The sequence below is a fragment of the Sinomonas sp. RB5 genome (assembly GCF_054063535.1).
The window spans coordinates 1-56481 of record NZ_JBSSGJ010000014.1; the positions used below are offsets into that span (position 1 = coordinate 1).

A 56481-nucleotide genomic window follows, 5' to 3' on the forward strand; every position below is an offset into this window, starting at 1 on the left:
GCCGATCAGAGGCCCGAAGTGTCCACGGACTCGTGAGACACACTGTCCACACTCACCTGAGACAGAAGTGTCCATTCAGTCCCGAGACTTCACAGCCGCCCTTTCCCGGTTTCGGGTACGCATCTCGCCGGGGATCCGGCGTTCCGGGTACAGGCGCCTTGCGCCGCCGCCCGCTCTCGGCGAAGGTGGTCCGCATGGCCCCCGAGCTCCCCGAACTCGTCGTCCCCGATGCTCCAGCGTGGCGGGTGTGGCTCGCCGAGAACCACCTGGCGAGCCCGGGCGTATGGCTCGTCCTGCACAAGAAGGGCGGCGCCGTGACCGAGCTGGTCTACGAGCGAGCGGTGCTGGAGGCGCTGTGCTTCGGGTGGATCGACGGGCAGCTGCGGGCGCGGGACGCGGAGAGCTCGGCGATCCGCTTCACGCCGCGCTCGCCGAAGAGCCGATGGTCCCGCACCAACGTGGACCGGGTGGCCCGGCTCGAGGCCGAGGGGCGCATGACGCCGGCCGGCCGCGCCGCCGTGGACGCCGCGAAGGCTGACGGGCGCTGGGAGGCCGCCTACCAGGGCGCGGCCTCGGCCGAGGTGCCCGCCGACCTGGCGGCAGCCATCGCCGCCGTCCCCGAGGCCCAGGCGATGTTCGACGTGCTCACCTCCACCAACCGCTTCGCGCTCATCTACCGCACCACCTCGGTCAAGCGGCCCGAGACGCGGGCCCGGAAGATCTCCGAGTTCGTGGACATGCTGGCGCGGGGTGAGACGGTCTACCCGCAGAAGAAGCGGCCCTGACCGAGGAATCCGGTGCGCTGACGCCGCCCGGCGACCACGGGCCGCCGCACGCCGCGCCGGATCAGCCCCTCAGCGCCCGCGCGACCACCGCCGCGGAGGCGGCGCTCCAGGCCTGCGGCCGGCAGGCGGCCGGGTAGGCGAGCGCCCGGGCGGACTCGTCGGTCCCGACCCCGGAGAAGAGCTCGGGCAGCGAGCCGCCCAGCGAGTCTGCGGCGCGCAGGAGCCCGCGCGCCACCGTCGCAGCCTCGGCCCGGAAGCCCTCGGCGAGCATCCCGCGCACGGCGATGGCGGTGTCGTGGCTCCAGACCGACCCGCAGTGGTAGCTCAGCGGCCAGTACCCCGCCGCGGCCGTCGAAAGGGTTCGGATCCCGTAGCCGCTGAACAGCTCGTCGCCGAGGAGCCGGTCCACCACCAGGCGCGCCTCGTCCGCGTCGAGCAGCCCGGTGCCGAGCAGATGGCCCATGTTGGAGCCGGGCACGTCGAGGGGAGTGCCGCCGCCGTCGAGCGCCATCGCCGGGAACCGCCCGGCGCCGTCCTCCACCCAGAACGACTCACGGAACCGCGAGCGGATGCCCGCCGCGAACTCCCGCAGCGCCGCCGCCTGGGCGCGCAGCCCTTCGCCGCCGCCGGGCCCGCGCAGCTCCTCGAAGAGGGCGGCGGCCTCGAGGGCGGCCTGGTGCGCGTAACCTTGCACCTCGGCCAGGGCGATCGGCCCCTGCGCGCGGCGGCCGTCCCGGAACTGCATCGCGTCCGCCGAGTCCTTCCAGCCCTGGTTGCTCAGCCCATGGCCGGTCTCGTCGCGGTAGGCAAGGAACCCGCCCGGCCCGGTCGCGGAGGCGAGGAGCCAGTCGGCCGCCCGCCGGGCGGCCGGCAGCAGCGCTCGCACGGCGTCGGGGGCGCGTCCCGTCCGGGAGAGCTCCCCGGCCAGGCACAGCCACAGCGCGGTCGCGTCCACGGTGCCGTAGTAGACCGGGGGCAGCCGCAGCTGGTCCCCGCCGGGGCCGTGGTCCACCACGAGCTCGTGGGCGCGGATCTCGTGCGGGATTTTGCCCGGCTCCTGAGCGGACTCGGGGTCCCGCTCGGAGCCCTGGTACGCCGCGAGTGCGCGCAGTGTCCCGGCAGCGAGCGGGGTGTCCTCAGGGAGCAGGAGGCGGGCCGACCACAGCGAGTCGCGCCCGAACAGCGTGAAGTACCAGGGCGCCCCGGCCGCGAGGAAGGGGGCGTCGGGCATCCGGACCGTGGCGAGCCGCAGTCCCGCGAGCTGCTGCAGGGAGGTCGCCAGCAGGCGGCCGACGGCGCCGGGCCGGCTCTCCGCCTCGTCCTCCACCGCGGGGCTGTCCGTCGCGGCACGCACGACGGCGTCGGCGTCCTCGAGCGCCACGCTCCACGATGCGCGGAACGGCTTCCCGCGGCCCAGGGACGCAGACCAGACGAGGGCCGGGTGGCCCGAGGGGAACCCGTCCGTGTCGTCGGAGTCGCGGTCGATCGACGTCGCGAGGCGCGCCCCCGGCGTGCCGGGAGTCGCCACGGCGCGCCTGCCGCCGCGCTCCCAGGCCAGCCGCGCGGCGTCGTGCGCGGGTTCCACCGGGTCCCCGGGGTGCCCGACGCGCACCGCGTCCATCCCGGCGAAGTCCGCGCCGAGGTGCACCGCGAGGGTGCAGTCCAGCTCGGGCAGGGAGGTGCTGAGCTCGATGGAGTGCCGCACGGTCCCGGGCTCCACGGTCCAGGTCTGGACCACCCGGACCGCCGGGTCGAGGGTGGGGCCGGCGATGTTCCGGGCGAGGCCGTCCACGGCGATGCGGCCCCCGGCCGCTGTGACGCCCACGGGCTGGGGCTCGGTCCCGTCGACGGTGATTGCCGCGTGGTCGAGGAAGCGGGTGTCGGCGTGGAAGATCCCGGTCAGGCCGGCGGGGTCCGGAACGAGCCGGCCCTCGGCGCTGAGCCACAGCTGGGTCGGGGCGGCGACGGCCACGTGCTGGCGGTGCAGGGCGGGCTGCAGGGGAGCGCTCATGCCGCCACGCTACCGTCGCGCCGCCGGGCGCGACAGGGCGGGCCGGGCGGGGGCCGGGTGAGCTCGGGCGCATCGGCTCCCAGCCGTCGCCGAGCTTCCTCCCGGTCATCTCCCACGCGGCCGCGCAAAACTTGGAGGATGCTCAAGGTCACCGCTTCCGCCCTGCGGGCCGTGGCCGCCGCGCTCGCGGCGGCGGGCCTGGTCGTCTTCGGATGGCTGCTCGAATCGGTGGCGGGGAGCTGGAGCATCGCGGACCTCGACTGGCCGGTGCTGGACGGGCTCGCGGCGCACCGCAGCGGTCCTGCGACCGCCGTCGCGGACGCCCTCAGCGCGGCCACCGGACCGCTCGTGGTCCTGGCGGCGTCGGTCGCCGTCGCCGCCGTCTGGGCGGTGTGGCGGCGCGAGCTGTGGCGCCCCGCCCTGCTCGCGGGCGCCTCGCTCGCCAACCTCCTCCTCGTCGCCGGCGCCCGCTACTGGGTGGGGCGGTCGCGGCCCCCGGCATGGTTCGAGGCGGTCGGGGGCAGCGACGGCCCGGCGTTCCCCTCCGCGCACACGGCCGGTGCCGCCACCTTGCTGTTCGTGGGCCTGTACCTGGTCTACTCGCGCCGCGTCAGCACGCGCGGCCTGCCCCTCGCCGCCCTGGCCGCGGCGCTGCTCGTCCTGGCCGTGGCCGCGAGCGACCTCTACTTGGGCCGCCACTGGCTCACGGACGTTGCCGCGTCCTTCTCGCTCGGGGCGATCGTGCTCGCGGCGGTGCTGTGGGTGGACGCGCTCCGGACGCCGGACGGCGCCAGGGGCCCCGCCGCGCTGGCGGCGTCCCGTGCCGCGGCGGACACTTGAGGCATGTCGATCTTCCGGCGCCGCAGCCCGCGCAGCCAGTCCGGCACCTCTGAGGCCCCCGAGGCCCGGCTCAGCGCCACGGTCTACGGGATGGTGCAGGGGGTCGGGTTCCGGTTCCGGACACTCGGACAGGCGGAGCGGCTCGGCCTCGTGGGCTCGGCCGGGAACCACGCCGACGGGACGGTCGAGGTGGTCGCCGAGGGGGCGCGCGAGGATGTCGAGGCGCTGCTGGCCTGGCTCCGGTCCGACGAGGCGCCCGGCCGGGTGGACGAGGTCCGGGCGGACATCGGCCCAGCCACCGGCGAGTTCTCGCAGTTCAGCCTGTTCTGAGGCGCCCGGCCGGTTCTGACCGCCCGGCTCCCGGCGGCTACCCGCGCAGGTAGTCCAGCTGCGCGGCGACCGAGTTCTCGGCGGCGCGGCGCACGCTGGGCTCGATGTCCGCGTACACGGCGTCGGTCACCTGGGCGACCGTCGCGTCCGCGCCCAGGGCCGCGAGGGCCGCCCGCACCTGGTCGAGCCGCTCCTCGCGGTGGGCGAGGTAGGCGCGCGCGATCCCCGCGAGGTCGGGGAGCACCGGCCCGTGGGCGGGCAGGACCGTGGCCGAGCCCAGGGCCTCGAGCCGGCGGAGGGTCGCGAGGTAGTCGCCGAGCCGCCCGTCGGGGAACACGATCACCGTTGTGCCGCGGCCCAGGATCGTATCGCCCGTGAGCACCGCGCCGTGCTCGCCGTCGTCGGGGAGCGCCAGGCAGATCGAGTCCGCGGTGTGGCCCGGGGTGGCGAGGACCTCGATCCGCACCCCGGCCGCCTCGAGGCGCTCGCCGTCGTCGAGCGGGTCCGCGCCGAGGCACAGCGCGGCGTCGCGTGCGCGCACCGGGGCCCCGGTCATGCGGTGGAACTCCTCGGCAGCCTCCGTGTGGTCCGGGTGGTGGTGCGTGAGGACCACGAGTTCGACCCGCCCGGCGCCCGCCAGTTCGGCCAGGTGCTCGGCATCGAGGGGGCCCGGGTCCACGACCACGACCGAGTCCGAGCCGGGCGCCGCGATCACGTAGGAGTTGGTCCCGTCCAGGCTCATGGGCCCGGGGTTGGGGGCGAGGCGGTACCGGGTGAGGGCGGAGCTGCGGACCCAGCGGGTGGCGGGGGTGACGTCGTCGGCCATGCGTTCAGCGTAGTCCCGCGCACTACGCCGCCGGCTCGCCTCGGGTGGGCCGCCCGCGGGAGGCGGGCGGTCGCCGTCGTACCCGAAACGGCGGAAGGGCGACGAGATGCGTACCCGAAACGTCGGAAGGGCGACGAGATGCGTACCCGAAACCGGAGGCCGGAGGCCGGAGGCGCGGAGGAGGGTCAGTCGATGGGGAAGGCCACGCCCTCGCCGATGACCTTCAGGGCGAGGTCCATCCCGGCCCGGGCCATGGCGGCGTTCCAATGGCGGATGGTGATGATCTCGCCGCCGCCGGGGATGCGCGGGTCCGCGGGCCGCTCGGGCAGCTTGATGCGCACGGAGGACTCGGGGCCGAAGTAGTCCCAGTCGAGCACGGTGCCGTGGATGCGGGAGTCCGCGGCGACGCGGATCTGCTCGGGCCGCAGCATGATCTGCACGCGGCCCTGCGCGGGCGGGCGGCGCACGGGGATCGCGCCGAGGGAGCACATCGCGAGGGAGCCCTCGAGCCAGGCGTCGAGGATGACGGCGTCGCCGAGGAACTCGGCCGTGGCGCGGTCCGCGGGGCGGGTGTAGACGACGAACGGGTTGCCGATCTGGGCGAGCCGGCCGCCGCGCATCACGGCGACCTGGTCGGCGAAGGAGAGGGCCTCGGCCTGGTCGTGCGTGACGAGGATGGTGGTGACCCCCGCCTGGTGCAGGACCCTGCCGATCGCGCGGCGCGTCGCGACCCGGAGGCCGGCGTCGAGCGCGGAGAACGGCTCGTCCAGGAGCATGACCTCGGGCTCGCACGCCATGGCCCGGGCGAGGGCGATCCGCTGCTGCTGCCCGCCGGAGAGCTGGTGGGGGCGGCGCTTGGCGTAGGCGGGGTCGAGGGCCACCATGTCCAGCAGCTCGTCGACCCGCTCCTGGACCGCCTTGCGGCCCCGGAACTTCTCCCGGTCCAGGCCGAACGCGACGTTCTGCCCGACCGACAGGTGCGGGAACAGGGCGCCGTCCTGCGCGACGTAGCCGATGTTGCGCCGGTGCGCGGGCACCCAGGTGCTGCCGGCGACCTCCTTGCCGTCCATGAGGATCCGGCCCGTGTCCGGGGCCTCGAACCCGGCGATGAGGCGCAGGAGGGTGGTCTTGCCCGAGCCGCTCGGGCCCACGATCGCGGTGGTCCCGCCCCGGGCCACGGAGAGGTTGATGCCCTTGAGCACCTGCTGGCGCCCGAAGTCCTTGGTGACCTCCTCGATGTCGAGGTGGTGGTCCGCCGTCTGGGCGATCTGCGGGGCCACCCGCGGGCTGGGGAAGCGGGCCGCCGCGGTGGGCGTGGGGTTCTGTTCGGTCACTGTCCGGCTGCTTTCTTGGACTGCTGGAACAACAGGTACGTCATCGGGGCGGAGAGCGCGATCATCACGAGTGCGTACGGCGCCGCGCTGACGTAGTCGATCTCGCTCGTCAGGGCCCAGAACTCGGTGGCGAGCGTCTTGGTGCCCAACGGGGAGAGGAGCAGGGTGGCCGTCAGCTCGTTGACGACGGCGAGGAACACGAGCGCTGCGCCGCCGGCCGCCGCCGGGGCCACGAGCCGCAGGGTGACGCGGACAAACGCGAGCAGCGGTGCCTTCCCGAGGGCCTGGGCGGCCTCCTCGAGCTCCTTGGGCGCCTGCGCAAGGCCGGCCCGCAGGTTCACGAGGGCGCGCGGGAGGAAGAGCAGCACGTAGGCGGCCACGAGCAGGCCCGTGGTCTGGTAGACGCCCGGGATGACCCGCAGCGCGACCGTGACGAAGGCGAGCGCGAGGACGATCCCCGGCATCGAGCTCGTGACGTAGTTGGACAGCTCGAGGCCGCGCGAGAGCCAGCCCGGGAACCGGACGGCGAGGAACGCGAGGGGGAAGGCCACCACGGTGGTGACGATCGCGCCGAGCAGCCCGAGCCACAGGCTCGAGCCGAGCGCCCCCGCGAGGTCCGAGGTCTGCCAGACGTCCGCTCCGCCCTGGGCCGCCCACGTGACGCTCATCCACAGCGGGACCCCCACAGCGAGGACCGCGAGGGCGAGCAGCGCCAGCTGCGCGGGAAGCTGCCAGGTCCCGAGGGCGAGCCGCGTGGGGGTGGCCTGGGCGCCGGAGCCAATGCGCGCGTAGCGGGCGTTGCCGCGCGCCCGCGCCTCGGCCACGAGCAGCACGAGGCAGACCGTGACGAGGACGGAGGCGAGCATGGTGCCCGCGGCGCCGTTGAAGGTGGACCGGTACTGCTCCATGATCGCCGTGGTGAACGTGTCGAAGCGGATCATCGCGAAGGCGCCGTACTCGGCGAGCAGGTGCAGCGCCACGAGCAGCGCCCCGCCGGAGACCGCGATCCGCAGCTGCGGCAGCACCACGCGGAAGAACGTCCGCCACGCGCCGAGCCCCAGCGAGGCGGCCGACTGCTCGATCGCCGGGTCCAGGCGGGAGAGCGTGGCAGCGGCGGGGATGTACACGAGCGGGTAGTAGGAGAGAGTGGCGATGAGGACGCCGGAGAAGAGGCCCTCGAGCCGCGGCACCGCGGAGACCCACGCGTAGGAGTTCACGAACGCGGGGATCGCCAGCGGCGCCGCCAGGGCCACAGCCCAGACCCGGTGGGCCCGCAGCGCGGTCCGCTCCACGAGCCACGCCCCGCCCACCCCGAGCACGATGCACAGCGGCACGGTGATGAGCGTGAGCAGGAGCGTGTTGCCGAGCAGCTCGAACGTGCGCCCCCGGAAGATGAGCTCCGTGGCGGTGTCCCAGCCGGTGGTGACGGTCATGAACGCCACGAACCCGAGCGGGATCAGCGACGCAGCGGCGACGAGGCAGGCGGCGAGGACGACGCCGAAGGGCGGGCGGGGGCGCCTGCCCTCGCCCGCCGTCGGGGTCGCCTCGCCCGGCACCGGGAGACCGGCGACGGCGAGGGCGGTGGCTGGAGCGGATTCCAAGGTCTAGAGGAGTCCTGTTGCGGTCATGAGGTCGTTGACCTTCTGCGAGTTGAGCTTGGCCGGGTCGATCTTGGGCGCCTGGAGCTGGTCGAGGGGCACGAGCTTGTCATTGGACGGAACGCCGGAGCCCACGGCGTACTCGTAGGAGGCGCCCTTCTGCAGGACCTCCTGGCCCTTCTTGCCGGTGATGAACTTGAGGAACTCCTGCGCGGCGGCCTGGTTCTTGGATGACTTGAGCACGCCGCCGCCGGAGACGGAGACGAAGGCGCCCGGGTCCTGGTTCTTGAAGTACTCGAGGCCGACGTTCTTGGAGTTCTCGCCCGTCTTGGCCTGGTCGCCGAACCAGTAGTAGTGGTAGATGACAGCGCCGTCCACTTCGCCGCTGTTGACGGCCTTCATCGCGGTCGAGTTGCCCTTGTAGGTCTTGGCGCCGTCCTTGAGCGCCTGGAGCCAGGCCTTCGTGGCGTCCTCGCCCTTGAGCTGGAGCATGGCGGAGACGATGGCCTGGAAGTCCGCGCCGGAGGGCGAGGCGGCCCAGCGGCCCTTCCAGTCGGGGTTCTGGAGGTCCATGAGGGACTTGGGCAGCTTGTCCTGGGAGACCTTGGACTTGTTGTAGGCGAACACCGTGGAGCGCGCCGCGATGCCGATCCACTTGTTGGTGGAGGGCCGGTACTCGGCGGGGACCTGCGCGGCGGTGGCCGGATCGATGTCCGCGAAGAGGCCCGCATTCTCCACCTGGGTCATCGCGGGGGAGTTCTCGGTCAGGAAGACGTCCGCGGGGGAGGCGGGCCCCTCCTGGATGATCTGGTTCGACATCTCGGTGTCGTCGCCCTGGCGGTAGTTGACCTTGATGCCGGTCTCCGCCGTGAACGCGTCGATCCACTCCTTCGTGAGGGACTCGTGCTGGGCGTTGTAGACCGTGATGGTGCCCTTGTCGCCGGAGGCCGAGGATGTGCCGGGGGCCGAGGATCCGCAGGCGGCGAGGCCGAGCGAGGTCGCGGCGACCAGGGCGAGGCCAGCGAGGGCGCGGGGTCGGAGCTTCATCGAAAGCTTCCCTTTCGTGGGGTCACAGGAGCGGTGGTCGACGGCGCCGCCGGCTGGCGTCGTCGGGTGACGTCACGATCGACTGTAGGTTAGCCACACCTAAGGTGCCGCCGTTTCTCCCCATAATGTGACGCATCTCACGTCAATTACGCAACCTCGAGCTTCGCTAATCCCCGGATGTGACTCTGCGGGCGCCCTCGAGGACCATCCAGGCCTGCAGCTGGGTGGACAGCTCCACACGGCTGCCGGCGGGGTACGCGTCCCGCGCCGCCTCCCCGGGCCGCTGCGGGAACGTCCACCAGGCACCGCCCCCGGGGCTCCGGTGCTGCCGCGCCCGCAGTTCGGCGCCCGCCCACAGGGCCTCGGCCGTGGCGGTGACGAGCCCGCGGGCGGTGCTCCGCGCGGCGTGCGGCAGGCGCGGGTCGCAGGCCGCCAGCGCTAGGTAGCGGGCGAGGATGCCCATGAAGAGGCCGCCGTCCCCGCCGCCGTCGCCCCGCAGCGCGCGGCCCCGGCCGCCGTCGTGCGCCACCTCGACGGTGAGGTGCTCCGCCACCGCCTCCACGAGGGCGTCCGCGCGGGCGAGGTTGTCGGCGCCGCCGAGCTCGAGGAGCGCCCCGAGGACGGGGCCCTGGTTGTACGTCCAGACATCCCGCACGAGCTCGCCCGACCCGTCCGCCGTGAGGTTGAGGCCGTCGAGGTAGAGGCCCTGGTTCGGATCGAGGAGCCTCGCGTCGAGCCAGTCGACGAGGTGCTGCGCGCGGCCGCGCTCGCCCGTGCGGGCGAAGAACAGTGCGCCGGGGGCGGTGGAGGCGGTGTTCTTGTAGCGCCGGCGCGTGTTCCAGAAGAGCCCGCCGCCGAGGTCGTCCGTGTCGGCGGAGGCGAGCTCGCGCGCGAGCTCCCGCACAGCGGCGCCGGCGGCGGGGAAGGTGCCGCCGGCCCTTCCCTGCTGGTCCTGCAGGCGGCCGAGCCGGTCCGCGGCGAGCGCGAGCCAGGCCATGTCGTCGTAGAACCAGTTCCGGTACCGGAGCCCGTTGCGGACGCGGATGCCAGCCAGGAGGTCCCGGGCGAGGGCGAGCTCCCGCGGCTCCCCTCCGCTCTCGGTGCGCCGGCGCTCCGCCGCGTCCACGAGGCAGTCCAGGTAATGGGCCTGCCACCAGTAGTGCCACGGCGCCCACGGAGCCCTGACCCGCTGGGACGGCCGGACCACCGAGGCGATCCAGGTGCCGGGGACCGCGCCGAGGACGCGATGGCCGAAGCCCCCGTTGACGCTCTCCGCAGCGGCTTGGGCGCGCTCCGCCCACGTGGTCGGATCCATGGCCCCACCCTAGCGGCGCGAGCGCCGTGACCCCGGTCACAGGCATGGGCTAGGATGCTCCCAGTTAGCGGCGATTAACTGGGAGGGTCCATGGAGCTTCAGGGGACGGCAGCGCTGATCACGGGAGGGGCATCCGGCCTGGGCGCCGCGACGGCACGGCGGCTGCACGCCGAGGGCGCCGCCGTGCTGCTCGTCGACCTGCCCGGCAGTGCGGGCGAGGCCCTCGCCGCCGAGCTCGGGGACCACGCCGCCTTCGCCCCCGCGGACGTGACCGACGAGGCCCAGGTGAGGGCCGCCGTCGTGCGTGCGGGAGAGCTCGCCCCGCTGCGGGTCGTGGTGAACTGCGCGGGAATCGCGACACCGGGCAAGGTCCTCGGGCGCGAGGGCGTGCTGCCGCTCGAGCAGTTCGAGCGGGTGGTCCGCGTGAACCTCATCGGCACGTTCAACGTGATCCGGCTCGCGGCCGAGGCGATGGCCGCCACCGAGCCCGTCGCGACCGAGCTCGGCGGCCCCGAGCGCGGGGTGATCGTCAACACGGCCTCGGTGGCCGCGTTCGACGGGCAGATCGGCCAGCCCGCCTACTCAGCGTCCAAGGGCGGCGTGCACGCGATGACCCTGCCGATCGCCCGGGAGCTCGCCCGCTCGCTCATCCGGGTCGTGACCATCGCGCCGGGCATCTTCGAAACGCCCATGATGGCCGGACTGTCCCAGGAGGCCCAGGCCTCGCTCGGGGCGCAGGTCCCGCACCCCGCGCGGCTCGGCCGGCCGGCCGAGTACGCCAACCTCGTGGCGCACATCGTGGACAACGCGATGCTCAACGGGGAGACCATCCGCCTCGACGGCGCCATCCGGATGGCCCCCAAGTGACCGCCCTGGCCCCCGGCGCCCCGCGCGCCGGGGAGCTGCCCGCCGCGGACTACTACGATCTCGAGCGGCGCCTCGAGCCCCGCGAGCGGGCCAAGCTCGCCGAGCTGCGCGAGTTCACCGCCGCGGAGATCGCCCCGCACGCCGTGGGCTGGTGGGAGCGGGAGGAGTTCCCGCACCACGTGCTGCCCCGGCTCGCGGCACTGGGGCTCTCCACCCCGCACCGGCACGGCTACTCGCGGCTGTTCACCGGGCTGGTCATCGCCGAGCTCACGCGGGCCGATACTTCGATGGCGACCTTCTTCATGGTCCACCACGACCTCTTCGTCGAGGGCCTGTACGAGTTCGGGACGGCCGAGCAGCGCCCCCGCTACCTCGACGACGCCGTCTCGCTGCGCACCACCGGCGCCTTCGCGCTGACCGAGCCGGGGCACGGCTCCGATGTCGCCGGCGGGCTGACCCTCTCGGCCCGCCGCGACGGGGACTCCTGGGTGCTCGACGGCGCGAAGCGCTGGATCGGCAACGGCACCTTCGCCGACCATCTCCTCGTGTGGGCCCGTGAGGCCGGCGGACCCTCGGAGGGTGCCGTGCGTGCCTTCATCGTGCCCGGGACCGCGCCCGGGCTCACGCGCACGCGGATCGAGCACAAGACAGCGCTGCGGACCGTGCAGAACGCGGACCTCGTCTTCGACGGCGTGCGGGTGCCCGAGGCCGACCGCTTCGCACGGGTCTCCTCGTTCGACGACGCCCGCACCATGCTCCTGGGCTCCCGCCGGCTCGTCGCCTGGCAGGCCGTGGGGCAGCAGCTCGCGGCGTTCGACGTGGCCAGGGCCTACGCCCTCGAGCGGGAGCAGTTCGGCCGCCCGCTCGCCAAGTTCCAGATGGTCCAGGGGCAGCTCGTGACGATGCTCGGCAACGCGACCGCCTCGATGGCCATGCTCGCCGAGCTCGCCGCCCTCCAGTCCGAGGGCCGGGCCACCATGGCCCGCGTTGCGCTCGCGAAGGCGTGGGCGACGGCGCGGATGCGCGAGACCGTGGCGCTCGGGCGCGGGATCCTGGGCGGGAACGGCATCCTCGCCGACTACGCGATGGCCAAGGTCTTCGCCGACGCCGAGGCGATCTTCACCTACGAGGGCACGTACGAGGTCAACGCGCTCATCGCCGGCCGCGACATCACCGGGGTCTCGGCCATCGCCTGACCCTCCGTCCTCCGAATCCCGTTGAGGAGCCACGTCCGCGGGCTTGAGGAGTCACGTCCGCGGGCTTGAGGAGTCACGTCTGCCCGGTCAGGCGGATTCAGGCGTCTTCTCCCCGGCCTCGACGGCGAGGTCCAGCGAGTTCCCGCGCACCGGCATGGGGCAGGTGCCGTACGCCGTGAACGCGCTCGGGTAGTTGATCGCCCGGTTGAAGTCGAGCACCACGGACCCGTCGGGGCGGGGCCGCGGGGTCTCGACCTTGCGCCAGTCGTCGGTGGTCCGGCCGTTGGTCTCGTCGTGGAACGTGATGGTCAGCCCGCCCAGGCTGCCCTGCTCGGCCTGGAGCCGGTACTCGTGGCCGTGCCGGCGGAAGACCACCTCGCCGGCCGAGCGGTGCACCCCGTCCACGAGCGGGTTCGCCGTGGCGATCGGCACGTCGCGGGGCTCGGGGTACGGCTCCCAGCGCGCGTCGATGACCCACTCGGGGGCGTAGTCGAACACGGGCACCCCGGTGAACCCGGTCAGGGTGGGGGAGGCGGAGTCCCGCGTGCGGATCGCGTACCGGTCCCCGCGCACCGCCAGCTCAACCAGGACCGTGCCGTACAGCACCCAGTCCAGCGACTCCTCGTCCGCGAGCTCCGCGGTGTACGTGCCGTCCACGGGGTCGCCCGAGTCCGCGAAGACCAGGCCCTCGTCGGCGCCCGCGGTGAGCACCGCCGTCGTGCGTCCGCCTTCGGTGGCGACGGACCACAGCCCCGGGACCACCTCGACCGGCGACGGCGTGGACTCGAGCCACTGGAACGAGGTCAGCGTGAGCCAGCCGTGCTCGGCGGCGAGGGCCTTGTTCCGGTTCTCGCGGAAGCGCTGCCAGCGCGCGAGCTGGGGGTCGACGGCGGGGGAGTCAGTCATGCCCACGACAATGCCACGGCGGGGCCGCGTATTCCCGCTCAGGCGCGGCGCAGCTCCAGGACGGCCACCACGCCGAACGCGCCCAGCACCGTGCCGGTCACCCGGTCGATCCACTTCCGGAACGTCGCCCCGTTCAGCCAGCGCCCGAAGAACTGCGCGGCCGCCACGATCGCGAGGAACCAGATGAGCGCCTCCGCGTTCGCCACGACCGAGAGCATCAGCCCCATGGCCACCGGCGGCACCCCGGGGACGAGGAACTGGGGGATGACGGCGACGCAGAACATGCCGTACTTGGGATTGAGCAGGTTGGAGACCAGGCCCTTCGCCCACGCCTTCCGCAGCGGCTCCAGGCTGTGGTGGGGCAGCGCGCCGGGCGGCAGCTCGCCGTCGCGCCGCGCGAGCGAGGCCCGCCACAGGCCGATGCCGAGCCACACCATGTACGCCGCGCCGGCAATGCGCAGCACGTCGTATGCGGCCTCCGAGACGGCGAGCAGGGCCGAGACGCCCGTGGCCGCGGCCGCGCCCCACACGAACGCGCCCGTGATCATGCCGAGCGCGGCGGTGTACGCATGGCGGCGGCCCTGGCTGAGCGTGTAGCGCAGCACGAGCGCCGTGTCCGTGCCGGGGATGACGGTGATGAGCGCAGCGATCGCGGCGAAGCCGAGCAGGGAGTCGGTCAGGGTCACGGTCCAAGGATATCGGCGCATGACGGCGCGCGGCGGCGCACGACGGCGCGGGGCGGCCGAGCCGTTCGTCGCACCGCAGCTACCGCTCGGCGCAAAAGTGACGAAAGCCACTCGCGGAGCATTAGCGTGTGCGTGGAACGGCCGGCCCCGCCGGTCGCGGACAGGAGGACCCGATGGCGTGGCTCGACCGCGAGCACAGCGTTGCCCGAGAAGGATTCAACCGGTGGCTCATCCCACCCGCGGCGCTCGCGGTGCACCTGTGCATCGGCCAGGCGTACGCCACGAGCGTGTACAAGACCGCGCTCGTGAAGCACTTCGGGGCGAGCCTGACGGAGATCGGGGTCATCTTCTCGGTGGCGATCGTGATGCTCGGCCTCTCGGCGGCGATCATGGGCACCTGGGTGGACCGCAACGGTCCGCGCAAGGCCATGGTCGTGGCCGCGGTGTTCTGGGCGGGCGGCTTCCTCGTGGGCGCGGCCGGCATCTTCACCCGCCAGCTGTGGCTGGTCTACCTCGGGTATGGGGTGATCGGCGGGATCGGCCTCGGGATCGGCTACATCTCGCCCGTCTCGACCCTCATCAAGTGGTTCCCGGACCGCCCCGGCCTCGCGACCGGCCTGGCCATCATGGGGTTCGGCGGAGGCGCGCTCATCGCGAGCCCGCTCTCGACCGCGCTGCTGAATGCCTACGACCCGGCCTCCGCGGCACCCGGCGGGGTCGCGAGCGGCGACGCCGTGGGCAAGCTGTTCCTCACGCTCGCCGTGGTCTACTTCGCGTACATGCTCTTCGGCGCGTTCACCATCAAGGTCCCGCCGCCCGGGTGGGCTCCCGCGGGCTTCGACCCGGCCTCGGTGCGCACCCATGCGCTCATCACCACGGCCAACGTCCGCGCCTCGAACGCGATCAGGACCCCCCAGTTCTGGCTCCTCTGGACGGCCCTGTTCTGCAACGTCTCGGCCGGGATCGGCATCCTCGAGCAGGCCGCACCGATGATCCAGGACTTCTTCCGGCAGCCGGGAGGGAAGTCGCTCGTCGCGGCGTCCGTGGCCGGGGGGTTTGTGGGGCTGCTGTCGATCGGCAACATGGCGGGCCGCTTCGTCTGGTCCGCGACCTCGGACGCGATCGGCCGCAAGCGCATGTACATGGGCTATCTCGGCGTGGGGGCCGTGCTCTACGTGCTGCTGGCCTTCGCCGGGCACACATCCACCGCCCTGTTCGTGCTCTTCGCGTTCGTCATCATCTCGTTCTACGGCGGCGGGTTCTCCACGGCGCCCGCGTACCTGCGGGACCTCTTCGGGACCCTCGAGGTGGGCGCCATCCACGGGCGCCTCCTCACGGCCTGGTCCGCCGCCGGGGTGGTGGGGCCGCTGATCGTCAACGGCGTGCTCGACGCCCAGGGCACGCCCGGCAAGCTCACCGCGGCGGCCTACCAGCCCGCGCTGCTGATCATGGTGGGCCTGCTCGTGGTCGGGTTCGTGGCGAACCTGCTCATCAAGCCCGTCGACGCACGATTCCACGAGGCCGAGCCCGTCCCGGCCCGCACCGCCCAGGAGAACTGACATGAAGACCGCACGCCTTGCCCTCGGCTGGATCCTCGTCGGCCTGCCGCTCCTCTACGGGGTCGCGACGACGCTCATGAAGGCCGCCGACCTGTTCGGCTGACCGCTGCGCCGTCCGCGCCGCGCCGCCGCCGGCGCCGGGCGAGGACGGCCGCGAAGGCGGAGGCCAGGAGGAAGCTCGCGCCGGCGCTGACGAGGGCGGACGCCCAGAACGGCAGGTCCGTCGTCGTGTTCGTCACGAAGCCGACGCCCGCCATCCACACCGACCAGAGCAGCCCGCCGATCGCGTCCCCGATGAGGAACCCGCGGGACGGGATCTGGGACATCCCCGCCGCGGCCGTGGAGGCGAGGCGGCCGCCGGGGAGGAACCGGGTGCCCGCGATGGCGACGAAGGCCCCCAGCCGGCCGAGCTGGTCCAGCGCCTCGTGGGTGCCCGCGTGCAGCCGCCGGCCCCAGCGCCACCGGTCCACGAACGGGCTCAGGCTGTGTTTGACGAGCAGGTACATCGCCACGTCGCCCACCCAGGAGCCGAGCGCCGAGAGGACCACCACGGAGGTGAAGTCCACGTGGCCCTCGGCGGCGAGCGAGCCGGCCGTTGCGACCGCGACCTCGGCGGGGACCAGGGGGAAGAACACGTCCGCGGCCACGACCGGCACGAGGCCGAGGAGCAGGGCGCCCCAGGCGTTCACCGCGGCGCCCGCGCCGGACGCGCCCCCGCCGCGGGCCGGGGGCAGGGCAACGGGCGGGTCCTCACGGATCCAGTGTTCCGCAGATCCCCGTCGGCGGACACCCTCGGGCTTCGGTACGGTGGGCCCCATGCCCAGCTACCGCGCCGTCCTCCAGATCACGGGCCTGCGCCCCGGCCAGCCGCCGGAGCGGGTCATGGACGCCGCCCGCGAGGCCCTCGGCTCCCTCCACCACGTCGAGGCCCACCAGATCGACGTGGTCCGCGGGGTTCCGCAGATCACGCTGCGGTTCCTCGTCGAGGCGGAGAACGACGAGGCCGAGGTCGCGGCCGCACGCCGGGCGGCCCTGGTCCTGCAGGACGCAGTCGAGGACGTCGCCACCACCGGCCGGCTCCAGGTGCTCCGCCGCCGCCGCGGGGCCTGGATCCCGGTGTAGCCGGGCAGATCGACACAACTCGCGGCCCAATCCGGCCGCTGAGAGCCCGATCCGACCCTGAGTTGTGTCGTTGTGCCCGTCAGCCCGCCCGGTGCAGCGCGGCGGCGAAGGCCGCGGCCGTCGTCGCGCCGAAGAGCACGAACTCGACCCGCTCCACGGTCCCGGGGTCCGCGGCCCGGACGGCCTCGATGGCGGTGGAGGCCACCACGTCCCGGTCCCAGCCGTAGATCCCCGCCGAGATCGCGGGGAACGCCACGGAAGCCGCACCGAGCTTGCGGGCCACCGCGAGGCTCTCGGAGAAGCACGAGGCCAGCAGCGCGGGGTCCCGCTGGCCCGCGTGCCAGTTCGGGCCGACGGTGTGGATCACCCAGGACGCCGGCAGCCGGAACCCCGGGGTCGCCACGGCCTCGCCCACGGGCAGGCCACCGGGCAGCCGCGTCTGGCGGAGGTCGCGGCACGCCTCGAGGAGCTCAGGGCCCGCGGCCCGGTGGATCGCCCCGTCCACGCCCCCTCCGCCGAGCAGGGAGGAGTTGGCGGCGTTGACGATCGCGTCGACCCGGCGCGTGGTGATGTCGCCTTCGACGATGTCGATCTGCATGCCACCAGTGTGCGCCTTCCGGGACCGGGCTGCGGGCTCAGGCAGGGGCTTCCTGCAGGGAGAGCCGGCTGCGGAACTCGGTGTCACGACCGGTGAGGGGGTCCCGGAACCGGATCCCGCGCGCGAGGAGCTGGAGGGGGCGCGCGTAGTCGTCCGGGGCCTGGTCCAGCAGCACCGGGTAGAACGGATCGTGCATGATCCCGGCCCCGAGCCCGGCCAGATGCACGCGCAGCTGGTGGGTCTTGCCGGTGTGCGGCTCGAGCCGGAACAGGGCCCGCGGCGCGTCCGCCGGGCCGCCCACGCGCTCCAGGCTCACACGGGTCTCAGCGTTGGGTTGGCCGTCCACCACCGAGGCCAGGAGGTAGTCGCGCCGCTTCTCCATGCGGTTGCACACCACGACGGGTGCGGCGAACCGCTCGGCCGCCCACCCGGCGTCGTGCGCTCCGGCGCCAGAGCCGGAGGGGTCCAGCGCGCTCACGCACTCGTACTCCTTGCGCACGGCCCGGCGCTCGAAGAGGACCTGGTACTTCCCGCGGGTGGCCGGATTCACCGAGAACAGCAGCACCCCGCCGGTCATGCGGTCCAGGCGGTGCATGGGGATGAGGTCGGGCAGGTCGAGGGCGTTGCGCAGCCGCACGAGCGCGGACTCCTGGATGTAGGCGCCGCCCGGGGTCGTGGGGAGGAAGTGCGGCTTGTCCGCCACGAGCAGGTGCTCGTCGCGGTGCAGCACGGAGATCTCCACCGGCAGGCGCTCCTCCGGGGGCAGCGTGCGGTAGTACCAGATGAACGTGTGCTCCTCGAGCGGGGTACCCCGGTGCAGGGGCGAGCCGTCCATCCCGACGATCTCCCCGCCGTCGAACCTCGCCAGGATCCCCTCGGGGTCGATGTGGCCCCAGCGGTGGAGCATGTAGTCCAGCGCCGTCCCCCAGGGCCCCTCGGCCGGCAGGCGCAGGCGCGTCGCGTTGACGCCGTCGCGCACGGGCAAGGGGGATTTCATCACCTTTCAAGGGTATCCTCGCGCTGGAAACCTAGCCTCTGGAGTGCCATGCCCGCGTCTGCCGACGCCCCAGATCCCGCGGCCACGCCGCCCGAGGACGCCGCCCCCGCCGCGGAGCTGCGCGCCGACGTCCGGCGCGTCTCGACGCTGCTCGGCGAGTCCCTCGTCCGCCAGCACGGCCCGGGGCTCCTGCGCCTCGTCGAGGAGGTGCGGCTGCTGACCAAGGAGTCGAAGGAGGCCGCGCGCGGCGGGGCGGGCGCGCTCGGCCCGTGGAACGCGGCCGACGTCGCCGCGCAGGTCCGCGAGCTGCTCGCCTCCCTGCCGCTCGAGCAGGCGACCGAGCTCGTGCGCGCCTTCGCCTTCTACTTCCACCTGGCGAACGCGGCCGAGCAGCTGCACCGGGTGCGGGAGCTGGGGGAGAGGCCGGACGACGCCGGGTGGCTGGCCGCCGCGGTCCGGGACATCGCCGAGCAGGCCGGCGCCGAGGCCCTCCAGCAGACGGTGGACTCGCTCGACGTCCGTCCCGTCTTCACCGCCCATCCCACGGAGGCCACGCGCCGCTCGGTGCTGGACAAGCTGCGGGCGATCGACCGCATCCTCGAGGTGCCTGCCGCCGAGGGCTCGGCGTTGCGCCGCCGGCAGGACCGGCGCCTCGCGGAGATCATCGACCAGATGTGGCAGACCGACGAGGTCCGCCTCGTGAGCCCGGCGCCCCTCGACGAGGCCCGCAACGCGGTGTACTACCTGGGCGAGATCCTCACCGGCGCGCTGCCCGCGGTCCTCGACGAGCTCGCCGACCTCCTCGCCGAGCACGGGGTCACGCTCCCGCCGGGCCGCGTGCCGCTGCGGTTCGGCTCCTGGATCGGCGGGGACCGGGACGGCAACCCGAACGTGACCCCCGAGGTGACCCGGGAGATCCTGGGGCTGCAGAACCAGACCGCGGTGCGGATCGCCGTCGGCGTGGTCGACGAGCTCATCAGCTCCCTGTCGAACTCGACCGACCTCACCCACGTGGGGCCCGAGCTCGAGGAGTCGATCCGCGAGGACCTGGACCGGCTCCCCTCCCTCGACCCCCGCGTCCTCGAGCTCAACGCCCACGAGCCCTACCGGCTCAAGCTGACGTGCATCAAGGCCAAGCTGCTCAACACCGGCCGCCGCGTCGCCTCCGGCGCCCCCCACGAGGCTGGCCGCGACTACGTCAACGCCGGCCAGCTCGCCGCGGACCTCGACGTCGTCGAGCGCTCCCTGCGCTCGCACTCGCCGCTCGCGGCCGACGGCGCGCTGGGCACCGCCCGCCGCATCCTCGCCTCGTTCGGGCTCCACCTCGCCACGCTCGACATCCGCGAGCACGCCGACTACCACCACGAGGCCGTGGGGCTCCTGCTCGACCCCCTCGGGGAGCTGCCCCGGCCGTTCCTCGAGCTGCCGCGTCCGGAGCGCCAGCGCGTGCTGGGGCGTGAGCTCGGCTCGCGGCGGCCGCTCTCCGGCCACCCGGTGGTCCTGCCAGGGCACGCCGGCAGGATCTACGAGACGATGCGCGTCATCCGGCAGGCCCGCAGGCTCCTTGGCCCGGACGTCATCGAGACGTACATCGTCTCGGTGACCCGCGGCCCGGACGACGTTTTGGCCGCCGCGCTCCTGGCCCGCGAGGCCGGGCTCGTGCGCCTGTTCGGGGACGAGCCGTACTCGCACATCGGGTTCGCTCCGCTGCTCGAGTCGCTCGAGGAGCTCCGCAACGCGGCGGAGATCGTGGACGGGCTGCTGTCCGAGCCGGCGTACCGCGAGCTCGTCCGGCTGCGCGGGGACGTGCAGGAGGTCATGCTCGGCTACTCGGACTCGAACATGGAGTCCGGCGTCTTCACGAGCCAGTGGGAGATCCACAAGGCCCAGCGGAACCTGCGCGACGTCGCCGCGCGCCACGGGGTGCGGCTGCGGCTGTTCCACGGCCGGGGCGGCTCGGTGGGCCGCGGCGGGGGGCCCACGTACGAGGCCATCATGGCCCAGCCGAACGGGGTCCTCGAGGGCGAGATCAAGTTCACCGAGCAGGGCGAGGTCATCTCCGACAAGTACTCGCTGCCCGGCCTCGCGCGGGAGAGCCTCGAGCTCTCGCTCGCCGCCGTCATGCGCGCCACCGCGCTGCACCGGGACCCCCACACGGCCCTGAGCGACCGCGAGCGCTTCAGCGCCCTCATGGACCTGGTCTCGGACGCGGCGTTCGCCCGGTACCGCACGCTCATCGACGATCCGGACCTGCCCGCCTACTTCCTGGCCTCGACCCCGGTGGAGCTGATCGGCCGGCTCAACATCGGGTCCCGTCCGGCGCGCCGGCCGGAGGCCGAGCCTGCCTCGGACGGGCTGCCCGGGCTCGAGGGCATGCGCGCCATCACCTGGGTGTTCGGCTGGACCCAGTCGCGGCAGATCGTCCCGGGCTGGTTCGGCGTCGGCTCCGGGCTGCGGGCGGCCCGGGAGGCGGGCAAGGACCGCGAGCTGCGCGAGATGTACGCGCGCTGGCCGATCTTCGCCTCGGTGATCTCCAACGTCGAGATGACCCTGGCCAAGACCGACCTCGAGATCGCCTCGCACTACGTCTCCACGCTCGTCCCGCCCGCCCTGCACCGGTTCTTCGACGCGATCCGCGCCGAGTTCGAGCTCACCGTCGCCGAGGTGCGCCGGCTCACGGGGGAGTCGGAGCTGCTCGATGCCTCCCCGACCCTCAAGCGGACGCTCGAGATCCGGGACCAGTACCTCGACCCGATCAGCTACCTGCAGGTCGAGCTGCTGCGGCGGCTCCGGGCCGGGGCGTCCGGCGAGGAGGCGGACCGGGAGCACGACGGCGCGGGGCCGGGGACCGCGGAGAAGCTGCAGCGGGCGCTGCTCATCACCATCAACGGCGTGGCCGCGGGACTGCGGAACACCGGTTAGCCCCAGGGGGGACCATAGGCCCTTCCGGCCTTCGCGGGTGCGAGGGAGGCTGGTTCCGGCGGGACCGCAAGGAGCCCCGCCGAGGGAGGAAGGTGAGCAGAGATGACTGAACTGACCCGATGGTTCGACTCGCGCCGCACGCCGTTCGAGCTCATCGAGAGGCTCTTCGAGGGCGATGCCGGCCAGGGCGCAGCCATCAAGGTCGAGGAGGTGCGCGACGGCGATTCGCTCGTGGTCCGGGCCGAGCTTCCGGGCATCGACCCCGAGAAGGACGTCGACGTGAGCGTCTCCGACGGTGCCCTCCACATCAGCGCGCACCGCGAGGAGAAGTCCGAGGAGAAGTCGAAGGGCTCCTACCGCAGTGAGTTCCGCTACGGCTCGTTCTCCCGGACCCTGCCCCTGCCCGAGGGTGCGACTGCCGACTCGGTCACGGCCTCCTACAAGGACGGCGTGCTCGAGGTCCGGGTGCCCGTGCCCACGACGCCGCCGACGCCGCCGTCGTCCAAGATCCAGGTCACGCGCGGCTGAGACCTGGCGTCCGGGTAGCGGCCTCAAGCAGCTGGGACCGCCGCCTGAAACTGGTGGCCCCGCGCCGCACAGCCTGTCTGTGCGGTGCGGGGCCACCTTCCTGTGCCCCGGGGTCACGTCTCACCTAACCCGGGGTCATGTCTCACCTAACCCGGGGTCATGTCTCAGCTGACCCGGGGTCACGTCCTGCTGACCCGGGGTCAGGTCCTGGGGGACCCGGGGTCACGTCTCGGCTGACCCGGGGTCAGGTCCTGGGGGATCCGGGGTCAGGTCCTAGGGGATCCGGGGTCACCTCTCGTGTGACGCGGGGGTCGCATGGATCAGGCGGCGGACCCAAGGCCCCCATGACCCTGGCTCCGCCGCCTGCGGTTGGCCCCGGTGACGGGCAACGCGTACCCGAAAGCCGGAAAAGGCGACGAGATGCGTACCCGAAACGGGGAGACTGGTGGGTGGAGGGCGCCGCTAGTTCGGCTGCGCGTCCTGGCGCCCGGGGCCTGCCCCCGGGCCGCCGTGCCGGGCCTCGGCCGCCGCGATGATCGGGACGGTGCGCAGGACGCTGTCCGGATTGAGGGAGATCGAGTCGATGCCCTCGCCGACGAGGAACTCCGCGAAGTCCGGATGGTTGCTGGGGCCCTGGCCGCAGATCCCGATCGGGATGCCGCCGGCGTGCGCCTTGCGGATGGCCTCGGCGATCATCGTGGTGACGGCCTCGTCCCGCTCATCGAACTGCGCCGCCAGGCGCGCGGAGTCCCGGTCCACGCCGAGGACGAGCTGGGTGAGGTCATTGGAGCCGATCGAGAACCCGTCGAAGCGGGCCGCGAACTTCTCGGCGAGGACTACGTTGGAGGGGATCTCGCACATCATGTAGACCTTGAGCCCGTTCTCGCCCCGCGCGAGGCCGTGCTCCGCCATGGCGGAAAGGACGGCGTCGGCCTCCGCGGGGGTCCGGCAGAACGGGACCATGACGACGACGTTGGCGAACCCGAGCTCCTCGCGCGCCTTCTTCAGGGCCCGGCACTCCAGCGCGAACCCCTCCCGGTAGCGCTCGTCGTGATAGCGCGACGCCCCGCGGAAGCCGAGCATCGGGTTCTCCTCGGCCTCCTCGAACGCGGCCCCGCCGAGGAGGTTCGCGTACTCGTTGGTCTTGAAGTCGCTCAGCCGCACGATCGCGGGGCCGGGATGGAACGGTGCCGCGATCTTCGCGATGCCGGTCGCGAGCCGGTCCACGAAGTACTCCGTCGGGTCCCGGTACCCCCGGGTCAGCGCCGCGATCTCCTCGCGCTCGCCGGCATCGGCGACCTTCTCGGGGTGCACGAGCGCCATCGGGTGGACGCGGATGAGGTTCGAGATGATGAATTCCATCCGCGCGAGCCCCACGCCCGCCACCGGGAGCCGCCACCAGCGGAAGGCGGCGGACGGGTCGGCGAGGTTCACCATGACGTGCGTGCGGGTCGCGGGGAGGGCGCCGACGTCGGCCTCCTCCACCGTGAATGGAATCCTGCCGCCCAGCACGAGGCCCTCGGCGCCCTGGGCGCACGAGACGGTGATGGGCGCGCCGTCGGCGATCGCCGAGGTGCCGTCCACGGTGCCCACCACGGCCGGGACTCCGAGCTCCCGGCTCACGATCGCCGCGTGGCTCGTGGGCCCACCGTGGTCGGTGACGATGCCGGAGGCCCGTTTCATGATGGGCACCCAGTCGGGATCGGTCATGGTGGTGACGAGCACGGAGCCGTCCCGGAACCCTGCGATCTGGGACGGGTCCGCGATGACGCACGCCTCGCCCACGGCGATGGCGTCCCCGATCGCGGCGCCCCGGGCCAGGACGGGCCCGGTCCCGTCGAGGCGGTGCACCCGCAGCGTCCCCGCGCCGAGCTTGGCCTGCACGGTCTCCGGCCGGGCCTGGACCATGAAGAGCTCGCCCGTCTCGCCGTCCTTGGCCCACTCCATGTCCATCGGCCGGCCGTAGTGCTCGGCCACGGCGGTGGCCCAGCGTGCCAGCGTGAGGACCTCGGAGTCGTCGAGCACGAAGGCGGCGCGCTCCGCCTCCGAGGTCTCGAGCAGGACCGTCCCCGAGCCGCCGGGGGCGAAGACGAGCTTGTGCTCCTTGGCCCCGGCGGTCCGTCCGATGATCGGCCGCAGGCCCGGATCGGCCACGAGCGGGGAGAACACCTCGTACGAGTCCGGGTTCACAGTACCCTGAACCACCGTCTCGCCCAGCCCCCACGCGGCGCTGATCTCCACCATGCGCGGGAACCCGGACTCTGTGTCGAGGGAGAACATCACGCCCGAGCCGGCGAGGTCGGAACGGACCATGCGCTGCACCCCGATCGAGAGCGCCACGTCAAGGTGGTCCATCCCGTGCAGCTCGCGGTACGTGATCGCCCGGTCCGTGAACAGCGAGGCGAAGCACCTGCGGCACGCGTCCAGCAGCTCGTCCTCTCCGGAGACGTTGAGGAAGGTCTCCTGCTGGCCCGCGAAGCTGGCCTCAGGCAGGTCCTCCGCGGTCGCACTGCTGCGCACCGCCACGGCGGGCCGCTCCTGGCCCACGCGGCCGGCGAGGTCGCGGTAGGCGGCGCCGACCGCCGTCGCGAGCGTCTCCGGGAGGGTAGCCGAGAGGAAGAGTTCGCGGATGGCTGCGCCGGTCGCCTTGAGACCAGACTGCCCCGCGCGGAATGCGGTCAGCAGCGAGGCCATCGTGGGACGGATGCCCGCGGCGTCGAGGTAGAGGCGGTAGGCGTCCGCGGTGGTGGCGAAGCCCTCGGGGACGGCCACGCCCACGGAGGCCAGGTGCCGGGTGAGCTCGCCGAGCGAGGCGTTCTTCCCGCCGACCCGCGGGACGTCGGCGATGCCGACGTCGTCGAACGCCACCACGAGCTCCGTGCCCGGGCGGGCGGGCGCGCTCACGTGGCTCAGTCCAGCGCGAGCATGGCCGTGGCGGCCGCGCGGACGCGGGTGCAGGAGTCGGCCGTGACCCGGCAGTGCGGGTAGGCGCCCGCGTACACGCGGCACACGTCCTCGCACAGTGCGCTCACGTCGTCGAGCGCGCGCAGCACGGACGCCGGCGTGGGGCCGAAGTCCGAGCCGAAGCGGGAGAGGATCTGCGCGGACGCGGAACAGATCGCCGCACAGTTCAGCTGCGCCCGGATCACCTGCGTCAAGTGGCCCACCCCGGGCTCCTCGAGGCAGCTGTCCGCACCGGTCGTGCAGGCCTGGCTGCAGGCGAGCGCCGCGTCAATGCACTCGCTGAGGGCCGTTCGCTGCGCCTCGGTCATGTCCGGCGCGGCCGGATGCACGACGAGGGCCTGACGGGCGTGTGACATGGGCGCTCCTGGTCATCGGTCGCGGTGAGGGACGGGCGATGCCGCTCCTCACAGATTCTGCTGGCGCGCCCCCGGCGAGCGCGAGAGTCTTTGGTCCCGAGGGCGTCCAGAATGCGGGGCCACAAGGGTGGTGGGCCGGCATCCACGCGTGCATACTGAGCGTGGGGGGAGGGGCGGTGGAAGCTTTCCATGGATGATGCATCAATCTTGCCTGGGAGCGCGGCGAGCCGGATCGAAGACCTGCTCCGTCAGTTCGTCTCAAGGGCCCACGAGCTGCTCGAGACCCAGGAACGGATGCGGGGGCTTCTCGCAGCGGTCGTCTCCATCGCCGAGGACCTCACCCTCGAGGCCGTCCTGGACCGCGTGGTGAGGTCCGCGCGGGACCTTGTGGGGGCCAAGTACGCGGCCCTCGGCGTGATCGGTTCCGACGGGACCGCCCTGACCCACTTCCTCACGGTCGGCATGGACGACGAGACCGTTCAGCGGATCGGGACGGCGCCCACCGGCCACGGCGTGCTCGGGCTCCTCATCCACGATCCGCACCCGTTGCGCCTCCACGACCTCGGCGCCCACGCGGACTCCCTTGGCTTCCCCCCGGAGCACCCTCCCATGCGGACGTTCCTCGGCGTCCCGATCCGGGTCCGCGACGAGGTATTCGGGAACCTGTACCTGACCGAGAAGGCCGACGGCGAGGACTTCAACGCCGAGGACGAGGACCTCGTGGTGGCGCTCGCCGCCGCGGCCGGCGTCGCGATCGAGAACGCCCGGCTCTTCGCGGACATCGGCCGGCGGCAGCGCTGGCGCGAGGCGAGCATGGACGTGGCGGGCAGGCTGTTCGGTCTCGAGGACCTCACGACGGGCAGCGGCTTCATCGCCGAGCAGACTGTGGCCATCGCCGACGCCCAGGTCGCGGGCATCGCCCGGGCCCGGTCCACCGGGATGGGGCACGAGTGGCGGGCCGTCGCGGGCTCCCGCAAGGAGTGCTTCGACGAGACGGCGCGGGCCACGGCGATCGCGCTCGCGGCCAAGGTCTCGATCACGGGCGAGACGCTCGAGCTTCCCGGGCCCGAGGTGTTCGGCCCCGGCACCCTGGTGCGGTACGCCCTCGTCGTGCCCTGCGGCCAGCCCGGGCAGGACGCCGGCGCCGTGGTGATCGGGCGCGTGGACGGGGAGCCGGCGTTCGCCCCGGTGGACATCGAGATGGCGCCCGTGTTCTGCTCCTACGCCTCGCTGGCGCTGCAGGTGGCCCGGCAGCACCGCCAGCGCGAGGAACTGCTCGTGTTCACCGACCGCGACCGGATCGCGCGGGACCTCCACGACGTGGTGATCCAGCGGCTCTTCGCGGCGGGGCTGAGCCTGCAGGGGCTGCGGCGGTTCTGCGCCCCGGGACCGGACGGCGAGCGGGCGGCAGAGAAGATCGACTCGATCACCGGCGAGCTGGACGAGACCATCGCCGCGCTGCGCAACACGATCTACTCCCTCAACGAGGCGAAGTCGGGCGACAGCCTGAGTGCCCGCCTCGTCCGGGTGGTCCAGGAGGTGACGGGGGAGCTGCCCACCACGCCCCGGGTGGAGCTGCTCGGGCCGATCGACACGGCCGTACCGCCGGCGGTGGCCGACCAGGCACTCGCCGTCCTCACCGAGGGGGTCTCCAACGTGGTCCGGCACGCCCACGCGGACTCCCTCTGGGTCACGGCCACCGTGGCCGACGGCGAGTTCGAGCTCGTCGTGGCCGACGACGGCCACGGGCTCGGGGACACGACGCGGCGCAGCGGGCTGAAGAACGTGGCCGAGCGCGCTGAGGCCCTGGGCGGCCACTTCGAGGTCGGTCCGGCGGAGGACGGCGGTACGCGGCTGTGCTGGGCTGTCCCTGTGACGGTCGTCCTCAGCTGAGCGAGCCGGGCGATGCGCTCAGTAGAAGTGGGGCGCGTTGCGGGCCACGAAGAGCGCGGCCTGGGTCCGCCGCTCGAAGCCGAGCTTGGCCAGGAGGGACGAGACGTAGTTCTTGACGGTCTTCTCGGCCAGGAACAGCTTCTCGCCGATCTCCCGGTTGGTCATGCCCTCGCCGATGAGTGCCAGGACGCGGCGCTCCTGCGGGCTGAGGAGCTCGAGGCGCGGGTCGAGCACTTCCTCCTGGGGCCTGAGCCCTTCGAGCGCCTTGGCCTTCACGGCGGGGTCAAAGAGGGACGCGCCGTGGGCCGCGCGGCGCAGCGCGGTGACGAGCTCGGTCCCGCGGATCTCTTTCAGGACGTAGCCGCTCGCCCCGGCGAGGATCGCCCCGCGGAGGGACTGGTCGTCGTCGTAGCTCGTGAGCATCACGCACGCGAGGGTCGGGTCCACGGAATGGACGTCCCGGCACACCTCGATCCCGGTCCCGTCGGGAAGCCGCACGTCCAGCACCGAGACGTCCGGCTTCAGTGCGGGAATGCGGCGCGTGGCCTCGGCGGCGGTTCCGGAGGTACCGACCACCTCGAACCCTTCTCCCTCGAGGAGCTCCTGGAGCCCCCGGCGCACGAGCTCGTGGTCGTCGAGGATGAAGACGCGCAGGCGCTCGTTCCCCGGGGCCGAGGTGGGCGTTTGGTGCGGCACGGCGGCTGTCCTTTCCTGGATACGGCAGGAGCTGTCTCGTCCATTCTGGCCACGGGGCGGCGAGGTTGCTAGGGACTTAGGGCGGAAGTAGCCGACACTCTCTCCATCCTTGACAAAAAATATTGTCGGTAGCAGCATGGAGGCATGCAGGACGTCATGGTCATCGAGGACCCCGCCGCGGCCGCCGCGAGCCTGGACCCGCTCAGGGCCCGGCTCCTGCGGGAGCTGGCCGCGCCGTCGTCCGCGGCAGCCCTCGCCGCGAAGGTGGGACTGCCCCGCCAGAAGGTCAACTACCACCTCCGCTCCCTCGAAGAGCACGGGCTCGTCGCGCTCCTCGAGGAGCGCCGCAAGGGCAATGTCATGGAACGCGTCCTGCAGGCCACCGCGGCGTCCTACATCATCTCCCCGGCCGCGCTCGCGGTGGTCGAGCCGGACCCCGAGCACCTCCGGGACCGCTTCAGCGCCTACTGGCTCCTCGCGCTCGCGGCGCGGACCGTGCGCGAGGTCGGGCGCCTGCTCGCGGGCGCCGTCGCGGCCCGGAAGGAGCTCGCCACCTACGCGGCCGACGGCGAGATCACCTTCGCGTCCGCGGCCTCGCGGGCGGCGTTCGCCACCGAGCTCGGCGCCGAGGTGGCCCGGCTCGCCGCGAAGTACCACGAGCCCTCGGCCCCCGGCGCGCGCCGGCACCGGCTCGTCGTCGTGCTCCACCCCGCACTCAGGCCGGACGCTGCCGCGGCCGGCTCCGAACCCGATCAGGAGATCCAGCCATGACCGAGCAGCACCCCTTCGAGATCGTCCAGGACGTGGTCCTCCATGCGGCCCCCGAGCGGATCTGGGAGGCCGTCACCGACGGCACCGCCGCCTGGATGTTCCCCACCGACCAGTGGCCGGCGGTCCGCACGGTCGACGAGTACCCGCGCCACCTCGTCTCCCGCATGGAGGGCCCGGACGGCTGGTACAACCAGCTCGAGCACCTCCTCACCCCGGGGCCGGAGGGGACGAACCTGCACTATGTGCACTCCGGAATCCTGACCGACAACTGGGAGCAGCAGTACGACGGCGCTGCCCAGCACACCCTGTTCTACCTCCACACTCTCGGTGAGTACCTGACGCACTTCGACGGACGCGCGGTCTCCTTCGTGGACGTCCAGGGCCCGGACGGCGCCACCGCGCCGGATGCCCTCGAGCGCTTCGTCGCGTCCTTCGCCCTGACCGGGGTCATGGCGGGGGAGAAGAAGGACCTCGACCTCCCCGGCCTGGGGCCCGTCGAGGCCACGGTGGACTACGCCACAGGCCATTTTCTGGGGCTGCGGTCCGAGGCCGCGATGGTGCGCGTGTTCGGCCGGGAGGCCTTCGGCCAGCGGCTGGGCCTGACCGTCCACGACTTCTCGCTGGACACGGCGGACGACGCCGCGCGCTCGGCCCGCGCGCAGGAGCACGCCGAGGCCTGGGGCGAGTACCTCGGGGCGCTGTACGCCTGATCCGGCGCCGACCCGCCTTCCCCTGGGCCCCGGGCCCGCTGCGCCCGGCGTAGCATGGCCCCGTGAGCGTCGAGACCGTCTCCGAGCGGGTCCAGCTGGCCGTAGCCGAGGCCGCGGCCATGCCCCCCGAGGGGGTCCTCTCGGCCCTCGGCACCTCGGTGCGCGGGCTCGACGAGGCGGAGGCCGCCCGCCGGCTCGCCCAGGGCGCCAACGTCCTCGAGGCGCGCCGCGTGAGCTGGTTCCATGTGCTCGTGCGCCAGTTCGCGAGCCCGCTGCAGGCGCTGCTCGTGGCAGCCGCAGGGCTTTCCTACGCCACCGGGGACCAGCTCAACGCGAGCATCATCGTCGCGATCCTGCTCGGCAGCGCGCTGCTCGGGTTCGCCAACGAGTTCCGCGCCGAGAAGACCGCAGCTGATCTCCACAGCCAGATCTCCCACACGGTCGTCGCCGTGCGCGGCGGCACCGAGCGGACGGTGCCGGTGCGCGAGCTTGTCCCGGGCGACATCATCAGGGTCAGTCTGGGCGGCATCGTCCCGGCGGACGCCCGCATCCTCGAGTCTGTGGGGCTCGAAACCGACGAGGGCGTGCTCACGGGCGAGTCCGCCGCAGTCGAGAAGTCCCCGGAGGCCGTCCCTCCGGGCTCCGGCCTGGCAGACCTGACCGACTGCGTCCTCATGGGAACGGTGGTCCACGCCGGCTCCGCGCACGCGGTCGTGACGGCGACCGGGCGCGGCACTGAGTTCGGCCGGATCGCGGCCGGCCTTGCCCAGGGCCTTCCCGAGACCGCCTTCCAGCACGGCCTCAAGCAGTTCTCCCTCATGCTCCTGTGGGTCGGCATCGCGCTGACCGCGGGCATCCTCGTGATCAACCTGCTCCTGCAGCGGCCGTTCCTGGACTCCGTCCTGTTCGCCCTCGCGATCGCGGTGGGCATCACGCCGCAGCTGCTGCCGGCCGTGGTGAGTACCTCCCTCGCCGCCGGCTCGCGGCTGCTGGCAAAGCGCGGCGTGCTCGTCAAGCGGCTCCTCGCGATCGAGGATCTGGGGAACCTCGACGTCCTCATCACCGACAAGACCGGAACGCTCACCGAGGGCCGGATCGGCTTCGAAGAGGCGGTGCCGGCGGCCGCCCTCGCAGGGGAGGGCGACGCCCCCCGTCGGCTCGCGGTGCTCGCGGTGCTGTGCTGCGAGGCTGACCCCAGCGTGCCGGGAGCGTCCGGAGCGGGCCAGAACCCGGTCGACGCCGCGCTGTGGGAGGCGTTCCCAGATGTGCCGCCGGCCCTCGCAGGTCGCCGCCGGCTCTCTATGCGCCCGTTCGACCACGAGACGCGGACCATGGAGACCGTGGTTGCAGCGGACGGTCGCGGAGAGGGGGCCATCCGCATCCTCAAGGGCGCCCCGGAGGCCGTGCTCGACGCCTGCGTGGAGGTGGCCGCCGCGGACCGCACCGTCCTCCAGACGCTGTTCCGGCGGGGGGCGCGGGTGGTTGCCGTCGCGAGCGGTCCCGTCCCGGTGGGCCGCCCGAGCGCCGCGGGCGCCGGGGCGCTCACGCTCGACGGGTACCTGTGCTTCATCGACCGGCCCAAGGCTGACGCGCGGGAATCCCTCGCCCGCCTCGGCGGCCTCGGCGTCGACGTCAAGATCGCTACGGGAGACAACGCGCTCGTGGCCGAGTACGTGATGTCGGTCCTGAAGATGCGCGCAGGCACCGTCCTGACCGGCGCGGAGGTCGAGGTGATGGACGACGCCGCACTCGCGGCGGCCGCGCCCGGAGCCCGCGTGTTCGCCCGCGTCTCGCCAGAGCAGAAGGCCCGGATCGTCACGGTCCTGCGGCGCACCCATTCGGTAGGCTTCCTCGGCGACGGCGTCAACGATGCGCTCGCGCTCAACCGCGCGGACGTCGGCATCTCCGTCGACTCGGCGACCGACGTCGCGAAGGACGCGGCCGACGTCGTGCTCCTCGAGAAGGACCTCGATGTCCTGGCCGACGGCGTCACCGGCGGCCGGCGCATCTTCGCGAATACGATCAAGTACCTCCTCATGGGCACGAGCAGCAACTTCGGAAATATGTTCTCCGCCGCCGCGGCGAGCGCCTTCCTGACCTTCCTCCCCATGCTGCCCGGGCAGATCCTGCTCAACAACCTGCTCTACGATTCGAGCCAGCTTGCCATCCCGACGGACAAGGTGGACCGGGAGCAGCTGCGCAAGCCGGCCCACTGGGACATCGGTGCCATCCGGCGGTTCATGGTCATCTTCGGCCCCATCTCCTCGCTCTTCGACTTCGCGACGTTCGGGCTCATGCTGTGGGTCTTCCACGCGGCCCCCGAGGAGTTCCGGGCAGGGTGGTTCGTCGAGTCCCTCGCGACCCAGACACTCATCGTCTTCGCGATCCGGACCCGCCGCATCCCGTTCCTGCGATCCCGGGCCTCCGTGACGCTGACCGTCGGCGTCCTCACGGTCGTGGCGGTGGGTGCCGTGCTGCCCTACACACCCGTGGGCGCGCTCGTGGGATTCTGGCCGCTCCCGGCGAACTTCTTCCTCGCGCTCGTGGGCATGGTGCTCCTGTACCTCGTGCTCGTCGAGGCGGCGAAGCACTTCTACTACCGCGCCGCGGATGCCCGTCTCGCGCGGGAGTCCCGTGCCCGGGCGGAGGCCCGGGTGGCGGCCCGGGCCGCGCTCGGGCTGCACCACAACCGCACCCGGGTGCACCGCCGTGCGGCGCCGTTCATCGTGCACACGGCCAGGCCGAAGTTCCGCAGGCCCCCAGGCCACGGGATTGCCGCGGGGCGCCGTTAGGGCTCTGTCGGTGTGGCCAGTCCGGAGAGGTCAGCGCAGCGGCTGGCAGCTGGGGCAGTGGTAGATGTCGCGCTCGCGGGTGTCCCCGAGGCGCGTCCCGGTGCCGGGGACCGGCTCGGCGAGCGTGCCGTGCCGGACGCGGGTCCTGCAGCGCAGGCACGGCTGACCGGTGCGCCCGTACACCCAGGTGCCGTTGCGCGGCCCGAACCCGCCCACGGTGTTCCGGGACCGCGCCTTGTTCGCCTCGAGCAGGCGCTTGGCCGTCGCGACCATCCCCGCGAGGTCCGGGACGTCGCCGACCGGGGTGGCCGGGTGCACGCGGGCGAGGAAGCACAGCTCGCACCGGTAGATGTTGCCGACCCCGGCGAGGTTGCGCTGGTCGAGGAGTGCGAGGCCGACGGCGCGGTCCGGCTGGGCGCGCAGGTTCGCCTCCGCCCGGGCCGGGTCCCAGTCCGGGCCCAGCAGATCGGGCCCGAGGTGCCCGACCGCGTCGCCCTCCTCGGCGGTCGCGATCACCTCGAGCATCCCGAGCGAGAAGCCCACGGCGCTCGTACCGTCCTCCGTGGTCAGGGCCGCGCGGGCCGTGTGCGCGGGCTTCCGCCACCGCTCGCCGGGGGCATAGACCTGCCAGCTGCCCTCCATCGAGAGGTGGGAGTGGATGCTCAGGCGCCCTTCCGGGCCGGGAGCGGCGGCGCCGTCCGGCCCGGGCGGGGCGAGCCGGTGGAGGAGGTGCTTGCCACGGGAGACGACCTCGAGGACGGTCCAGCCCGAGAGGTCCAGGGTCGCGAACGCGGGCACCCGGAAGTCGCTCGCGGCAAGGCGTTTGCCGGCGAGGGCCGCGTTCATCCTTCGCGCCGCCTGGTAGACGTTGTCACCCTCGGGCATCAGCCACTGGTCCTCACGCTCTGATTCTCACGCTCTGACTCTCACTCCGCGAGGAGTCGAGTAGGCCCCCGCGGCGGTCAGGGCGCGCGCGAGCGGCGTATCGAGGAGGTCGTGGCCGTTGACCTTCTCCATGGCGAGCTTGTCCACCGCACCGCTGCGCACCACGCCGACGAGCGCCTCCGCGGCCGGCCCGAGCACGGCCTCATCCTCGCTGAAGGCCAGCAGCGTCTTCCCGCCGCGCTCGACGTACAGGGCGAGCGCGCCGTCGACCGTCACGACGAGCGCCCCGGCCTTGCGCCCGGGCCGGTGCCCCGTTGCGGCCCCGGGGACCTCCGGCCAGGCGAGGGCGGCGCCGTAGGCGTTCGCCGGGTCCGTCGCGGCGAGGGCCAGCGCGTCGCGCGGCGGAGCGGTGCCCGGGCCGTCCGTGCCGTCGTCGCGCGTGAACTGCCGCAGCCGGTCCACGGTGGCGGGGACGGCGAACTGCGCGGCGCCGAGCCGGTCCACGAAGTAGCCGCGGCGGCACACCCCGGACTCCTCGAGGCGCGAGAGGACCTTGTAGAGCAACCCGAAGCCGCCGGGGACGTTCTCGGCCATGACGGATCCGCGGGTGAGGACGCCGTAGCGGTCCATGAGCAGCTGGGCGAGCGCATGGGCCTTGATCGTCGTCTCGAGCTGGACGGCCTGGACGGCGGACCACCGTCCGGCCGCCATCGGAGGGGCCGTGGCCGAGGGCGCGTCGAAGCCGCGCGCCCCAACAGCGCCGAGACGGCCGACTCCCCGCAGGGAGGTGCCGATCCGGCCGCCGCGCAGGGCGCCGTGGCCGAGCGAGCGCACGCGGGGCGTCCTGGAGGGCTGGCGGTGGGCGGTGTGGCCGCCGTCCAGCATGGCCCGCACGGGGGCGAACGTGTCGCCCGTGAGGCGCCCGGCCCACACCAGGCCCCAGATCGCCTGCAGCACGGCCTCGTCGGACGCGAGCGGCCCTTCCTGGTCCCCGTCGCCCCGCGGCTCGCGGGCGGCGTCGGCGAGCTGGCGGAAGAAGTAGCCGCCGCCTCCGGCGAGAAGGTCGAGGATGCGCTGCTGCGCGGCGTCGGGCGCGAACTCCGCGTCACCGGCCAGGGTGAGCGCGGCGGACTCCGCGAGGTGGAGGCTGATCCAGCCGTCGTTGCCGGGGATCGGGCCCGCGCCCGTCCAGAGGATCTCCCCGCTGGCCATGAGCTCGTCCAGCAGCGCGGGCGTGTAGTCCGAGACGCGCGAGCGCAGGACCAGCGATTCCCACGCGCTGGCCGGCACCGGCACGCCCGCGAGCTGGTCCACGACCGTGAGCACGCCGTCGAGTCCCTTGAGGCTCCCGCGGGGGCGCGGCCTGCCCCTGCTGTCCCGGGCATCGCCGATGTGCTGCCAGGCGGCGAGGAATCGGCTGAACGCGGCCTGGTCCACCGGCTCGACGTCGGCCCGCAGCGCCGCGAGCGAGCGCCTTCGGATCCTCCGCAGGACCTCGGTGTCGCACCACTCCTCGGCCGGCGAGGCGGTGGCGTCCCCGCCGCGCGGCCGGAACGAGCCCTCGATGACGCGGCCGTCCGCGGCGAGCCGCTTGAGGGTGGCGTGCACGACGGCGACGCCGAGCCCGAGCCGTGCCGCCGCCTCGTGCGCGGTGAACGGCCCGTGCGTGCGCGCGTACCGGCCCACGAGATCGCCGAGCGGATCGGCAACCGGCTCGATGAAGGCGAGCGGGACGCCGACCGGCAGGGGCACGCCGAGGGCGTCCCGCAGCCGGGAGGCGTCCTCGACGGCGGCGTACCGCTCCGCGCCCCCGATCGTCACCACGAGGGCACGGCGGGCGGCGACCAGCTCCTGCAGGTGCGCCTCGACGACGGCGGCGTGCGCTGGAGGGTCGGAGAGATCGACGGGGGCCGGGGAGTGGCTTCGGGCGTCCGCGTAGCGGGCGCTGCCCCCGTCGATCTCGGAGACCTGGAGGCGGGCGGCGACCTCGTCCACGGACAGCGGCCCCAGCAGCCGGAGCAGGTCGGCGGCGCCCTCGAGCCCCTTGAGCCTGCGGTCCTCGGCGAGCCGCTGGAGCTCCCGCTCGGTCTGCTCGATGACCTTCTCATCGAGCAGCTCGCTGAGCTCGGCGCGTCCGAGGAGCTCGTTGAGGAGCGTCGAGTCGAGCGAGAGGGCGGCCGCGCGCCGCTCGGCCAGCGGCGAGTCGCCCTCGTACAGGAACTGCGCCACATAGCCGAACAGGAGCGAGCGGGCGAACGGGGACGGCTGCTGGGTGGTGGTCTCCATGAGCTGGAGCTCGCGCCGCTCCACGGCGGAGGCCACCTCGCGGAGGGCCGGGAGGTCGTAGACGTCCTGGAGGCATTCCCGCACGGCCTCGAGGATGATCGGGAACTGGGGGTACTTCTTGGCCACGTCGAGCAGCTGCGAGGAGCGCTGGCGCTGCTGCCACAGGGGCTGGCGCTTGCCGGGGTTGGGGCGGGGGAGCAGGAGGGCGCGGGCGGCACACTCGCGGAAGCGCGCGGCGAACAGGGCGGACCCGCCGACCTCCTCGGTGACGATCCCCTCGAGCTCGTCGGGATCGAACACGAAGAGCTCGGCGCCCGGGGGCTCGTCCTCCATCATCGGCACCCGCAGCACGATGCCGTCGTCGGCCGCCATCGCGGAGCCGTCGAGGCCGTAGCGCTCGCTCAGCCGGCGCCCCACGGCGAGGGCCCACGGCGCGTGCACGGGCATCCCGAAGGGCGAGTGCAGCACGACCCGCCAGTCGCCGAGCTCGTCCTGGAACCGCTCGACCACGAGGGTGCGGTCATTCGGGACCAGGCTCGTGGCCTGCTTCTGCTCGTCGAGGTACTGCAGCAGGTTGCCGGCGGCGAAGGCATCGAGTCCTGCGGCCTCGATGCGCGCGAGCGCATGCTCCCGGTCCGCGCCGGAGACCTCGCGCTGGAACGCGCCGAGGGCGCGGCCGAGCTCGACCGGCCGGCCCGCGCCGTCGCCCTTCCAGAAGGGGAGCTTGCCGGGCTGGCCGAACGCGGGGGAGACCAGCACTCGGTCGTGGGTGATGTCCTCGATCTTCCAGCTCGTGGCCCCGAGCGCGAACACGTCGCCCACCCGGGACTCGTAGACCATCTCCTCGTCGAGCTCGCCGACGCGCCGGCCGCCGCGCGCGGCCTGCGACGCCGTGGAGCCCTCGTCCTCGCTGCCGACGATGAACACGCCGAAGAGGCCCCGGTCCGGGATGGTCCCGCCGGAGGTGACCGCGAGCCGCTGGGCGCCGGGACGGCCCTCGATGGTCCCCTCGGTGCGGTCCCACACGATGCGGGGGCGGAGCTCGGCGAACTCGTCCGAGGGGTACTTGCCGGAGAGGAGGTCCAGCGTCGCGTCGAAGGCCGAGCGCGGCAGGGTGGCGAAGGGGGCGGAGCGGCGCACCACGTCGAACCACTCCTCGACGTCGACGGGCCCGAGGGCCGTGGCGGCCACCGTCTGCTGGGCCAGGATGTCGAGCGGGTTGGCCGGGACGCGCAGGGCCTCGATCTGGCCCGCGAGCATGCGTTCGACCGTGATGGCGGTGTGCACGAGGTCCGCGCGGTGCTTGGGGAACAGGACGCCCTGGGAGACCTCGCCCACCTGGTGGCCGGCGCGGCCCACGCGCTGGAGCCCGGAGGCGACCGAGGGCGGGGACTCGACCTGGATGACGAGGTCCACGAGCCCCATGTCGATGCCGAGCTCGAGGCTGCTCGTGGCGACGACGCAGCGCAGGCGCCCCGTCTTGAGATCGTCCTCGATCTGGGCCCGCTGCTCCTTGGAGACGGACCCGTGGTGGGCCCGCGCCAGCACCGGCTCCGCCCCCGCGCTCTGGCCCGCCTGCGCCATCATCTCCGCCGGCGTGCGGCGGGCCAGCGTCGCGGCGACAGCCTCGGCGGCCTGCCCCGCGGTGGTGGTCCCGCGCTCCTGCCCCGACGCGGAGCCGTCGGGGAGGGGCTCGTCCCACACGCTCGGCTGCATCCGCTCGGCGTAGATCTCGTTGAGCCGGCCCGTGAGCCGCTCGGCGAGCCGGCGCGAGTTGGAGAACACGATCGTGGACCGGTTCGCGAGGACCAGGTCGACGATCTTCTCCTCGACGTGCGGCCAGATCGACGCCTGCGGCTGCAGGCCCGAGGCGGGCCCGGCGTCGTGGGCTGCGGCGGCTCCCTGCAGGTCGCTCATGTCCTCGACCGGGACGGTGACCGTGAGCTCCCACGTTTTGGCCGCCGGTGGCGCCACGACCTCGCACGGGGCCCGGCCGGCGAGGAACTGGGCCACGAGCTCCTTGGGCTCCACCGTCGCGGAGAGCCCGATCCGCTGCGCCGGCCTCGGCAGGATCGCGTCGAGGCGCTCGAGGGTCACGGCGAGGTGGGCGCCGCGCTTGGTGCCTGCAACGGCGTGCACCTCGTCCACGATCACGGTCTCGACCTGGGAGAGCGTCTCGCGGGCCTGCGAGGTCAGCATGAGGTACAGCGACTCGGGGGTGGTGATGAGGATGTCCGGGGGGTTCGAGAGCAGCGCCCGCCGGTCCGACGCGGACGTGTCCCCGCTGCGCACGCCCACGCTGACCTCGGGCACCTCGACTCCCAGGCGCCGCGCGGTCTGGGAGATGCCGATGAGGGGCGCGCGGAGGTTCCGCTCGACGTCGACGCCGAGGGCCTTCAGCGGCGAGATGTACAGGACCTTCGTGTGGTTCTTGGGCGCACGACGCCGGCCCCCGCCTCCCGCTGTCCCCGTGCCTTGGGCGGGGGCCGGCTCCAGCTCCGAGGTGCCGAGGCCGGGAAGGGCCGCGTCCCCGTGCCGGGACGGCGCAGAAGGCGGGCCGGCAGCGCCGGGCGGGGCGGCGCCGTCGTGCGCCAGGAGGCGGTCGAGCGAGAAGAGGAAGGCCGCGAGCGTCTTGCCCGAGCCGGTGGGGGCCACGACGAGCGCATGCCGCCCGGAGGAGATGGCCTCCCAGGCGCCGGCCTGCGCGGGCGTCGGATGGCGGAAGGCGCCGAGGAACCACTCGCGCGTGGCAGCGCCGAAGCGGTCCAGCACCGCCGCGTCTCCGGCTGCCACGGCCGGGCCCTCCTGAACGCCCTGTCTCACCCGACCATCATCCTCCATGCCTCCGACATCCCTGCGTCGCCGGCATCGCCGGCCCAGACGGTCGGAGCGCCCGCGAGACCGGGTGGTGGCGCGGCGGGAGTGCCGTTGCCGGCAAGAAGCGCGCGTTTCGGGCACTTCTGGGCTTGAAGCGGCGTCCTCGCCGGAGGGCCTGAACTGCGGAAGTGCACTTCTCGCGGTGCAGTGCGCCTCCGGCGAACTAGGCGGCGAGAAGTGCACTTCCGCATAGGCACTCCGGCGGCGAGAACGCCGACGGCGGCGAGCGGCCGACGTCGTGCGCGGAGGGCCCAAGGGCCGCCACCCATGGCCCGACGTCGCGCACCCCTCGGATGACCTCGCGGTCCAGGCCCGATGTCGCGCCCCACGGGGCGACGTCGCGTACCCAGGGGTGACGTCGCGTACCCATGGCCCGACGTCGCGCACCCACGGCCCGACGTCGCGCGTCCGCGCCCCGACTCTGGGCCTCCGGCCATCCCTCCGCCGCAGCGCCGGCGCTCGCGGCCACCCGACAGAGAGAGGCCGAGGCGTCCGCCGGAGCACTGCCCGGCGGACACCTCGGCCCCAGTTGCGCGGAATCTGTCCGCGGGGAGGATCAGGAAGGCTGGAAGGCGCGCAGCGTCAGCAGGTGGATGTCGCTGTTCGAGCAGGCCATGACCTGGGCGGGGATGAAGAGCGACCCGTAGTCCTCGGGCGGGTACACCCGGTAGCCCGCGGCGTCGACCGCGGTGCAGCCGGTGTAGTTGCCGGCCTGGTGCAGCCCGAAGTCGGCCGCGCCGCTCTGGCCGGGCTGCAGCACGATCGGCACGACGGGCACCGACGTGTCGCGGTCCGCCGGGGCGCCGATCGGGGCGCCGGTGGGGCCGTTGGTCAGGGACACGCCGGCGAAACCCTCGAGCAGACAGGGCGACTGGGAGACGTTCTTGAGGGCGATCTTCTGGTAGACCGTCCCCGCGGCCCCGCCCGCCCCCGGCTGGAGGCTGCCCTGGAGCTGGTTCGAGACGCACCGGGCGACCCCGCCGGCGGTGGAGGGCGCAGGGCTGCCCGTGCCCGGGGTCGCGCTGTCGGAGCCTGTCGGAGTGCCGCTGGACGAGGAACTGGCACTCGAGGACGCGCTCGGCGATGCGGAGGAGGGCGACGCGGCCGGTTGGGCGCCCGAGCCACAGCCGGCCAGCACCGCTGCGAGGGCGAGCGGGGAGAGGAATGCGAGGCTGCGCTGGACGCGGTTCATAATCCCACAATTCACTCCCGTCACACTGGCGTCAAGGCACGACACGGCCACAGTACGGCCACGGCGCTTTGCCGTGTGCGTCAGGGTCGTCTGCGGGAGCCGTCCGCTGTCGGGCAGGCTCAGGCCACGACCTCGACCGTCATCTCCTGGACCGCGTTGTTGCCCATGCCCTGGTACGTCCAGGCCTGCTCGAGGGGCTGGACCCTGCCGGCGGCGTCGGTGGCCCGGCTCGCGAGCGTGTGGGGCCCGGGGACCGCGACCCAGACCACGCTGAACTCCTGCCAGGCGTGCTTCCCGGTCGGCGGCTCCACGTGCGCATCGGTCCATACCCCATCGATGGCGACTTCGACCCGGACCACCGGCCCCTCGCCGGACCAGGCCCTGCCCCGCAGCATGGTGGGCCCGGCGTCGAGCGAACGCCGCCGCGTGAAGAAGTCCGGCAGGCCGGGCGGCACCAGCAGCGAGCGGACCCGCATGCGGGTGACGGGCTCGCCGGGGTCCTCGGCGCCCTGCGAATACCGGTACGTGCGCTCGTTCTGGAATGTGAGCGCGGGCCGGTCGAGCACCTCGATCGAGGTGAGCCATTTGACGCTCGCCATCCCGTACCAGCCCGGCACGAGGAGACGCAGCGGAAACCCGTGCTGGGGCGGGAGCGGCTGGCCGCCCATCTCATAGGCGAGGAGCACGTGCTCGTCCATCGCCTCATCGGCAGTCAGCGAGCGGGCGTAGTCCTGTTCGAGGCCAGCTTGGACCCCGCGGTCGGCGCCGGTGAAGACCAGGTCGACGGCCTCCGCCGCAAGGCCGGCTTCCTCCAGGATCGGGGCCAGCGGCGTCCCGGTCCACTCCGCGGTGCCGACGGCGCCCGTGTCCCACGGGATGCTCGGCGGCCGGGGCTCGAGACGTCCCCTCCCGTTGCCCGCGCACTCAAGGGTGACGGCCGCCGTGCGGCGCGGGCGGCGGCGGAGATCGCTCAGGGTGAGCTCGAGGGGATGCTCGACCGCACCGTGGATCCGCAGGCGCCACGTTTCGGAGTCGAGGTAGGGGATGTCGAAGTGGACCACGGTGTAGTGCAGGCCGGGCGGCGTCAGCGGCCATCGGAGCGCCTCGAGCGGGGCGGAGTGGTTGCGGCGGGCGAGCTCGAGCTCCTCGGCGGTCAGGGGCCCCGTGCTGGGCGGGTTCGGTGCCGGTGCGGCCGTCTCGTGCCGGTGCGGCCGATGCTGGGTGCTGATCTTGGCGCGCATGCGGCCAGTGTGGGCTTGACCGCGAACGGTGTCCAGAGCTGCAGCCTCATCCCCCCGGGGCCCGGGCCGCAGCCTACTGCGCGGGCTGGGCGCCCCCGTCAGCGGGGGCAGCTGATCCCGGTGCCGACCCCGCAGCGGCGGCGCGTTTGGCGGCCCAGGAGGCTGCCGCCGTCGTGCTTCCGATCGTGAGGAGCGCGCCGAGGAGCAGTGCCGCGTCCTCGCCCGGCGCCAGGACGCCGAGACTGCGCCCGATCGTCGCGGCAGCCACCGGGACCCCGAGCTGGGCTGCCGAACCGATGGCGAACGGCAGGGGGAGCCCCGTCACGCGGTTCACGGCGTGCGCGGCGACAGCGCCGAGGCCGATCAGGAGCCCCAGGACGATCATCTGCGGGTGTCCGCCGAGCTGGCGCAGGTCGATGGAGGCGCCGAGCCACACGAAGAACACGGGTCCCAGGAAGCCGTCGTTGAGGGCGAAGAGCTGGCGTGCGAGTCTCCGGGGCTCGCCCACGGCGGAGACCGCGAGGCCGAACGCGAAGCCCGCGAGCATGATCGACACGTGCGTGAACGCGGCGAGGCCTGCCAGCGCGAACAGGATTGAGAGCTGGATGCGCAGCTCCAGGGCGAACTTGCGCTCCTCGGAGACGCTGTGGAGGCGCTGCCGCGACCCGTCCCTCTCGAAGTGCCTCAGTGCCCACCAGAGCACAAGGGCGCAGACGGCCAAGGCGGACGCCCCGATCGCCTTGGGCCCGGCGTTGGCCGGGTCGATCGCGAGGGGGAGCGCCACGATCGCGGCCACGTCGGCAAGCGCAACCTGGGCCGTGAGCTCGAGGACGCTGCGGCCCGTGAGCCTGAGCGAATCGACGATCGGCAGCACGAGCGCTGCGGAGGACGAGGCCATGAGGACCACGTACAGGGGCGCGTTGGCTGAGCCGATCAGGAGGGCGATCCCGATCCCGAGCGCGGCGGCAACCACGGACGTCACGACCATGCGGAGGGCCCCTTTGCCCACCGCCGCCCGGATGGTCCTGTCCCGCATCGGCACATGGGTGCCCGCCACGAACATCATGAGGGCGAAGCCGAGGTCCGCGAGGAAGGTCAGGGTCTCGTTGCCGGAGTCGACCCAGCCCAAGAGGGACTTGCCGGTGATGACGCCCGCGATGAGCTCACCCAGCACGAGCGGCAGATGCCAGGACCTCTTGGCCGCGAGCGCCGGACCGAGCAGCGCGACGATGCAGATGAGGGACAGCTCGACGAAGGACACGGTGTCGCTGGTTTCACTCGTTCCGGGCCCGCACGTCCGCGATCATGACGGGGATGTCGGTGTTCTCGTCCGTGTGGTGGCTCGCGCAGAGGTAGGACTCCGCGGCGGGGCAGTTGTGCTCCCGGGGCTCGTCGAGCCATTTCACGGCCATGGGGGTCCCTCTCGTGTCGACACCGTGGGCGGAATACTACGCCGGACGCCGGAGAACACGCAGGAGGCGACCGGCCGGCTGCCGCTGCGCGCCGGGCGCTTGCTCCCGAGGGATGACGAAGGCCCCGGGCTCCGCATTCCGCGGTTCCCGGGGCCTTCGTGCTGGGCGGTGGTGGAGGGATTTGAACCCCCGTTGGGTTGCCCCAAACATCATTTCGAGTGATGCACCTTCGGCCGCTCGGACACACCACCAGCAGGCATCTACTCTACCGACATGAGCCGCCGAGTCCAAACTGGGGGCCAGGAACGCCCGCACGGGGTGTCTCGGCGTCGTCCTGCCGTCACGGCAGGTAGGCCGTGGCGGTCCACAGATGCACGAGCGCGTAGGCGCGGTACGGGCGCCACGCCTCCGCGCGGCGGGCGGCCTCGCGCGCGCTGATGCCGCCGAGGGCGCGGCGCAGCACGAGGTCGCCGGGCGCGAAGGCGTCTGGGCACCCGGTGCGGACCTCGAGGTAGTCGGCGGTCCACGGTCCGACCCCGGGGACCGCGAGCAGTTCGCCCCGCGTGAGCCGCAGGCCGGCGTCTCCGGGGGCGTGGCCCCGGTCCGCGAAGGCCTCCGCGAGGGCGCGGACAGTCCGGGCACGGGAGGACGTCAGGCCGACGGCGGCCTGGAGTTCCTCCGGGCGCACCTCGGCGAGCGCTGCGGCGGTGGGGAACCGGACGAGCCCACCGGGGCCGGGCTGCCCGTAGTCGGCGACGAGCCGTCCGGCGAAGGTGCGGCCCGCCGCGAGGGAGACCTGCTGGCCGAGCACGGTCGTCACCGCTGTCTGGAACGCATCCGTGGTTCCCGTGACCCGCAGTGCGGGCCGGGCGTCCACGAGGGGCCTGAGGAAGGGGTCTTCGCGCAGGGCCGCGCGGACCACCTCCAGATCGGTCGTGAGGTCCAGCCAGGCGCTCACCACCGCGACCACGGCCGCCACGTGCGTCCGGGCTGCCTGGACGGTGAGGTCCACCCCGTCGGGGTCAAGGCGCACGGAGACGGAGACCGGTCCCTGCGCGACGTGGATGAGCCGCTCATGGGTTCCCGTGCCGAGGTCCGTGCGCTCGGCGCCCGGCACGGTGTGGGCCGCGAGGCTCGCGAGCATCGCGGTGGAGGCGAGGCCGCCGGGGGCCTCGAGCCGGATGGAGGCCGGGGCGGCAGCGCCGACGCGCTCAGCCACTCCCGGCGCCGCGTCGCTGCGCTCTGCCACGCGGGCTACGCCCACACGCCCGAGCTGCCGCGGCGATGGCTGCCCACAAGGTGGGTGTCGATGATGCCGATGGCCTCCATCAGTGCGAACATCGTGGTGGGCCCCACGAACGCGAAGCCCTTCTTGCGCAGGGCCTTCGAGAGCGCGATGGATTCCGGGGACGTGGACGGGATCTCGGCGAAGGAGGCGGGCGCGGGGGTCTCGGCGGGCTGGAAGGACCACACGAAGTCTGCAAGGCCGCCCTCCTCGCGCAGGGCGAGGGTGGCGCTGGCGTTCGTGATGGCGGCGTTGATCTTGGCCCGGTTGCGGACAATGCCCTCGTCGAGCATGAGCCGCTCCACGTCCTCCGGCGTGAACTCGGCGACGGCCTCGGGGTCGAAGCCGGCGAAGGCCTGGCGGAACGCGGGCCGCTTGCGCAGGATCGTGGCCCAGGACAGGCCGGCCTGGAAGCCCTCGAGGCAGATCCGCTCGTAGACGCCCTGCTCGTCGCGGACGGGCATGCCCCACTCCGTGTCGTAGTACTCGCGCAGGAGTGCGTCGGCGCTCGCCCAGAGTGGCCTGGAGAGGCCGTCCTCGCCGGTGATCAGTGCTGCCTCGGCCATGGGGTGCTCCTTCAGTCCAGTCCGGTGACGCGGAGGGTGATGTTGATGCGCCCGGTCTCGAGCCCGCACCCGGCGGGCGCGGTGTCCGGGTAGGTCTTCATGACGCCATGGAAGGCGAGCCGCGCCGGGCCGCCGAACACGAAGAGGTCGCCGGAGGCCAGCACGAGGTCCTCGTAGGGCCGGCCCCGCGATTCGGGGTTGCCGAAGCGGAACAGGCAGCTGTCCCCTACGGACAGTGAGACGACCGGCTCCCGGGAGACCTCGTCCTTGTCCTGGTGCATGCCCATCCGCGCTGCGTCGTCGTAGTAGTTGACGAGGGCCGTGTCCGGAGCGTAGTCGCGGGCCGCCTCGCGGGGACCGTAGGCCTCGGCGACGGCGAGCCGTCCCACGCGCGCGAGCCAGTCGGGCAGAGGGAGCACCCGGGCACCGTTGACGTCGGTGGCCTCGCGCGTGTAGCGGTAGGGCTGCCAGTGCCAGCCCAGGCACACCGTCTTCACGGACATCTCGTGGCCCCTCACGGCGGCGGCCCGCGGCGGCACCGGGCCGGCGGACCACTCGCGGAACCGCTCGGCGATCCAGCCCTGCTGCTCGAGGGTGAGCCAGCCGGGCACATGCACGGCGCCCGGGACGAGTTCGCGGCGCGGCCTCTCGAGCAGTTCGTCGCCGAAGAGCGTGCCGCTCACGCGGCCGCCTCGAGGGAGAGCAGCGCCGTCTTCGCCTCCAGGCCGCCGATGTAGCCGCCGAGGCTCCCGTCGGAGCGCAGCACCCGGTGGCACGGGATCACGAGGGGCAGGGGATTGGTCGCGCACGCCGTGCCGACGGCGCGGACGGCCTTCGGATTCCCCACGGCCCTGGCGACCTCGGTGTAGCTCTCAGTGGCGCCGAAGGGGATCTCGCCGAGGTGGGCGAGGACGGTGCGGCGGAACCCCGCGGAGAGGCTCAGGTCCAAGGGCAGGTCGAAGCGGGTGCGTCGCCCGGCGAAGTACTCCTCGATCTCCCGGGCGGCGGAGCCCAGCCGGCCGGGAGCCTCGAGGATGCGCGGGCTCAGCCGGTCCGCAAGGGTCTGCAGTACGGTGTCCAGGCCCTCCCGTTCGAAGGCGACGCGGACCAGGCCGCGCTCGGTCGCGGCGATGAGGAGCTGGCCCAGCGGGGAGTCGACCACCCGGTAGGCCACGTCGAGCAGCCCCTCCCGGCCCGCCTCGGATGCCAGCTCGCCGCGGAGCCGCTCAAGGGTTCCCGGTTCGATGACCGTCAGGTGGGGCGCGAAGGCGAGGTCAACGGCGCCGGGCGCGAGCACGCCGGAGTCGGCGCCGGGCACGGTCGCGTCGGGGCGGGGGCGGTTCATGAGTGGTCTCCTTCCGGCAGCAGGTCTGCCGAGACAAGGGTGCGCAGCTTCCTGAGCCCGTCCGCGGCGGAGCGGCGGGCAGCGGCGGCAGTGCCGCCGACGATCGCGGCGATCTCCCCGAAGGGCAGGTCGCCGAGGTAGCGGTAGGCGATGACGCGCCGCTGCTTGTCGGGCAGACGCGCGACGTGGCCCCACACGCCGTCGTCCGGCGGTGCGGGGTTCCCCAGCCGCGAGTGTCCCTCCGGCACCGCCTCGACGGGGACGGCGCGGCGCCCGGCGGCCCGGACGGCGTCAAGGGAGCGGCGATGGGCGATGGTCACGAGCCACGCCTCGACGTTGGCGTCGGGCGGCAGCTCCGGATAGGCCCGCAGCGCCGAGAGGAAGGTCTCCTGCCAGACGTCCTCGGCGTCCAGCGGGCCGACGACCGCGCGGCACACCCGCAGCACCGAGGCTCCGTGGAGCTCGACGAGCTTTTCGAAGGGCTGTTTCGTGTCCATCACCATGAAGACGCCGGGGAGGCCGGAAATGTGAGGTCGCCGCCCGATGTCCGGACCATCATTCCATCCACGGGTTCAGCGGTGCTGGGCGAAGAACCCGCGCAGGAGTGCTCCGCACTCCTCCTCGAGGACGCCGGGGTAGACCTCGACCCAGTGGTTGAGGCGCCGCTCGCGGAGGATGTCGAACACGCTGCCCGCGGCGCCGGCCTTCTCGTCCCAGGCGCCGAACACCACGCGGGGGATCCGTGCCAGGACGATGGCGCCCGCGCACATCGCGCAGGGCTCGAGGGTGACCACGAGCGTGCAGTCGGCCAGGCGCCACCCGTCGCCCGCGCCGCCGTGGGCGAGGGCGGCCGCGGCCGCGCGGATGGCCTGGACCTCCGCGTGCGCCGTCGGGTCGCCGAGGGCCTCGCGCTCGTTGCGCCCCGTGGCGACCACCGCGCCGTCGGGCCCCACCACGACCGCGCCGATCGGCACGTCCCCCGTGGTCTCCGCCGCCCGCGCCTGCTCGAGGGCGAGCCGCATCCACGAGGCGTGGGCGCGATCCTGCGTGTGCGGTCCGGGGGCGGGCATGGGTCCAATGATAGGTTCGGGCCCAGACAGCGCGGCGCAGACAGCGCGGCCCGTGCGGCCCGGCCCCGTGGGGTCCAGCCTGGCGGCCCGCACGGGCCAGCACACCGGGGGGAGAGGAGTCGGCCGTGGACGGGGAAGGCGCACTGCGCCGCTGGATCGCAGAGATCGGCCGCCGGCTCGGCCCGAACGCCACGATGTGGGCGCTGCTCGCCGTCGGGGCCGCCCTCACGCTGGGGTTCTCGTGGGCCGGCGGCGAGGTGTACGAGTCCGTGGTGCAGAAGGACGAGCTCGCCGCGCTGGACCAGCCGGTGCTCGCGTGGGCAGTCTCGGCCCGGACCCCGGCCCTCGACGCCGCGGTCACCGCACTGACAAATATCGCCGGCGGGGTGATCGCGCCCATCGTCGCCGCCGTCGCGATGGTGCTCCTGGCGGTGTGGATGCGGCACTGGCGGCCCCTCGTCCTCGTGCCCGCGGCGGCGCTCGGCTCGCTGTCCGCCACGGTTTTCGGCAAGGAGCTCACCGCGAGGGCCCGGCCGCCGCACGAGCTCGCGGTCCCGCCCTACGAGTACTCCGCGTCCTTCCCGAGCGGGCACACCCTCAATGCGACCGTGATCGCCGGGATCGTGGTCTACCTCGTCTGCCTCAGGGTCCGCAGCGCGTGGACGCGCACGGCGGTGATCGGCCTCGGCGCCGTCTACGCGCTCGCCATCGGGCTCTCCCGGGTCTTCCTCGGCCACCACTGGCTCACGGACGTGGTGGCCGCCTGGTTCCTCGGGTGCGCGTGGCTGACGGTGGTGATCATCGCCCACCAGGTCTTCCACCTGGTGCGCCGCTCGCGGGCGGAGCGGGCCGCCGCGGGGGCCGCGCCCGACGGCGGTGGCCGGGTGCCGCCGTCGTCCTCCCTCTGAGGCGGAGACGAGGGACGGACGGGGTGAGCCTGTCGGACGGGACTGGTAGGTTCTCTGCCATGCGAACTCTCGTCGTCGACCACCCCCTCGTTGCGCACAAGCTGACCGTGCTGCGGGACAAGAACACCCCCAGCCCGGTGTTCCGCCAGCTGGCCGAGGAGCTCGTGACCCTCCTGGCCTACGAGGCCACCCGCGAGGTGCGCACCGAGCCCGTGACGATCGAGACGCCGGTCACCACCACCGTGGGCACGGCCTTCACGAAGCCCACCCCCTTGGTGGTCCCCATCCTGCGCGCGGGCCTCGGCATGCTCGAGGGCATGGTCAAGCTCGTGCCGACGGCCGAGGTCGGCTTCCTCGGGATGGCCCGTGACGAGGAGACGCTCGACATCGTCACCTACGCCGAGCGGCTCCCGGAGGACCTCACCGGCCGCCAGGTGTTCGTGCTCGATCCCATGCTCGCCACCGGCGGGACCCTCAGCGAGGCCGTGAAGTTCCTCTTCCGCCGCGGCGCGAGCGATGTCACGTGCATCTGCCTGCTCGCCGCCCCCGAGGGGCTCGCGCGCCTCGAGAAGGGGCTGGGGGAGGCGAACGTGAAGATCGTGCTCGCCTCGATCGACGAGCGGCTCAACGAGAAGGCCTACATCGTCCCGGGGCTCGGCGACGCGGGCGATCGCCTCTACGGCCTGGCGAAGTAGCAGGGGCGCGCTGGCGCCCGCCGTCCTAGGGCAGCTTCGGCAGCAGGCCGGAGAGCAGCGACGGCGGAGTGGGGGCCGGCGCCAGGTGCGGCACCGTGGGCACGGTGCTCGGGGAGAGCGACGGGTTGAGCGGCAGCTGCGGGACTCCCGGGACGCCAGCAGCCGGCGCGGGGGCGGACGGCGTGACGGTCGACGCCGGCAGGGTCGACTTGGGCGCGATGGTCGCCGGGGCCTGGGCGTCTCCGGGCGCGGTCGTGCTGCTCGGGGCGGGCACGGCCGGCGCGACCCGGGCGGGGAGGGGCGTCTGGCCCGTTCCCGCGGGGGAGGGGGCCTGGCCGGGCCCGTTGTCCACCGCGGAAGTGCCGCCGTTGGGCCAGAGGTGGAAGCCGTCCTGCGCCACGGCGGCAGCGCCGGCCGATGCCGCGCCGGCGGTGATGGCGATGATCAGCGCGGTGGTGGCCGGACGGCCGCGGCGGCGCCGCGAGGCAGTGCGGCCGCTCCGCACGGCCTCGAGGTCGACCACCGTGGCCGGCCCGGTTTCGTGCTGCGCCTCGGGCTGCTGCTCGGGGGCGGAAGGCTGGGGCGCGGCGGCGAGGAGGCTGCTGAGGCGTCGGTTGGGCAGCACCGGCGCGGACTCTGCGAGCCCGCGGAGCTCGGAGAGGACCGGGCGGAGGGACTCTGCGTCCTCGGCGTCCAGTCCCTCGAGGAGCTCGTCGACGACGCCGAGGTCGTCCGGGTCAAAGGCGGAAGTCATGGCCTGCTCAGTTCTGTGGTGGGCACGTGCGTGCGGAGTTCGTTCAGGGCCCGGCGCTGGAGCTGCTTGACCGCGCCCGGGGTCCGGCCCATGACCGCGGCCGTCTCGTCGATCGAGAGGTCCGCGACGATGCGGAGGAGGAGGACTTCGCGGTAGTCGTCGGCGAGCCGGCCGAGGAGGGCGAGCGCGCCGCTGTCGGCGACGACTGAGTCCTCGGGGGTCGTGGCCGCACGCCGTGGATCGGTCTCTGCCTCATGGGGAACCAGATAGGGGGTCCTCGCCCTGCGCCGGTGATGGTCGACGGCGCGTCCGTGGGCGATGGTGAAGGCGAGGGCCTTGGTGCCGGCCAGGCCGCCGGTGAAGCCGGGCTCCTCGTCGGTGGCGCCCTGGGTGAGCCGCGTGTAGAGGGCGAGGAAGACGTCGTGCGTCACGGCGTCGGGGTCGTCAATGCCCCGCGCGCGCAGGTAGCCCCTGACGGGCCCCGAGTACTCGCGGTAGGCGGCGGTGAAGAGTTCTTCCGGGCTGTCCTGATCGTCCGCGGCGATCACCTGCCCGGGGTCCTCGCTCGTGTGCAACCACTCCATCCTGTCCATCGGTCGCGGCACGCGGTGCCCGCACGGGGCGCGTGTGCCGGTGCGTGCCGGGGCCTCCGCAAGGGCCGGCCCCGGCACGGTCAAACACCCTACCGCAGGTTACTGGTGCAGGGTGCTGCCGAGGTCGGACGGCACGGCGGGGGCGCTCGGGACGGCCGGGGCGCTCGGGAGGGTGCCCTGGGCCGGGACGGCCGGGACCGCGGGGAGGGCGGGGGTGCCCGGGACCGCGGCCTTGGCGGCGGACGCGGCGCTGCCGGCGGCCTGCTTCACGGCACCCGTGGCCGCCTGGGCGTCGAGGCCCTGGCAGTAGGCGGCGATGTTGGCCTGGCCCTTGGCCGCGACCTCGAGGCTCTTGAAGCCGGCGGAGGAGGCGTTGAGCGAGCCCGCGGCGTTCGCGTGGCACAGGCCCACGAGGTCGAGGTCGGCGGCGCCGGTCGAGCTGCCCTCGGTGGAGGCGGAAGCCGTGTCGGCGGCCTTCTCGGCGTCGGTGGCCGCGCCCTGGGCCTGGGAGGCGGCCTTCGTGGCGGCGTCCTTGGCCTGCGCGGCGCCCTTGGCGGCGGCGTCCTGGACCTTCTGGCCCGCAGCCGTGGCGTCGCCCTTCGCGTCGTCGAGCGCGGCCGGCGCCGGGGCGCCGAGGATCTGGTGGGCCACGCTCTGGGCCTCGGTGGGGAGGGTGCCGGTGTAGGCGGCGGTTCCCACGCCGCCGACCGTGAGGACGCCGAGCGCAGCGGCGCTCGCGGCGATCTTGCCCGACGTGAGGCCAGAGGTGATGACGGTGAGGATCGACATGGATCGGCTCCTAGGAGGTTGAAGTCAGTGGACAGGACGCGAACCGTGCGCCCTACACCCCTTGAACCGACGGGCGCACCGGAAAGGTCACTCGGTCCGGAGAATTTCTTTGAGGAGTCTTCTGAGAGGCTGCGGACCGGCATGGTCCGCAGCCTGTCCGTGTGCTCTTCCTGCCCCGGACGGGCGCGCCTAGCGTGGACTCATGGACTGGAAGCTCGAACTGGCCTTTATCCCTGTGAGCGACGTCGACCGATCGATCGACTTCTACGTCAACAAGGTCGGATTCCACCTCGACTACGACCAGCGTGTCAGCGAGGACGTGCGGTTCGTGCAGATCACCCCACCGGGGTCCGCATGCTCGATCGCGTTCGGTGAGGGCCTGTCCGAGAAGCCGCCGGGCACCGCTGCCCTGCAGGTGGTGGTCGCGGACATCGCTGCAGCGCACGACGGGCTCGCCGCCGTGCGCGGGGTCGACGTCAGCGACGTCCTGGTCCTCGACTGGGGCCACTTCGTGACCTTCGAGGATCCGGACGGCAACCGGTGGGCGATCCAGTACCTCCCGCAGCGCCCCAACGGCTGAGCCGCGCTACTGGTCCCCGTCCAGGACGGAGGAGAGGTCGTAGCGGACCGGCTCCTCCAGCTGGCTGTAGGTGCAGGACGCGGGCGAGCGGTCCTCGCGCCACCGCACCCATTGTGCGGTGTGCCGGAAGCGGTCGCCCTCGGTGTGGTCATAGCGCACCTCGGCCACGCGTTCGGGCCGCAGCGGGACGAAGGAGAGGTCCTTCTTCGCGTTCCAGCGCGAGTGGGCCGCGGCCGTCGGAGTGCGCGGGATGGACTGGTCGCGGTTGTCGGGGGCCTCCTCGGCAGGCTGCGCCGAGGCCCAGGGGTGGCCGTCGAAGGTCGTGACGAGAGGCTGCAGCTCCGTGAACAGCTCGCGGCGGCGGGCCATCGGGAAGGCCCCGACGACCCCCACTGAGTGGAGCTTGCCCTGATCGTCGTGCAGGCCCAGGAGCAGGGAGCCGATGGCGTCGGGCTCGTCCTTGTACAGCCGGTAGCCGGCCACGACGCAGTCCGCGGTCCGCTCGTGCTTCAGCTTGGACATGACCCGCTTGTCCTCGGCATAGAGCTCGTCGAGCGGCTTGGCCACGATCCCGTCCAGGCCCGCACCCTCGAAGGCGCTGAACCATTCCAGGGCGACGGCGGGGTCCCGGGTGGCGTTCGTGAGGTACACCGGCGGCTCGGCGTCCTTCAGGGCCTCCTCGAGCGCAGCGCGCCGTTCCCGGAAGGGGCGTTCGACGTAGTTGTCGTGGCCCAGCGCGAGCAGGTCGAAGGCGACGAAGCTGGCCGGCGTGGCTGCGCTGAGCTTGGCGATGCGCGAGGCGGCAGGATGGATCCGCTGCTGCAGCGTGTCGAAGTCGAGGCGGTCCCCGGACTCCGGGTCGACCAGGATGATCTCGCCGTCGATGACGGAATGGTCGGGAAGGTTCTCCACGAAGGCGGTGACGAGCTCGGGGAAGTAGCGGGTCATGGGCAGGGCGTTGCGCGATCCGATCTCGACCCGGTCGCCGGAGCGCCAGATGATGGCGCGGAAGCCGTCCCACTTCGGCTCGTACAGGAACTCGCCTTCGGGGAGCTTCTTGACCGGCTTGGCGAGCATGGGCCCGTAGGGAGGCGCGATGGCGGTGCCCCACTCGGCGTCGCGCTCCGCCTTGGGGGCCATGTACTCCGCGTCCGCCCGGTCGGCCTTGCGCCTGCTGGGCGGGACGCGCGGCGGTTCGCCGGGCATCTTGGGGTAGTCGGGCGGGAAGTTCAGCTCGCCGAGCCCGCGCTCGAGGTCCCGCTCCCACAGCTCCAGTGCGCCGGCCACGTCGGCCGCCGTGCCGTCGATGCCCGCCCAGGGGCACTCCCGCTCAGCCAGGAGGCCCGGGACGGTGCGGACCGTGAAATCCCGCGGGTCGGCGTCGGCCAGCTCGTCCCAGGTCAGCGGGGTCGAGACGGGCGCGTGCGGCAGGGGCCGGGGAGAGTAGGCGGCGGCGATCGTGCGGTCGCGGTTGGCCTGGTTGAAGTCGACGAAGACCCGCTCGCCGCGCTCCTCCTTCCACCAGGCTGTGGTGACCAGCTCCGGCAGGCGCCGCTCGAGCTCGCGGGCGATCCCGATGACGCCGTGGCGCACATCCTGGAACTCGTGCGTGGGGCGGATGCGCGCGTAGACGTGGACGCCACGGTTGCCGGAGGTCTTCGCGAAGGCGGTGAGCCCGGCCTCGGCCATGACCTCGCGGAGGGCCTGGGCCGCGACGACGGCGTCGGCGAAGGTCCGCCCCGGCTGGGGGTCCAGGTCGATCCGCAGCTCGTCCGGGCTGTCCAGGTTGGCCGTGCGCACCGGCCAGGGGTGGAAGGTCACCGTTCCCATCTGGGCGGCCCACGCGAGCGCTGCGGGCTCGTCGAACACGAGCTGGTCGTGGCGCCGGCGTGACGGATAGGTGCACGTCACCGTCCTCAGGTAGCCCGGCGCGCCCCGCGGCGGCCGCTTGGAGAAGAACTCCTCGCCGCCGATCCCCTCAGGGAAGCGCTGCAGCGTCATGGGGCGGTCGCCGTTGAGGCGGAGGAACGGCGCCGCCACCGTGACCAGGTAGTCTGCCAGGTCGCGCTTGGTGACCGGGGTCGCGCCATCGGTGGCGGGCCAGAGCACCTTGTCCGGGCTGCTCAGCTTGACCTCCCGCACACCGTCGGGGCCGTCCACGCGCAGGATCTCGGAGTCCGCCATGCGCCCACCGTAGCCGCAGCGGGCGCCGTTGGGGCACCCCCGACTCACCCGAGCCGGTAGACCGTCTCCCCGCCGATGGTCTGGGCGGTGTAGTTCGCCTCGACCCACTGGGCGATCTGCCGGGCTGCGTTGGACCCCGAGTCCCCGCCCATGATCGAGGCCGCGATGAACCAGTGCACCTTGCCCTCGGACACGAGCTGCTGGAACTGCGCGAGCGTGGGGGACGGGTCGGTCCCGTTGAACCCGCCCAGCGCCATGACGGGCAGGCCGGTCGCGAGCTGGTAGCCGGCGGCGTTGTTGGACCCGACCACTGCAGCGGCCCACGTGTACTTGGACGCGTCGTCGGTCAGGGCTGCGACGAGCGCGGAGGACGGGGTGGCGGCGCCCAGCAGCCCGGCCCCGCCTCCGCGTCCGCCGAAGCCGCCCGAGCGCCCACCCTGGGGGCCGAAGCCGCTCGCCGCCGGGGCGCCCGTGCCCTGGCCGAACTGGCCCTGGATGAACTGGCGTTGGCCTCCGAACCCGCCCCGGCCGCCGAACCCGAATCCGGAGGACGGCCCGGCGCTCACGATGGCCCCGGTGTGCGCGGTGGAGACCGTCTGCACTGTGAAGGCCAGCGGGCCGGCGAGGCCCGCGAGGAGGGCGAGGGACGCCGTCGTCCGCGAGCCCCAGGCACTCCGGCCCGGGACGAGGCGCGTGCCGAAGGTCCCCGCGACCATGCCGGCTGCCGCGGCGATCCCCGCGACCGCGACCACCGGCGGCAGCCACGGCACGAAGCCCGTGGCACGGCCCAGCAGTACGGCGCCCGTCACCCCGGCGGTCGCCATGGCGGCGGCCAGGGCCACCGATTCGGTGCGCAGGGAGCGGCGGTGCCACAGGATGGCCGCGCCGAGGCCCACCAGGGCCGCGATGCCGGGAGCGAGCGCCACCGAGTAGTACTCGTGGATGATGCCGGCCATGAGGCTGAACGTGAGGCCCGTGACGAGGACCCAGCCGCCCCACACGATCACCGAGGCCCGCACGGGATCGGTCCGGGGAGCGAGGCGCCCCGCCCACACCAGGGCGGCGCCCAGGATGAGCGCGGAGGGCAGGAGCCACGCGATCTGGCCGCCGAATGAGGCCGAGAAGAGCCGGAAGAGGCCCGGCTGGCCCCAGCCGTTGCCCCCGCCCACGGAGCCGACCTCGTTGCCGTCGAGCCGGCCGAACCCGTTGTACCCGAACGTGAGCTCGAGGATGGAGTTGCCCTGGGACCCGCCGATGAACGGCCTGGCGCTCGCGGGGGTCAGCTCGACCGCGAGGATCCACCAGCCCGCCGAGGCGGCCATCGCCGCGAGCGCGCCGACGAGGTGGAGCAGGCGCCGCCCGAGCCGGTGCGGGGCCGCCACCAGGTACGCGATCCCGAAGCCCGGGACCACGAGGAGCACCTGGAGCTGCTTGGTCAGGAAGCCGAGTCCGAGCAGGACGCCCGCTCCCACGAGCCAGCGCGCCTTCCCGTCCTGGACCGACCGCACCACGGCGTAGGCGGCCGCCGTCATGAGCAGCACGAGCAGCGCGTCCGGGTTGTTGAACCGGAACATGAGCGCCGCCACCGGGGTGAGCGCGAGTACGACGGCGGCGAGGAGGCCGCCGCGGTGCGCCGCGGCGTCGCTCCCGGTCGCCGCCCGGACGGCCCTGCGGACCGCGAGGTACAGGACCGCCGCGGTGGCGACACCCATGAGGACCTCGGGGACGAGGATCGAGGCCGAGCTGAGCCCGAACACCCGGACCGAGAGGTCCACGATCCAGAGCGACGCGGGGGGCTTGTCCACCGTGATCGAGTTCCCGGCATCCGAGGAGCCGAAGAAGAACGCCTCCCAGTTCTGGCTGCCGGCCTGGGCCGCGGCCGAGTAGAACGCGTTGGCCCAGCCGTTGGCGGTGAGGTTCCACAGGTAGAGGGCCGCGATCGCCGCGAGGACTGCAGCGAGCTCGAGGCGCCGCCGCACGGCACCGGCCGCCCCCGCACGCCCGGCGAGCGGACCCGCAGGACGTGACCTCCAGGAGGTGACTCCCAGACGGCCGGGGCGGGGAGTGCGGGCCCCGGGTGGGGTCGCCGGGGACGGGGCCGCCGAGGGCGGGGTCGTCCCTGGCGGAGTGGTCCCCGGCGGCTCGTAGCCCAGGGTGCTCGCCATCACTTCACCAGCTTATAGACAGTCGTCGAGCCGACGGTCTGCGCCTGGAAGTTCGCCTCGACCCACTGGGTGATCGCGGAGGCGTCGGTGGTGCCGCCGCCGCGGCCGCCGAACCCGCCGCCCATGCCGCCGCCCATGCCGCCGCCCGCGATGTAGTACGTGACCTCTCCCTTGGACACGAGGGCCTTGAACTCATCGAGGCTCGGGTAGGGGTCGCTGCCCATGAAGCCGCCCATCGCGATGACGTTGGTGTCCGTAGCGAGCTCGAGGGAGGCCGCAGAGTTCGCGCCGGTGGTCGCTGCGGACCACTTGGTGGTGGTCTGCTTCAGGAGCGCCACGAGCTCGCTCGACGCGCTCGCCCCGCCGCCGGGGCCGCCCTGCATCTGGCCGCCGAAGCCGCCCTGGCCCGGGACGCCCGCGGCGCCGGTGCCGGCCCCGCCGGCGGCCGCGCCGCCGAGGGCCTCGGCGGCAGAGCCGTCAGGGGAGGTGCCGAGGCGGTCGCGGAACTGAGCGAACCCGGCGCGCGTCCCGAAGCCGCTGGCGCCGGACGGCCCCGAGGTCGGGATCGCGCCGCTGTGGCCCACCGAGGCCGTGGCGACCGTGAACGCAGCGGAGCCGAGCCCGCCGGCCAGGAGCGCGGTCACAGCCAGTGCCACGGCACCGGCCCGGACCCTGCCCGCCCCGAAGCGGTCCGCCCGGACCAGGAAGCCCAGTGCGGCGAGGACGCCGAGCACCACGACCACCACCCGCAGCCACGGCAGCCACGACGCGTCGCGGCCGAGGAGCACCGCGGTCCAGACGCTCGTGCCGAGCACGGCCACGGCCAGGACGATCCGGGACGGCCAGTAGGACCGGCCCCGCCACAGCTCGGCGGCGCCGATGCCCACCACCCCGGCGATCCCGGGCGCAAGGGCGATCGTGTAGTAGTTGTGCACCGTCCCGGTCATGAACGAGAACACCAGGGCCGTGAGGATCGTCCAGCCGCCCCAGATGATCAGGGAGGCACGCACGCGGTCGGTGCGGACGGCCCGCCGGGTGAACCAGAACCCGGCGACGAGCAGGATCAGCGCCGCCGGCAGGAGCCAGGAGATCTCGGTGCCGAAGGTCGGGCCGAACATGCGCGTGATCCCTGCGGCGCCTCCGAAGCCGCCACCCGGGCCACCGCCGCCGGGGGCCCCGCCGGCGAACCCGCCGAAGCCGGCCCCGCCCTGCGCTGCCGAGCCGGCGGCAGCACCGGCGTCGGACGCGCGGTCCCGCACCGCGCCCCCGAAGCCGCCGCCGCGGTTGCCGAAGATGCGGGCGAGGCCGTTGTACCCGAAGGTGAGCTCGAGGAAGCTGTTGGTCTGCGAGCCGGCCATGTAGGGGCGCACGGTCGTGGGGGTGAGGGTGAACGCGGCGATGTAGGCGCCGGCCACGGCGACGAGGCCGCCGAGCGCGCCGAGCAGGTGCACGATCCGCCGGCGCAGCGTGGTCGGCGCGGCCCACAGGTACGCCAGGCCGAGCGCGGGCACGATGATGAGGCCGGCGAGCATCTTCGTCAGGAACGCGAGGCCGAGGACGGCGCCCACACCCACGAGCCACTTCCAGCCGGCCTTCTCGATCGCGCGGACGGTCATGTAGGCCGCGAGGACCAGGCAGAACGTGAGCATCGCGTCCGGGTTGTTGAACCGGAACATGAGCGCCGCGACGGGCGTGGCCGCGAGCGCGCCGCCCGCGATGAGCCCCGCGGCCGGCCCGCTCACGCGCTTGACCGCGGCGTACATCAGCGCGACCGAGGCGACGCCCATGAGCGCCTCGGGCAGGAGCATGGTGAACGAGTTGAAGCCGAAGATGCGCCCCAGGAGCCCGGGGATCCAGAACGCGGCCGGGGGCTTGTCCACGGTGATCGCGTTGCCGGCGTCGAGGGAGCCGAAGAACCACGCGGTCCAGTCCTTGCTGCCGGCCTGGATCGCCGCGGCGTAGAACTCGTTCGCCCAGCCGGAGTTCGTCAGGTTCCACAGGTAGA

The 56481-nt window shown here is 73.3% G+C and carries 49 protein-coding genes and 1 tRNA gene (1 of these 50 only partly in view); 17 read left to right on the forward strand and 33 right to left on the reverse strand.

Annotated elements, in window-relative coordinates; all coding sequences use genetic code 11:
- Nucleotides 1–194 precede the first annotated feature (194 nt).
- On the forward strand, nt 195–785 hold the full coding sequence (locus tag ACVWWH_RS15135) for a YdeI/OmpD-associated family protein (RefSeq protein ID WP_066495050.1): 591 nt from the start codon (nt 195–197) through the stop codon (nt 783–785).
- A gap of 61 nt (nt 786–846) precedes the next feature.
- Here ACVWWH_RS15135 and ACVWWH_RS15140 read toward each other — a convergent pair whose 3' ends face one another.
- Entirely contained in the window at nt 847–2796 is a 1950-nt protein-coding gene (locus ACVWWH_RS15140) for a glycogen debranching N-terminal domain-containing protein (protein WP_457317121.1), read from the reverse strand.
- 138 nt (nt 2797–2934) lie between these two features.
- Between ACVWWH_RS15140 and ACVWWH_RS15145 the strand changes: the two genes are divergently transcribed.
- The gene (locus ACVWWH_RS15145; RefSeq protein WP_457317122.1) at nt 2935–3636 is read left to right on the forward strand and encodes a phosphatase PAP2 family protein; all 702 of its coding nucleotides are present in this window, start codon (nt 2935–2937) and stop codon (nt 3634–3636) included.
- Between the two features lie 3 nt (nt 3637–3639).
- Complete coding sequence (locus ACVWWH_RS15150) at nt 3640–3966, forward strand: acylphosphatase (protein ID WP_457317123.1); 327 nt, start codon at nt 3640–3642, stop codon at nt 3964–3966.
- 37 nt (nt 3967–4003) lie between these two features.
- On the opposite strand, the gene ACVWWH_RS15155 is transcribed toward ACVWWH_RS15150, so the two are convergent.
- The 5 genes from ACVWWH_RS15155 to ACVWWH_RS15175 all read right to left on the reverse strand — a co-directional run bounded on the left by ACVWWH_RS15155 (nt 4004) and on the right by ACVWWH_RS15175 (nt 10086).
- Nucleotides 4004–4792: an MBL fold metallo-hydrolase gene (locus tag ACVWWH_RS15155; protein ID WP_457317124.1), complete on the reverse strand. Its 789-nt coding sequence runs from the start codon at nt 4790–4792 to the stop codon at nt 4004–4006.
- A gap of 185 nt (nt 4793–4977) precedes the next feature.
- Entirely contained in the window at nt 4978–6126 is a 1149-nt protein-coding gene (locus ACVWWH_RS15160; RefSeq protein WP_457317125.1) for an ABC transporter ATP-binding protein, read from the reverse strand.
- Nucleotides 6123–7727: an ABC transporter permease gene (locus ACVWWH_RS15165; RefSeq protein ID WP_457317126.1), complete on the reverse strand. Its 1605-nt coding sequence runs from the start codon at nt 7725–7727 to the stop codon at nt 6123–6125. Before ACVWWH_RS15165 ends, ACVWWH_RS15160 begins: the two co-directional genes overlap by 4 nt.
- A 3-nt stretch (nt 7728–7730) precedes the next feature.
- The gene (locus ACVWWH_RS15170; protein ID WP_457317127.1) at nt 7731–8771 is read right to left on the reverse strand and encodes an iron ABC transporter substrate-binding protein; all 1041 of its coding nucleotides are present in this window, start codon (nt 8769–8771) and stop codon (nt 7731–7733) included.
- Nucleotides 8772–8937: 166 nt separating this feature from the next.
- Nucleotides 8938–10086 carry a glycoside hydrolase family 76 protein gene (locus ACVWWH_RS15175; RefSeq protein WP_457317128.1) on the reverse strand — a complete coding sequence of 383 codons (1149 nt, stop codon included), beginning with the start codon at nt 10084–10086 and terminating at the stop codon, nt 8938–8940.
- Between the two features lie 90 nt (nt 10087–10176).
- Here ACVWWH_RS15175 and ACVWWH_RS15180 point away from each other — a divergent pair, with 90 nt between their 5' ends.
- Together ACVWWH_RS15180 and ACVWWH_RS15185 are read left to right on the forward strand one after the other, a co-directional pair.
- Nucleotides 10177–10953: an SDR family NAD(P)-dependent oxidoreductase gene (locus ACVWWH_RS15180; protein ID WP_066495067.1), complete on the forward strand. Its 777-nt coding sequence runs from the start codon at nt 10177–10179 to the stop codon at nt 10951–10953.
- Complete coding sequence (locus ACVWWH_RS15185) at nt 10950–12149, forward strand: acyl-CoA dehydrogenase family protein (RefSeq protein WP_457317129.1); 1200 nt, start codon at nt 10950–10952, stop codon at nt 12147–12149. Before ACVWWH_RS15180 ends, ACVWWH_RS15185 begins: the two co-directional genes overlap by 4 nt.
- A gap of 87 nt (nt 12150–12236) precedes the next feature.
- Here ACVWWH_RS15185 and ACVWWH_RS15190 read toward each other — a convergent pair whose 3' ends face one another.
- Nucleotides 12237–13055: a DUF1684 domain-containing protein gene (locus tag ACVWWH_RS15190; RefSeq protein WP_457317130.1), complete on the reverse strand. Its 819-nt coding sequence runs from the start codon at nt 13053–13055 to the stop codon at nt 12237–12239.
- A 38-nt stretch (nt 13056–13093) separates the two neighbouring features.
- A complete protein-coding gene (locus tag ACVWWH_RS15195; protein WP_066495069.1) occupies nt 13094–13741 on the reverse strand; it encodes a LysE family translocator in 648 nt (215 codons plus the stop codon).
- Nucleotides 13742–13914: 173 nt separating this feature from the next.
- On the opposite strand from ACVWWH_RS15195, the gene ACVWWH_RS15200 reads away from it, so the two are divergent.
- Together ACVWWH_RS15200 and ACVWWH_RS15205 are read left to right on the forward strand one after the other, a co-directional pair.
- Entirely contained in the window at nt 13915–15300 is a 1386-nt protein-coding gene (locus ACVWWH_RS15200) for an OFA family MFS transporter (RefSeq protein WP_066495075.1), read from the forward strand.
- 1 nt (nt 15301) lies between these two features.
- Nucleotides 15302–15403, forward strand: a complete 102-nt coding sequence (locus tag ACVWWH_RS15205; protein WP_442758771.1) for an MFS transporter small subunit — start codon at nt 15302–15304, stop codon at nt 15401–15403.
- On the opposite strand, the gene ACVWWH_RS15210 is transcribed toward ACVWWH_RS15205, so the two are convergent.
- Nucleotides 15375–15989 carry a DedA family protein gene (locus ACVWWH_RS15210; protein ID WP_457317131.1) on the reverse strand — a complete coding sequence of 205 codons (615 nt, stop codon included), beginning with the start codon at nt 15987–15989 and terminating at the stop codon, nt 15375–15377. The two genes, ACVWWH_RS15205 and ACVWWH_RS15210, sit on opposite strands and share 29 nt — an antisense overlap.
- Nucleotides 15990–16116: 127 nt before the next feature.
- On the opposite strand from ACVWWH_RS15210, the gene ACVWWH_RS15215 reads away from it, so the two are divergent.
- Entirely contained in the window at nt 16117–16422 is a 306-nt protein-coding gene (locus ACVWWH_RS15215; protein WP_066495079.1) for a hypothetical protein, read from the forward strand.
- Nucleotides 16423–16501: 79 nt separating this feature from the next.
- On the opposite strand, the gene ACVWWH_RS15220 is transcribed toward ACVWWH_RS15215, so the two are convergent.
- Together ACVWWH_RS15220 and ACVWWH_RS15225 are read right to left on the reverse strand one after the other, a co-directional pair.
- Complete coding sequence (locus ACVWWH_RS15220; protein WP_066495081.1) at nt 16502–17020, reverse strand: O-acetyl-ADP-ribose deacetylase; 519 nt, start codon at nt 17018–17020, stop codon at nt 16502–16504.
- A 37-nt stretch (nt 17021–17057) separates the two neighbouring features.
- Nucleotides 17058–18017, reverse strand: coding sequence for a pseudouridine synthase (locus ACVWWH_RS15225; protein WP_457317132.1), 960 nt, complete (start codon nt 18015–18017; stop codon nt 17058–17060).
- Nucleotides 18018–18065: 48 nt separating this feature from the next.
- Between ACVWWH_RS15225 and ppc the strand changes: the two genes are divergently transcribed.
- Both ppc and ACVWWH_RS15235 read left to right on the forward strand, forming a co-directional pair.
- Nucleotides 18066–20939 carry a phosphoenolpyruvate carboxylase gene (gene ppc, locus ACVWWH_RS15230; RefSeq protein ID WP_066495084.1) on the forward strand — a complete coding sequence of 958 codons (2874 nt, stop codon included), beginning with the start codon at nt 18066–18068 and terminating at the stop codon, nt 20937–20939.
- Between the two features lie 102 nt (nt 20940–21041).
- Entirely contained in the window at nt 21042–21467 is a 426-nt protein-coding gene (locus tag ACVWWH_RS15235; protein ID WP_066495087.1) for an Hsp20/alpha crystallin family protein, read from the forward strand.
- Nucleotides 21468–21929: 462 nt separating this feature from the next.
- On the opposite strand, the gene ppsA is transcribed toward ACVWWH_RS15235, so the two are convergent.
- Together ppsA and ACVWWH_RS15245 are read right to left on the reverse strand one after the other, a co-directional pair.
- Nucleotides 21930–24371: a phosphoenolpyruvate synthase gene (gene ppsA / locus ACVWWH_RS15240; RefSeq protein WP_457317133.1), complete on the reverse strand. Its 2442-nt coding sequence runs from the start codon at nt 24369–24371 to the stop codon at nt 21930–21932.
- 5 nt (nt 24372–24376) lie between these two features.
- Nucleotides 24377–24787, reverse strand: a complete 411-nt coding sequence (locus ACVWWH_RS15245; protein ID WP_066495093.1) for a hypothetical protein — start codon at nt 24785–24787, stop codon at nt 24377–24379.
- Nucleotides 24788–24976: 189 nt separating this feature from the next.
- Here ACVWWH_RS15245 and ACVWWH_RS15250 point away from each other — a divergent pair, with 189 nt between their 5' ends.
- Nucleotides 24977–26680 carry a GAF domain-containing sensor histidine kinase gene (locus tag ACVWWH_RS15250; RefSeq protein ID WP_084249249.1) on the forward strand — a complete coding sequence of 568 codons (1704 nt, stop codon included), beginning with the start codon at nt 24977–24979 and terminating at the stop codon, nt 26678–26680.
- 18 nt (nt 26681–26698) lie between these two features.
- Here the strand turns inward: ACVWWH_RS15250 and ACVWWH_RS15255 are convergent, their stop codons facing one another.
- A complete protein-coding gene (locus ACVWWH_RS15255; RefSeq protein ID WP_066495097.1) occupies nt 26699–27376 on the reverse strand; it encodes a response regulator in 678 nt (225 codons plus the stop codon).
- A 144-nt stretch (nt 27377–27520) separates the two neighbouring features.
- On the opposite strand from ACVWWH_RS15255, the gene ACVWWH_RS15260 reads away from it, so the two are divergent.
- From ACVWWH_RS15260 to mgtA, 3 genes are all read left to right on the forward strand, one after another.
- Nucleotides 27521–28147 (forward strand): helix-turn-helix domain-containing protein, encoded by a 627-nt coding sequence (locus ACVWWH_RS15260; RefSeq protein ID WP_066495100.1) that lies wholly within the window; start codon nt 27521–27523, stop codon nt 28145–28147.
- Entirely contained in the window at nt 28144–28857 is a 714-nt protein-coding gene (locus ACVWWH_RS15265; RefSeq protein WP_457317134.1) for an SRPBCC domain-containing protein, read from the forward strand. Before ACVWWH_RS15260 ends, ACVWWH_RS15265 begins: the two co-directional genes overlap by 4 nt.
- Nucleotides 28858–28919: 62 nt before the next feature.
- A complete protein-coding gene (mgtA, locus tag ACVWWH_RS15270) occupies nt 28920–31649 on the forward strand; it encodes a magnesium-translocating P-type ATPase (protein ID WP_457317135.1) in 2730 nt (909 codons plus the stop codon).
- Nucleotides 31650–31679: 30 nt separating this feature from the next.
- Here the strand turns inward: mgtA and ACVWWH_RS15275 are convergent, their stop codons facing one another.
- The 13 genes from ACVWWH_RS15275 to tadA form a co-directional block, all read right to left on the reverse strand.
- Nucleotides 31680–32534 (reverse strand): DNA-formamidopyrimidine glycosylase family protein, encoded by an 855-nt coding sequence (locus tag ACVWWH_RS15275; RefSeq protein ID WP_457317136.1) that lies wholly within the window; start codon nt 32532–32534, stop codon nt 31680–31682.
- A gap of 27 nt (nt 32535–32561) precedes the next feature.
- Nucleotides 32562–37661: an Lhr family ATP-dependent helicase gene (locus ACVWWH_RS15280; protein ID WP_066495110.1), complete on the reverse strand. Its 5100-nt coding sequence runs from the start codon at nt 37659–37661 to the stop codon at nt 32562–32564.
- Nucleotides 37662–38253: 592 nt separating this feature from the next.
- Complete coding sequence (locus ACVWWH_RS15285; protein WP_457317137.1) at nt 38254–38889, reverse strand: DUF4232 domain-containing protein; 636 nt, start codon at nt 38887–38889, stop codon at nt 38254–38256.
- A 119-nt stretch (nt 38890–39008) separates the two neighbouring features.
- A complete protein-coding gene (locus ACVWWH_RS15290; RefSeq protein ID WP_457317138.1) occupies nt 39009–40130 on the reverse strand; it encodes a sulfite oxidase in 1122 nt (373 codons plus the stop codon).
- A gap of 73 nt (nt 40131–40203) precedes the next feature.
- A complete protein-coding gene (locus ACVWWH_RS15295; RefSeq protein ID WP_066495114.1) occupies nt 40204–41391 on the reverse strand; it encodes a cation:proton antiporter in 1188 nt (395 codons plus the stop codon).
- A 13-nt stretch (nt 41392–41404) separates the two neighbouring features.
- Complete coding sequence (locus ACVWWH_RS15300; RefSeq protein ID WP_157089103.1) at nt 41405–41542, reverse strand: hypothetical protein; 138 nt, start codon at nt 41540–41542, stop codon at nt 41405–41407.
- 166 nt (nt 41543–41708) lie between these two features.
- Nucleotides 41709–41793: transfer RNA gene (locus tag ACVWWH_RS15305), tRNA-Ser, on the reverse strand.
- Nucleotides 41794–41882: 89 nt separating this feature from the next.
- Nucleotides 41883–42791 carry a DNA-3-methyladenine glycosylase family protein gene (locus ACVWWH_RS15310; RefSeq protein ID WP_457317139.1) on the reverse strand — a complete coding sequence of 303 codons (909 nt, stop codon included), beginning with the start codon at nt 42789–42791 and terminating at the stop codon, nt 41883–41885.
- Between the two features lie 5 nt (nt 42792–42796).
- Nucleotides 42797–43393, reverse strand: a complete 597-nt coding sequence (locus ACVWWH_RS15315; protein ID WP_066495115.1) for a DNA-3-methyladenine glycosylase I — start codon at nt 43391–43393, stop codon at nt 42797–42799.
- Between the two features lie 11 nt (nt 43394–43404).
- On the reverse strand, nt 43405–44076 hold the full coding sequence (locus tag ACVWWH_RS15320; protein ID WP_457317140.1) for an alpha-ketoglutarate-dependent dioxygenase AlkB family protein: 672 nt from the start codon (nt 44074–44076) through the stop codon (nt 43405–43407).
- Nucleotides 44073–44738 carry a methylated-DNA--[protein]-cysteine S-methyltransferase gene (locus ACVWWH_RS15325; protein WP_084249253.1) on the reverse strand — a complete coding sequence of 222 codons (666 nt, stop codon included), beginning with the start codon at nt 44736–44738 and terminating at the stop codon, nt 44073–44075. Before ACVWWH_RS15325 ends, ACVWWH_RS15320 begins: the two co-directional genes overlap by 4 nt.
- Nucleotides 44735–45235 (reverse strand): RNA polymerase sigma factor, encoded by a 501-nt coding sequence (locus ACVWWH_RS15330; RefSeq protein WP_457317141.1) that lies wholly within the window; start codon nt 45233–45235, stop codon nt 44735–44737. The genes ACVWWH_RS15325 and ACVWWH_RS15330 overlap by 4 nt, the downstream gene beginning before the upstream one ends.
- Nucleotides 45236–45310: 75 nt before the next feature.
- Nucleotides 45311–45808, reverse strand: coding sequence for a tRNA adenosine(34) deaminase TadA (tadA, locus tag ACVWWH_RS15335; protein WP_447421003.1), 498 nt, complete (start codon nt 45806–45808; stop codon nt 45311–45313).
- A gap of 125 nt (nt 45809–45933) precedes the next feature.
- On the opposite strand from tadA, the gene ACVWWH_RS15340 reads away from it, so the two are divergent.
- Together ACVWWH_RS15340 and upp are read left to right on the forward strand one after the other, a co-directional pair.
- Nucleotides 45934–46716, forward strand: a complete 783-nt coding sequence (locus ACVWWH_RS15340) for a phosphatase PAP2 family protein (protein WP_457317142.1) — start codon at nt 45934–45936, stop codon at nt 46714–46716.
- A 59-nt stretch (nt 46717–46775) separates the two neighbouring features.
- Nucleotides 46776–47411: a uracil phosphoribosyltransferase gene (gene upp, locus ACVWWH_RS15345; protein WP_066495122.1), complete on the forward strand. Its 636-nt coding sequence runs from the start codon at nt 46776–46778 to the stop codon at nt 47409–47411.
- 25 nt (nt 47412–47436) lie between these two features.
- Here the strand turns inward: upp and ACVWWH_RS15350 are convergent, their stop codons facing one another.
- The 3 genes from ACVWWH_RS15350 to ACVWWH_RS15360 all read right to left on the reverse strand — a co-directional run bounded on the left by ACVWWH_RS15350 (nt 47437) and on the right by ACVWWH_RS15360 (nt 49547).
- Entirely contained in the window at nt 47437–48165 is a 729-nt protein-coding gene (locus ACVWWH_RS15350; RefSeq protein ID WP_457317143.1) for a hypothetical protein, read from the reverse strand.
- Nucleotides 48162–48749 (reverse strand): RNA polymerase sigma factor, encoded by a 588-nt coding sequence (locus ACVWWH_RS15355; RefSeq protein WP_066495125.1) that lies wholly within the window; start codon nt 48747–48749, stop codon nt 48162–48164. Before ACVWWH_RS15355 ends, ACVWWH_RS15350 begins: the two co-directional genes overlap by 4 nt.
- A 108-nt stretch (nt 48750–48857) precedes the next feature.
- Nucleotides 48858–49547, reverse strand: a complete 690-nt coding sequence (locus ACVWWH_RS15360; protein ID WP_066495129.1) for a hypothetical protein — start codon at nt 49545–49547, stop codon at nt 48858–48860.
- Between the two features lie 202 nt (nt 49548–49749).
- On the opposite strand from ACVWWH_RS15360, the gene ACVWWH_RS15365 reads away from it, so the two are divergent.
- Nucleotides 49750–50127, forward strand: coding sequence for a VOC family protein (locus ACVWWH_RS15365; RefSeq protein ID WP_457317144.1), 378 nt, complete (start codon nt 49750–49752; stop codon nt 50125–50127).
- 6 nt (nt 50128–50133) lie between these two features.
- Here the strand turns inward: ACVWWH_RS15365 and ACVWWH_RS15370 are convergent, their stop codons facing one another.
- The 3 genes in view from ACVWWH_RS15370 to ACVWWH_RS15380 are tightly spaced (at most 44 nt apart) and all read right to left on the reverse strand, a layout consistent with a single transcriptional unit that may run on beyond the window.
- Nucleotides 50134–52311 carry an ATP-dependent DNA ligase gene (locus ACVWWH_RS15370; RefSeq protein WP_457317145.1) on the reverse strand — a complete coding sequence of 726 codons (2178 nt, stop codon included), beginning with the start codon at nt 52309–52311 and terminating at the stop codon, nt 50134–50136.
- A gap of 44 nt (nt 52312–52355) precedes the next feature.
- The gene (locus ACVWWH_RS15375) at nt 52356–54476 is read right to left on the reverse strand and encodes an ArnT family glycosyltransferase (protein ID WP_457317146.1); all 2121 of its coding nucleotides are present in this window, start codon (nt 54474–54476) and stop codon (nt 52356–52358) included.
- A protein-coding gene (locus tag ACVWWH_RS15380) for an ArnT family glycosyltransferase (protein WP_457317147.1) crosses the window boundary here: on the reverse strand, nt 54476–56481 show its 3' portion. 214 nt of this gene lie beyond the right edge of the window; only the last 2006 of its 2220 coding nucleotides appear in the window; the start codon falls outside the window, past its right edge — the gene reads right to left on this strand; the stop codon is at nt 54476–54478. The genes ACVWWH_RS15375 and ACVWWH_RS15380 overlap by 1 nt, the downstream gene beginning before the upstream one ends.

Coding starts and splice junctions, on each gene's coding strand:
- ACVWWH_RS15170 (WP_457317127.1), bottom strand. CDS start 8,771: ATGAAGCTCCGACCCCGCGCCCTCGCTGGCCTCGCCCTGGTCGCCGCG.
- ACVWWH_RS15245 (WP_066495093.1), bottom strand. CDS start 24,787: ATGTCACACGCCCGTCAGGCCCTCGTCGTGCATCCGGCCGCGCCGGAC.
- ACVWWH_RS15140 (WP_457317121.1), bottom strand. CDS start 2,796: ATGAGCGCTCCCCTGCAGCCCGCCCTGCACCGCCAGCACGTGGCCGTC.
- ACVWWH_RS15205 (WP_442758771.1), top strand. CDS start 15,302: ATGAAGACCGCACGCCTTGCCCTCGGCTGGATCCTCGTCGGCCTGCCG.
- ACVWWH_RS15285 (WP_457317137.1), bottom strand. CDS start 38,889: ATGAACCGCGTCCAGCGCAGCCTCGCATTCCTCTCCCCGCTCGCCCTC.
- ACVWWH_RS15250 (WP_084249249.1), top strand. CDS start 24,977: ATGGATGATGCATCAATCTTGCCTGGGAGCGCGGCGAGCCGGATCGAA.
- ACVWWH_RS15280 (WP_066495110.1), bottom strand. CDS start 37,661: ATGGAGGATGATGGTCGGGTGAGACAGGGCGTTCAGGAGGGCCCGGCC.
- ACVWWH_RS15220 (WP_066495081.1), bottom strand. CDS start 17,020: ATGCAGATCGACATCGTCGAAGGCGACATCACCACGCGCCGGGTCGAC.
- ACVWWH_RS15355 (WP_066495125.1), bottom strand. CDS start 48,749: ATGGAGTGGTTGCACACGAGCGAGGACCCCGGGCAGGTGATCGCCGCG.
- ACVWWH_RS15225 (WP_457317132.1), bottom strand. CDS start 18,017: ATGAAATCCCCCTTGCCCGTGCGCGACGGCGTCAACGCGACGCGCCTG.
- ACVWWH_RS15265 (WP_457317134.1), top strand. CDS start 28,144: ATGACCGAGCAGCACCCCTTCGAGATCGTCCAGGACGTGGTCCTCCAT.
- ACVWWH_RS15300 (WP_157089103.1), bottom strand. CDS start 41,542: ATGGCCGTGAAATGGCTCGACGAGCCCCGGGAGCACAACTGCCCCGCC.
- ppc (WP_066495084.1), top strand. CDS start 18,066: ATGCCCGCGTCTGCCGACGCCCCAGATCCCGCGGCCACGCCGCCCGAG.
- ACVWWH_RS15215 (WP_066495079.1), top strand. CDS start 16,117: ATGCCCAGCTACCGCGCCGTCCTCCAGATCACGGGCCTGCGCCCCGGC.
- ACVWWH_RS15135 (WP_066495050.1), top strand. CDS start 195: ATGGCCCCCGAGCTCCCCGAACTCGTCGTCCCCGATGCTCCAGCGTGG.
- ACVWWH_RS15360 (WP_066495129.1), bottom strand. CDS start 49,547: ATGTCGATCCTCACCGTCATCACCTCTGGCCTCACGTCGGGCAAGATC.
- ACVWWH_RS15150 (WP_457317123.1), top strand. CDS start 3,640: ATGTCGATCTTCCGGCGCCGCAGCCCGCGCAGCCAGTCCGGCACCTCT.
- ACVWWH_RS15145 (WP_457317122.1), top strand. CDS start 2,935: ATGCTCAAGGTCACCGCTTCCGCCCTGCGGGCCGTGGCCGCCGCGCTC.
- ACVWWH_RS15315 (WP_066495115.1), bottom strand. CDS start 43,393: ATGGCCGAGGCAGCACTGATCACCGGCGAGGACGGCCTCTCCAGGCCA.
- ACVWWH_RS15235 (WP_066495087.1), top strand. CDS start 21,042: ATGACTGAACTGACCCGATGGTTCGACTCGCGCCGCACGCCGTTCGAG.
- ACVWWH_RS15275 (WP_457317136.1), bottom strand. CDS start 32,534: ATGCCCGAGGGTGACAACGTCTACCAGGCGGCGCGAAGGATGAACGCG.
- ACVWWH_RS15365 (WP_457317144.1), top strand. CDS start 49,750: ATGGACTGGAAGCTCGAACTGGCCTTTATCCCTGTGAGCGACGTCGAC.
- ACVWWH_RS15190 (WP_457317130.1), bottom strand. CDS start 13,055: ATGACTGACTCCCCCGCCGTCGACCCCCAGCTCGCGCGCTGGCAGCGC.
- upp (WP_066495122.1), top strand. CDS start 46,776: ATGCGAACTCTCGTCGTCGACCACCCCCTCGTTGCGCACAAGCTGACC.
- ACVWWH_RS15330 (WP_457317141.1), bottom strand. CDS start 45,235: ATGGACACGAAACAGCCCTTCGAAAAGCTCGTCGAGCTCCACGGAGCC.
- ACVWWH_RS15350 (WP_457317143.1), bottom strand. CDS start 48,165: ATGACTTCCGCCTTTGACCCGGACGACCTCGGCGTCGTCGACGAGCTC.
- ACVWWH_RS15290 (WP_457317138.1), bottom strand. CDS start 40,130: ATGCGCGCCAAGATCAGCACCCAGCATCGGCCGCACCGGCACGAGACG.
- ACVWWH_RS15260 (WP_066495100.1), top strand. CDS start 27,521: ATGCAGGACGTCATGGTCATCGAGGACCCCGCCGCGGCCGCCGCGAGC.
- ACVWWH_RS15200 (WP_066495075.1), top strand. CDS start 13,915: ATGGCGTGGCTCGACCGCGAGCACAGCGTTGCCCGAGAAGGATTCAAC.
- ACVWWH_RS15325 (WP_084249253.1), bottom strand. CDS start 44,738: ATGAACCGCCCCCGCCCCGACGCGACCGTGCCCGGCGCCGACTCCGGC.
- ACVWWH_RS15180 (WP_066495067.1), top strand. CDS start 10,177: ATGGAGCTTCAGGGGACGGCAGCGCTGATCACGGGAGGGGCATCCGGC.
- ACVWWH_RS15370 (WP_457317145.1), bottom strand. CDS start 52,311: ATGGCGGACTCCGAGATCCTGCGCGTGGACGGCCCCGACGGTGTGCGG.
- tadA (WP_447421003.1), bottom strand. CDS start 45,808: ATGCCCGCCCCCGGACCGCACACGCAGGATCGCGCCCACGCCTCGTGG.
- ACVWWH_RS15175 (WP_457317128.1), bottom strand. CDS start 10,086: ATGGATCCGACCACGTGGGCGGAGCGCGCCCAAGCCGCTGCGGAGAGC.
- ACVWWH_RS15155 (WP_457317124.1), bottom strand. CDS start 4,792: ATGGCCGACGACGTCACCCCCGCCACCCGCTGGGTCCGCAGCTCCGCC.
- ACVWWH_RS15375 (WP_457317146.1), bottom strand. CDS start 54,476: ATGGCGAGCACCCTGGGCTACGAGCCGCCGGGGACCACTCCGCCAGGG.